A 57671-nucleotide genomic window follows, 5' to 3' on the forward strand; every position below is an offset into this window, starting at 1 on the left:
GTTTTGAAGAGACTTAAAATGGAACGTGCTATTTACGTTCAGAAAATGCAGCAGAACGAAGATTAATAATTCTGCAAAACTCTTGAATTATTGAATTCTTTTTCATAAATTCGTTGCTGAGAATAAAAGCGATGTTTCTATGTTGAAAGATTCTTTTCTGAAGTATTTGCTTCTTGAACGGAATTATTCCGAAAAGACAATTCTTAGTTACGGGATAGATTTGGATGAGTTTGAAGCATACTTTAAGAGTGTGGACGAAGAATTTGAGTTTACCAGCGTGGATGCGGATGTGGTTCGTGGATGGGTGCTCTCATTGATGGATGAAGGTCGCGCTGAAACAACGGTAAACAGGAAACTTAGTTCGCTTCGCTCTTTTTATCATTATTTGCTACGTCAGAAGTTGGTGGCGGTGGATCCGGTGGCGAAAGTTGTCGGTCCGAAGAAAAAGAAGCCTTTACCAGTTTTCGTAAGAGATGAGGCGATGAATCAACTTCTTGATGGATTCGAATTCCCGCAAACTTTTGAGGGGGTGCGTGATAAGGCTATGCTTGAGGTGTTTTATTCTACTGGCATGCGGCGCGCTGAATTGATAACTTTGAGGGATGAAGATGTTGATTTTTCGGCATTGGTGATAAAAGTGACAGGAAAGAGAAATAAACAGCGCTTAATTCCTTTTGGGGATAGACTGCAAGAGGTTTTGAGTGCGTATTTACAGGAAAGAGCTCGTTTTTATTCGGGTGAATGTGAGGCTTTCTTTATTCGAAAGAGTGGGGTAAGGCTTTCTCCTTCATCTGTGAACTATATTGTGAAGCGATACCTTTCAAAGGTTGTGACGCTGAAGAAGAAAAGCCCTCATGTGTTGCGGCATACTTTTGCAACATCTATGTTAAACCATCAGGCGGAACTAGAGGCGGTAAAAGAATTGCTGGGACATGAAAGCTTGACGACGACAGAAGTTTATACTCATACAACTTTTGAGGAGTTAAAACAAGTTTATGAACAAGCTCATCCTAGAGCGTAAAGAAAAGGAGGTATTTATGGAAGTAAGAATTCAATCCATTCATTTCGATGCATCTGACAAACTGGAGGCTTTTATTCAGAAAAAAGCTGAGAAGCTCGAGAAGTTTTGCGATAATATAATGAAAGTAGAGGTGTCTTTGAAAGTTGTAAAACCTGAAACTGCAATGAATAAAGAAGCAGGGGTGCGCGTGTTGGCGCTGAATTCAGAGTTTTATGCGGAAAAAATAAGTGATACATTCGAAGAATCGATAGATGTGTGCATGGAGGCACTGTCTAAGCAACTGTTGAAGGCAAAAGAAAAACTTCAAGGTAAATAAAAAAGTTGCGTAAAAGTTTTGTGATTAAAAAATAATATCTAACTTTGCAGCCGCTAAGTTATGGAGAATGACGAGGCCGCAAAGTTTGATTTTGCCTCTTTAGCTCAGTTGGCCAGAGCACGTGATTTGTAATCTCGGGGTCGTTGGTTCGAATCCGACAAGAGGCTCAAGAAGAAAAATCTTAGTCTGATTCTAAGAAATGGGCAAATACCAGAGTGGCCAAATGGGGCAGACTGTAAATCTGCTGGCTTACGCCTTCGGTGGTTCGAATCCATCTTTGCCCACTGAAATTGCGGAAGTAGCTCAGTTGATAGAGCATTAGCCTTCCAAGCTGAGGGTCGCGGGTTTGAGTCCCGTCTTCCGCTCTTTTTCTTTTGCTGTTATAGCTCAGCGGTAGAGCACTTCCTTGGTAAGGAAGAGGTCCCGGGTTCAAGTCCCGGTAACAGCTCGTGAATTTGTAAAGCTGATTATTAATCAAAATAAATAACAAGTAAAGCTATGGCTAAAGAGAAATTTGAACGTTCGAAACCGCACGTTAACATTGGTACTATCGGTCATGTTGACCACGGTAAAACCACTTTGACTGCTGCCATCACAACTGTATTGGCAAAGAAAGGTCTGTCAGAATTGCGTTCTTTCGATTCTATCGATAACGCTCCTGAAGAAAAAGAAAGAGGTATTACTATCAACACTTCTCACGTAGAATATCAGACTGCTAACCGTCACTATGCTCACGTAGACTGTCCGGGACACGCCGACTACGTTAAGAACATGGTTACTGGTGCTGCTCAGATGGATGGTGCTATCATCGTAGTTGCTGCTACTGATGGTCCGATGCCTCAGACTCGTGAACACATCTTGTTGGCTCGTCAGGTAAATGTTCCTCGTCTGGTTGTATTCTTGAACAAATGCGACATGGTTGATGACGAAGAAATGTTGGAACTGGTTGAAATGGAAATGCGTGAACTGTTGTCGTTCTATGACTTCGACGGTGATAATACTCCTATCATCCGTGGTTCTGCTTTGGGTGCATTGAATGGTGTTCCTCAGTGGGAAGAAAAAGTTATGGAATTGATGGATGCAGTTGATAACTGGATTCCTCTGCCTCCGCGTGATGTAGATAAACCGTTCTTGATGCCGGTTGAAGACGTGTTCTCAATCACTGGTCGTGGTACTGTAGCTACAGGTCGTATCGAAGCTGGTGTGATCAAGGTTGGTGACGAAGTTGAAATCTTGGGTCTTGGTGAAGACAAGAAATCAGTTGTAACTGGTGTTGAAATGTTCCGCAAATTGCTGGATCAGGGTGAAGCTGGTGATAACGTAGGTTTGTTGCTTCGTGGTATCGACAAGAACGAAATCAAACGTGGTATGATTTTGTGTCACCCGGGTCAGGTTAAAGCTCACTCTAAATTCAAAGCTGAGGTTTATATCTTGAAGAAAGAAGAAGGTGGTCGTCACACTCCGTTCCACAACAAATATCGTCCTCAGTTCTATCTGCGTACTATGGACTGTACAGGTGAAATCACTTTGCCGGAAGGAACAGATATGGTAATGCCGGGTGATAACGTAACAATCAACGTTGAGTTGATTTATCCGGTTGCATTGAATGTAGGTCTGCGTTTCGCTATCCGTGAAGGTGGTCGTACAGTAGGTGCTGGTCAGATTACTGAACTTCTTGACTAATAATATCTTATAATAGATAGATTGATAGTTCCCGGAGGAATTCGGGAACTATTTTTACGGGAATAGCTCAGTTGGTAGAGCATCGGTCTCCAAAACCGAGTGTCGGGAGTTCGAGCCTCTCTTCCCGTGCTAAAATTAAAAGAATATGTTTACAAAGATAACAAATTATTGTAAGGAATCTTATGACGAACTGGTCCATAAAGTATCATGGCCTACTCGTTCAGAACTTTCTAGTAGTGCAGTGGTTGTTTTAACTGCTTCCCTCCTCATTGCACTCGTTGTTTTTCTAATGGATTCTGCCTTCCAGTTTATCATGGAAGATGTTATCTATCCGCACTAATAAACAGTAAGAAAACATGTCTGAGATTGAAAAAAAATGGTACGTATTACGTGCCGTGAGTGGAAAGGAAAACAAGGTGAAAGAATATCTTGATGCAGACATCAAGCATGGTAACCTTGGCGACTACGTGTCTCAGGTGTTGATTCCTACCGAAAAGACGTATCAGGTTCGTAACGGTAAGAAAATCGTAAAAGAGAGAACTTATCTTCCTGGTTACGTTTTGGTAGAAGCCGCTTTGGTTGGAGAGGTCGCTCATCATTTGAGAAATACTCCTAACGTTATTGGCTTCTTGGGAGGACTGGATCACCCGGTTCCTCTGAGACAATCGGAAGTGAATCGTATTCTGGGTACGGTAGATGAACTTCAGGAAAGCGGAGAGGATTTGAATATCCCTTATACCGTAGGAGAAACAGTGAAAGTAAGCGTTGGTCCGTTTAGCGGATTCAGTGGTCTCATTGAAGAAGTAAATGCGGAAAAACGTAAGCTGAAAGTAATGGTCAAAATATTCGGACGGAAAACTCCGTTGGAATTAGGCTTTACGGATGTGGAAAAGGAATAATGCATTTTGTTACGTGCAATTGTTCTATTCGTTAAATACTTATATAAAAATTACAAAAGAAAATGGCTAAAGAAGTTGCTGGACTAATCAAATTACAGATTAAAGGAGGCGCTGCAAATCCATCACCTCCCGTTGGACCTGCTTTGGGTTCTAAGGGTATCAATATCATGGAATTTTGCAAGCAATTCAACGCCAGAACCCAGGACAAGGCAGGTAAAGTATTGCCTGTAATCATTACCTACTACACAGACAAGTCTTTTGATTTCGTAATCAAAACTCCTCCTGTAGCTATTCAGTTACTTGAGGCTGCCAAAATTAAGAGCGGATCTGCAGAACCTAACCGTAAGAAAGTCGCTGAACTGACTTGGGATCAGATTCGTGCAATTGCTCAGGATAAGATGGTTGACTTGAACTGCTTTACTATCGAATCTGCTATGTCAATGGTAGCAGGAACAGCTAGAAGTATGGGTATCGCTGTAAAAGGTGACTTCCCGGGTAATAACTAATTAACTTCAATTGATAATGGGTAAACTGACAAAAAATCAAAAGTTGGCTGCAGAAAAGATTGAAGCAGGGAAAGCATACTCACTGAAGGAAGCTTCTGAATTGGTAAAGGAAATTACTTTTACAAAGTTTGATGCTTCATTAGATATTGACGTACGTTTAGGTGTAGACCCTCGTAAGGCTAACCAGATGGTAAGAGGCGTTGTTTCTCTTCCTCATGGAACTGGAAAACAGGTACGTGTGCTTGTTCTGTGTACACCGGATGCTGAAGCTGCTGCAAAAGAAGCTGGAGCTGACTATGTTGGTCTTGATGAATATATTGAAAAGATCAAAGGTGGATGGACTGATATTGATGTGATTATCACTATGCCGTCTATCATGGGTAAGATTGGTGCGCTGGGTCGTGTGCTTGGTCCTCGTGGATTGATGCCGAACCCGAAAAGCGGTACTGTAACTATGGATGTAGCTAAGGCTGTTAAGGAAGTTAAGCAAGGTAAGATTGACTTTAAGGTTGATAAGAGCGGTATCGTTCATACTTCAATCGGTAAGGTTTCTTTCTCTGCTGAGCAGATCCGTGAAAATGCGAAAGAATTTATCGCTACTATCATTAAACTGAAACCGACCACAGCTAAAGGTACTTATATCAAGAGTATTTATCTTTCAAGTACTATGAGTAAGGGTATTAAGATTGACCCTAAATCAGTAGACGAAATCTAATAATTAAGGAGGAATCATGAGAAAGGAAGATAAAGGCGTAATTATTGGTCAGTTAGCAGATACTGTAAAGCAATACGGACATTTTTACTTGGTGGATACAACTGCAATGGATGCAGCTGCTACAAGTGACCTGCGTAAAAAATGTTTCAAGGCTGGTATCAAGCTGATAGTTGTGAAGAATTCTTTGCTTCACAAGGCTTTGATGAGCTTGGATGTGGATTACTCACCATTGTTTGATTCTTTGAAGGGTACTACTTCTGTAATGTTCTGTGAAACAGCTAATGCTCCGGCAAAACTGTTGAAGGAATATAAAGATGGAGTTCCTACTCTGAAAGCTGCTTATGCAGAAGAAGGATTCTACGTGGGTGCAGACCAGTTGGAAGCTCTCGCAACAATCAAGAGCAAGAACGAAGTTATTGCAGAAATCGTGGCTTTGCTGCAGTCTCCTGCAAAGAACGTTATCTCGGCTCTTCAATCAGGTGGCAACACCATTCACGGAGTTCTTCAGACTTTGGCAGAACGTGCAGAATAATTGCACTCTGTGCCTAGTCGAGAATATACCAAACAACTTTAATATTTAAATAGTACAAACAATTAAATTTCATACAAAAATGGCAGATTTGAAAGCTTTTGCAGAACAATTAGTTAACTTGACAGTAAAAGAAGTTAATGAACTTGCAACTATCCTTAAAGAAGAATACGGTATTGAACCTGCTGCTGCAGCTGTAGCTGTTGCTGCTGGTCCTGCTGCTGCTGGTGCAGCTGCTGCTGAAGAAAAAACTTCATTCGATGTAGTTTTGAAGAGCGCAGGTGCTGCTAAATTGCAGGTTGTTAAGGCCGTTAAAGAAGCTTGTGGTCTTGGCTTGAAAGAAGCAAAAGACTTGGTTGACGGTGCTCCTAGCACAGTAAAAGAAGGTTTGGCTAAAGACGAAGCTGAATCTTTGAAGAAAACTTTGGAAGAAGCTGGAGCTGAAGTTGAACTTAAATAAGATTATCCTGTAAATCAGGTAGTTCGGTTAAGAGTCCTCTGTAAAGGGGATTCTTAACCTTTTTGCGTCTATATTAAGTTCACTAGGTTTCATGTGTCGGACCTGTGAGAGCGACCGACTATAATTATCCTAGTTTTTACATTTTAAACTCCATACAGATGTCTTCAGAAACTCAAAATCAACGAATTAATTTTGCTTCTATTAAGAATCCGATGCAGTATCCGGATTTTCTGGAAGTACAGTTGAAGTCATTTCAGGACTTCTTGCAATTAGATACCCCACCCGAAAAACGAAAGAATGATGGTTTGTATAAAGTTTTTGCGGAAAACTTCCCTATAGCTGATACACGCAATAACTTCGTGCTCGAGTTCCTTGACTACTATATTGATCCGCCTCACTATACAATTGATGATTGTTTGGAACGTGGCTTGACATATAGTGTACCTTTGAAAGCTAAATTGAAGCTTTATTGTACCGACCCCGATCACGAAGATTTTGACACAGTGATTCAGGATGTGTATCTGGGACCAATTCCTTATATGACTCCGAAAGGCACCTTTGTAATTAATGGTGCTGAACGTGTAGTTGTTTCTCAGCTGCACCGTTCTCCGGGTGTATTCTTTGGTCAAAGCATCCATGCCAATGGTACCAAATTGTATTCGGCTCGTATTATCCCGTTTAAAGGATCTTGGATTGAGTTCGCTACGGATATCAACAATGTGATGTATGCGTACATCGACCGTAAGAAGAAACTTCCGGTAACAACTTTGTTGAGAGCTGTAGGATTTGAAAATGATAAGGATATTCTTGAAATTTTCAATCTGGCTGAGGATGTAAAGGTTAATAAAACTAACCTGAAAAAGATTATTGGACGCAAATTGGCTGCTCGTGTATTGAAAACATGGACAGAAGATTTTGTGGATGAAGATACTGGTGAAGTTGTTTCTATCGAACGTAACGAGGTAGTAATTGACCGTGAAACTGTCATTGAACCTGAACATATCGATTTGATTATCGAGTCTGGTGTACAGAATATCCTCGTTCACAACGAAGAAGCAAATGCCTCTGACTATTCTATTATCTTCAATACTTTACAGAAAGACCCAAGTAACTCTGAAAAAGAAGCTGTATTGTATATCTATCGTCAGTTGCGTAATGCCGATCCGGCCGATGATGCAAGTGCACGTGAAGTTATCAACAACTTGTTCTTCTCAGAAAAACGTTATGATCTGGGTGATGTAGGACGTTATCGTATCAACAAGAAGTTGAACTTGGATACTCCTATGGATGTCAGAGTATTGACGAAACAAGATATTATCGAGATTATCAAATATCTCATTGAGTTGATTAACTCAAAGGCTGATGTAGATGATATTGACCACTTGAGTAACCGTCGTGTACGTACAGTGGGTGAACAGTTGTCTAATCAGTTTGCAATTGGTTTGGCTCGTATGTCACGTACAATCCGTGAACGTATGAACGTACGCGACAACGAAGTATTTACTCCGATTGATTTGATTAACGCGAAAACTATTTCGTCTGTAATCAACTCATTCTTTGGAACAAATGCTTTGTCACAGTTCATGGACCAGACTAACCCGCTGGCTGAAATTACGCATAAGCGTCGTTTGTCTGCTTTGGGACCTGGTGGTTTGTCACGTGACCGTGCAGGTTTCGAGGTTCGAGACGTACACTATACTCACTATGGTCGTTTGTGTCCGATTGAAACTCCTGAAGGTCCGAATATTGGTTTGATTTCTTCTTTGTGTGTTTATGCAAAGATTAATGAACTGGGCTTCATCGTTACTCCTTACCGTAAAGTGAAAGACGGAGTAGTAGACTTGTCAAATGAAGGTATTGAATACCTTTCTGCAGAAGAAGAAGAAGACAAGATTATCGCTCAGGGTAATGCTCCGCTGAATGATGACGGTACATTTATCCGTGAAAAGGTAAAAGCACGTCGTGATGCGGATTATCCGGTAGTTACTCCAGACCAGGTAGAATTGATGGACGTCGCTCCTCAGCAGATTGCATCTATTGCGGCTTCATTGATTCCGTTCCTTGAACATGACGATGCGAACCGTGCGTTGATGGGATCTAACATGATGCGCCAGGCAGTTCCTTTGTTGAAGACTGAAGCTCCGATTGTAGGTACAGGTATCGAAAAACAATTGTGTGAAGATTCACGTACACAGATTGCTGCAGAAGGGGATGGTGTGATTGACTTTGTGGATGCTACTACAATTCGTATTTTGTATGACCGTACAGAAGATGAAGAGTTTGTAAGCTTCGAACCGGCATTGAAGGAATATCGTATTCCGAAGTTCCGCAAGACAAACCAGAGCATGACCATCGACTTGCGTCCGATTTGTAATAAAGGACAGCGCGTGAAGAAGGGAGATATCCTGACTGAAGGTTATTCTACAGCAAATGGAGAGTTGGCATTGGGTAAGAACCTGCTGGTAGCTTACATGCCGTGGAAAGGTTACAACTACGAGGATGCTATTGTATTGAACGAACGTGTGGTTCGTGAAGATATTCTGACATCTGTTCACGTAGATGAATATATTCTGGAAGTACGCGAAACTAAACGCGGTATGGAGGAATTGACTTCTGATATTCCGAATGTGAGCGAAGAAGCAACCAAAGATTTGGATGAAAACGGTATCGTACGTATTGGTGCACGTATTGAACCGGGTGATATCCTGATTGGTAAGATTACTCCGAAGGGAGAATCTGATCCTTCTCCAGAAGAAAAACTGTTGCGTGCTATCTTTGGTGACAAGGCTGGAGATGTGAAAGATGCTTCATTGAAAGCTTCTCCATCATTGCGCGGTGTGGTTATTGACAAGAAATTATATTCTCGTGTAATAAAGACTCGTAGTGAGAAAAATGCAGATAAGGCTATTCTGCCGAAACTGAATGAAGAATTTGAGGAAAAAGCTGCAGCTCTGAAGGCAATTTTGATTGACAAGTTGTTGGTATTGACAGCTGATAAGGTTTCTCAGGGTGTGAAAGATTATTTGGGAACTGAAGTGATTGCCAAGGGAGCTAAGTTTACTAAATACGATTTGGAATCATTGGATTATACCGTAATTCAGTTGAGCAAGTGGACTGCTGATGCTCATAAGAATGACATGATTCGTGATCTTATCGTAAACTATCTGAAGAAGTACAAGGAACTGGATGCCGAATTGAAACGTAAGAAGTTTGCGTTGACAATCGGTGATGAATTGCCTTCAGGTATTATTCAGATGGCAAAGGTTTACATTGCTAAGAAACGTAAGATTGGTGTGGGTGATAAGATGGCCGGTCGTCACGGTAACAAGGGTATCGTTTCACGTGTGGTTCGTCAGGAAGATATGCCATTCTTGGCTGACGGTACTCCGGTTGATATCGTATTGAACCCGTTGGGTGTGCCTTCTCGTATGAACATCGGTCAGATTTTCGAAGCTGTACTGGGACGTGCCGGAAAAGAATTGGGTGTGAAGTTTGCGACTCCGATTTTCGATGGTGCTACTTTGGATGACTTGGATGAATGGACTGACAAAGCTGGTCTGCCACGCTATTGTAAGACTTACTTGTATGATGGTGGTACAGGTGATCAGTTTGACCAGCCGGCTACAGTCGGTGTGACTTACATGTTGAAACTGGGTCACATGGTTGAAGACAAGATGCATGCCCGTTCAATCGGTCCGTACTCATTGATTACTCAGCAGCCACTTGGTGGTAAGGCTCAGTTCGGTGGTCAGCGTTTCGGAGAAATGGAGGTTTGGGCAATCGAAGCATTCGGTGCTGCTCATGTACTTCAGGAAATCTTGACTATCAAGTCTGATGACGTAGTAGGACGTTCTAAGGCATACGAAGCAATTGTGAAAGGTGAACCTATGCCGACTCCGGGTATTCCTGAATCTCTCAACGTATTGTTGCATGAACTTAGAGGTTTGTGCTTGAGCATTACGTTGGAATAACTTTTTCAAATGGAGAATGGAAAAGATAACTTCCATTCTTCATGATTAAATTCTTCATTATCATAAAATAAAAAGTATGGCTTTTAGAAAAGATACTAAGATAAAAAGTAATTTCTCAAAGATTACGATCGGTCTGGCATCACCCGAAGAGATTCTGGAAAATTCTTATGGTGAGGTTCTGAAACCGGAAACCATCAACTATCGTACTTATAAACCGGAACGTGACGGTTTGTTCTGCGAACGTATCTTCGGTCCGGTGAAGGACTACGAATGTCATTGTGGTAAGTACAAACGTATTCGCTACAAAGGCATTGTCTGCGACCGATGCGGTGTGGAAGTAACAGAAAAGAAAGTACGTCGTGAGCGTAGTGGCCACATTCAGTTGGTGGTACCTGTAGCTCATATCTGGTATTTCCGTTCATTGCCTAATAAGATTGGTTATCTGCTGGGATTGCCGACAAAGAAGCTGGATGCTATCATTTATTATGAACGTTATGTAGTTATCCAACCGGGTGTGAAGGCTGAAGATGGTATCAGTAAATATGACTTGTTGTCTGAAGAAGAGTATCTGGATATTATGGAAACTCTTCCGAAAGAGAATCAATATCTGGAAGACAGCGATCCGAATAAGTTTATCGCCAAGATGGGTGCTGAAGCAATATATGATTTGCTGGTAGGAATTGATTTGGATGCTTTGTCATACGAATTGCGTCATAAGGCAAACAATGATTCTTCACAGCAGCGTAAGAACGAAGCTTTGAAGCGCTTGCAGGTAGTAGAATCTTTCCGTGCATCTCGTGGCCGCAACAAACCGGAATGGATGATTGTACGTATCGTACCGGTTATTCCGCCTGAATTGCGTCCGTTGGTTCCGCTGGATGGTGGTCGCTTCGCTACTTCAGACTTGAACGATTTGTATCGTCGTGTAATTATCCGTAACAACCGTTTGAAACGTCTGATTGAAATCAAGGCTCCGGAAGTGATTTTGCGTAATGAAAAACGTATGCTTCAGGAAGCTGTCGATTCATTGTTCGACAACTCTCGTAAGTCAAGTGCAGTGAAGACAGATGCCAACCGTCCGTTGAAATCTTTGTCAGACAGCTTGAAAGGTAAGCAAGGACGTTTCCGTCAGAACTTGTTGGGTAAACGTGTGGACTACTCTGCTCGTTCTGTAATTGTCGTAGGTCCGGAACTGAAGATGGGTGAATGTGGTATTCCTAAGCTGATGGCTGCAGAATTGTACAAACCGTTCATCATCCGTAAGCTGATTGAACGTGGTATTGTGAAGACAGTGAAATCAGCGAAGAAGATTGTAGACCGCAAGGAATCTGTTATCTGGGATATCCTGGAACATGTAATGAAGGGACACCCGGTATTGTTGAACCGTGCTCCGACACTTCACCGCTTGGGTATCCAGGCCTTCCAGCCTAAGATGATCGAAGGAAAAGCTATCCAGTTGCACCCGTTGGCTTGTACCGCGTTCAACGCCGACTTCGATGGTGACCAGATGGCCGTGCACTTGCCTTTGAGTAACGAAGCTGTACTGGAAGCTCAGATGTTGATGCTTCAGTCACACAATATTTTGAACCCTGCCAATGGTGCGCCTATCACTGTGCCTGCACAGGATATGGTATTGGGATTGTATTACATTACCAAATTGCGTAAGGGTGCCAAAGGTGAAGGTTTGATTTTCTATGGACCGGAAGAAGCAATGATTGCTTACAATGAAGGTAAGGTAGACATTCATGCTATCATCAGCGTAGTGGCTAATGACCTTGATGAAAACGGCAATATCGTGAAGAAGTTGATTAAGGAAACTTCTGTAGGTCGTGTCATTGTAAATGAACTGGTTCCGGATGAATGTGGTTATTTGAATACCGTTATTTCTAAGAAGTCTCTGCGTGACATCATCAGCGATGTTATTAAGGCTGTTGGTGTGGCTCGTGCTTGCGAATTCTTGGATGGTATCAAGAACTTAGGTTATAAGAAAGCATTCGAAGGTGGTCTGTCATTCAACTTGGGTGATATCATTATCCCGAAGGAGAAGGAAGAACTGGTAAAACGTGGTAACGAAGAAATCGAACAGATTATGATGAATTATAACATGGGATTCATCACCGATAACGAACGTTACAACCAGGTAATTGATACTTGGACTCACGTAAACAGTGACTTGTCAGACATTCTATATAAGACTATTAAGAACGACGACCAAGGATTTAACTCTGTATTTATGATGTTGGATTCTGGTGCCCGTGGTTCTAAGGAACAGATTCGTCAGTTGTCTGGTATGCGTGGTTTGATGGCTAAACCGCAGAAAGCTGGTGCTGAGGGTGCACAGATTATTGAAAACCCGATTCTTTCTAACTTTAAGGAAGGTCTTTCGGTGTTGGAATACTTTATCTCTACCCACGGTGCTCGTAAGGGTCTTGCCGATACCGCGTTGAAGACTGCCGATGCCGGATACTTGACTCGTCGTTTGGTTGACGTTTCTCATGACGTGATTATCAACGAAGAAGATTGTGGTACATTGCGTGGTCTGGTTTGTACAGCGTTGAAGAACAACGATGAAGTTATCGCTACTTTGTACGAACGTATTCTGGGTCGTGTATCTGTTCATGATATTATCCACCCGACAACTGGTAAGCTGATTGTAGCTGCTGGTGAAGAGATTACAGAAGACATTGCAGAAGAAATCGAAAAATCTCCGATTGAAAGCGTAGAAATCCGCTCTGTATTGACTTGTGAATCGAAGAAGGGTGTATGTGCGAAATGTTACGGACGTAACCTGGCTACCAGTCGTATGGTACAGAAGGGTGAAGCTGTCGGCGTAATCGCTGCTCAGTCAATCGGTGAACCGGGTACTCAGTTGACTCTGCGTACATTCCACGCCGGAGGTATCGCAGGTAACATGGCTGCTAATGCAAGTATCGTGGCTAAGAATGATGCTCGTCTGGAATTCGAAGAATTGCGTACGGTTGATGCTGTAGAAGAAACTGGTGAACCAGTGAAGATTGTAGTAGGTCGTTTGGCCGAGGTTCGCTTTGTGGATGTGAATACAGGTATCATCCTTTCTACTCACAACGTTCCTTACGGTTCTAAGTTGTATGCTTCAGACGGTGAAGTAGTAGAAAAGGGCAAGTTGATTGCTAAGTGGGATCCGTTCAACGCCGTTATCGTAACAGAAGCTGCTGGTAAGATTGATTTTGAATCAGTAATTGAAAACGTAACCTATAAGGTAGAATCAGATGAAGCTACAGGTTTGCGTGAAATCATTATTACTGAATCTAAGGATAAGACGAAGATTCCGTCATTGCACATCTTGGATGAGAACGGTGGAATTATCCGTACATACAACTTACCGGTAGGTGGTCACGTAGTAGTAGAAGACAAACAAACCGTGAAGTCGGGTGATATTCTGGTGAAGATTCCGCGTGCCGTAGGTAAGGCGGGTGATATCACCGGTGGTCTTCCACGTGTAACTGAGTTGTTTGAAGCTCGTAACCCGTCTAATCCGGCTGTTGTTTCTGAAATCGATGGTGAAATTACGATGGGTAAGATTAAACGTGGTAACCGTGAAATCATCGTTACATCGAAGACTGGTGACGTTCGTAAGTACTTGGTTGCTTTGTCTAAGCAGATTCTGGTTCAGGAAAACGACTATGTACGTGCCGGAACTCCGTTGTCTGACGGTGCTATTACTCCTGCCGACATCTTGGCCATCAAAGGTCCTACAGCCGTTCAGGAATATATCGTAAATGAAATCCAGGACGTTTACCGTCTGCAGGGTGTGAAGATTAACGATAAGCACTTCGAAATCATCGTTCGTCAGATGATGCGTAAGGTACAGATTGACGAACCGGGTGATACTCGCTTCTTGGAACAGCAGGTTGTAGACCGCATTGAATTCAATGAGGAAAACGACCGTATCTGGGGTAAGAAAGTGGTTGTAGACGCTGGTGATTCTCAGAACTTGCAGCCGGGACAGATTGTTACAGCTCGTAAGCTCCGTGATGAAAACAGTATGCTGAAACGCCGTGACTTGAAACTGGTTGAAGTACGTGATGCAGTTCCTGCTACTTCTACTCAGATTCTGCAGGGTATTACACGTGCTGCATTGCAGACATCAAGCTTCATGTCAGCTGCATCATTCCAGGAAACTACCAAGGTATTGAACGAAGCTGCTATCAACGGTAAGGTTGATAAACTGGAAGGTATGAAAGAGAACGTTATCTGCGGTCACTTGATTCCTGCTGGTACAGGTCAGCGTGAGTTTGAAAAGATTGTGGTAGGTTCTAAAGAAGAATACGATCGCATTTTGGCAAACAAGAAGAATGTATTAGATTACAGTGGAGTTGAATAATCTCAACTACTATCATAAAAAAAAGCCGTCTCATTTGAGGCGGCTTTTTTTATGTGCTTATTTGATGTAAGCAAGCATCGTATATTTAAAGTTTTTCGTTACTCTGATAATTGACTATTGTAATTGTGTAGTAACTGTCATTTCCACATTATAGGAGGGGAAATAGTACTTTGCTGATGCGTAGCCCGGTTTTATTTCCTTTTCCAATATAGCAGGATGAAACGTCCTCCTGTGGCCATCAGTGCGAGGGAAAGTCCGGTATAAAAGACCGCAATAAAGCTTTCCGGTAGCAGGCGTGCGGTACGGATAGTTATACCCAGTGCAATCATGAAAGCCATCACCAGCCAGCCTTTCACGTCAAAAAACGAGAATGGACAGCGTTTGTTGGGGTTACCGGCTGTGATACGCTGTGCATGCTTGCGGTAGAGCTTGTGGAAAATCATGCAGAAGAACAGCAGGAATATCAGACTGGCCTCGCAGACCTTAAGCAGCCAGTAGTGCGCGTCCGTTATCCAGCAGGAAATGCCGATACGGAGAATGTTGATACCGGCAACCAGCCATACGATTCCAGCCGTAAGCAGCAGCGTATTGGAAGATACTCCGTATTTCATATACCCTCAGCTTAGAACCACTTTATTTTCCGGAAAATAACAAAAGCCGTTGCCGAGAGGAAGATGGAGAAACATACAATCAAGGCAAAGGCATGCGGCAGTCCTTCGATGTGAATATCCACGTTCATACCATAGAAACTGGCAATCAGTGTCGGTACCATCAGCACGATAGAAAGACTGGTCATGCGTTTCATTATGGTGTTCACGTTATTGGAGATGATGGAAGCAAAAGCATCCATGGTACCCGTAAGAATGTCACTGTAAATGTTTACCTGATTGTGTGCCTGCTTCAGCTCGATGAGCACATCTTCTGTCAGTTCCGTATTCTGGTAGTCCTTTTCATTAAAGATATTCTGCAATTTGCCTATCATGACCTCATTGCCACGGATAGACGTATTGAAATATACCAGACTCTTCTGCAGGTTCATCAGCCGGAGCAAGTCCTCGTTACGGATGCTACGCTCCAGCTCCTTTTCTGCATTGTTCACTTCGTTGTTGATTTGTTTCAGGTATTTCAGGAACCATACAGCCGACGAGTAAATCAGTCGCAGAATCAGTTCGTATTTATTGGGCACGTTGATACCTTTGCGCTGCGTATGCTCAATAAAGTCCGGCAGCATCTCCGTAGAGTGATAGCAAACCGAAATCACCAGTTCATTGTTCGTAATAATACCGATAGGCACCGTGGCATACGGCACTTTTGAATCAGGAGTCTGTACGGGAATACGCAGAATAGTCAGCAGCCAGTTACCTTCCGTATCCGTACGCGGACGTTCGTCGGTATCGGCAATGTCATTCAAAAAAGACTGGGGAACTTTTAATTGTTCTTGCAGGAAGTGGAAATCCGCGGCATCCGGACATTCAATGTTAATCCAGCAGTTAGGTTGCCAGTTAGCTTTCTCTACAAAGCCAGCTTCACAAAAAAGATACTTTCTCATCTGTATGCTCCTTTCCTTCATTTTAAGCCCGGAGGAGCATCTTCAGAGTAAAAGACAGGATTACTCACGACACCCCTTCAGGAAGTGGTTAAAATAATTGTAATACGTTCGCGAGTAATAATCGTCCATATTAGTTCGTTTTAGGGTATAAAAAAAGTTCGTTTATTCAACGAACTCTCAAGCTCTTCAGGTTGGACTTGAACCAACGACCCTCTGATTAACAGTCAGATGCTCTAACCGACTGAGCTACTGAAGAAGATTTAAACATGTTTCAAAAAAGAGCTCTTCAGGTTGGACTTGAACCAACGACCCTCTGATTAACAGTCAGATGCTCTAACCGACTGAGCTACTGAAGAAGATTCAAACATGTTTCAAAAAAAGGAGCTCTTCAGGTTGGACTTGAACCAACGACCCTCTGATTAACAGTCAGATGCTCTAACCGACTGAGCTACTGAAGAAGGTTTTCCTTTAATTGCGATGCAAAGGTAGTAGGATATTTTGAATTATGCAATATCTTTGCAAAAAAAATGAAGTAAAATGGATAAAATTATAGGAATGGGCAATGCATTGGTCGATGTACTGGTAAGAATTGATGACGATTCCTTGCTGGAAAAGCTACATTTGCCCAAAGGAAGCATGCAGTTGATACAAGAAGACACCTTGTCTGAAATACGTAAATATACCTCAGGGATGAAGATTCATCGCTCTACCGGCGGTTCGGCCGGCAATACGGTCTGTGCACTGGCTGCATTGGGAGCCAATCCCGGATTTATCGGAAAGGTAGGCCAGGACGAGACGGGAACTTTCTTTGGTGATACCCTCCGTCAGCGTGGGGTAAATGCCTTGCTGACCACCTGCGATTTGCCGTCGGGCATTGCATCGACTTTCATTTCTACCGATGGAGAGCGCACGTTCGGTACTTATCTGGGAGCAGCTGCCACACTGAGGGCAGAAGACTTGTCGCGTAAAATGTTTGCCGGATACAATTATCTCTATATTGAAGGCTATCTTTTGCAAGACCATGACCTGATGCTGCGCGCCGTACAGCTGGCCAAGGAAGAAGGACTTCAGGTTTGTCTCGATATGGCAAGCTACAATGTGGTGGAAGCCGAACGTGACTTCTTCGACCAGTTGATTGTGAAATATGTGGACATCGTGTTTGCCAATGAGAGCGAAGCACTGGCCTATACGGGAAAAGCTCCTCATGAAGCCTTGGAAGAAATTGCGTCCAAATGCAGCATTGCCGTAGTGAAAACCGGAAAAGAAGGTTCCCTCGTGAAGAAAGGCACAGAAGTCATTCAACTGCTGTCTTGTCCGATTGATAATGTGCTGGACACCACCGGTGCAGGCGATTTCTATGCCGCCGGCTTCATGTACGGCCTGACGTGCGGTTATTCGCTGGAAAAATGCGTGCAAATCAGTACCATTCTGGCCACAGCCGTCATTCAGGAAGTCGGTACCACCTTACCTGCTAAGAAATGGGACGAAATTAAGTTAAATATTGAATCACTTCTGCAAGTCTAACCGGAATAATGTGTTTATTTGCAAGGAAGAACAATTTTGTAAACAGACTATATATGAATGCAAGAAAAATGCTGGCCGGAGCCTTTATCGTGATGTTGGGGATGGGCATGACCAGCTTCAAGGAAGACGACCGTAATTTTCAGATATCAAAGAATCTGGACATATTCAACTCCATTTTCAAGGAACTGGATTTGTTTTATGTAGATACCGTGAATGCCGAAAAAATGATTCAGACCGGAGTGGAAGGTATGCTTTCACTGACCGACCCTTATACGGAGTACTATCCGGAAGAAGAGGTGAGCAGTCTTAAGGAAATGACTACCGGAAAATACGGCGGTATCGGTGCGGCCATCCGCTATTATGAGGCCAAAGACCGCATTGCAGTGGTGGAACCTACCGAAGGCATGCCGGCAGCCGAAGCCGGAGTCAAGGCAGGCGACATCATTCTCTCGGTAGGAGGAAAAGAAATGGTACGTGGCGACATGAAACCCCAGGAATTTTCTTCCAAGGTCAGCGAAGCGCTGCGTGGAGAACCGGGAACTTCGTTCGTCTTGAAAGTGCTGCGTCCGCTCAAGAACGACAGTACGGTGATGGAATTTAAAATTACCCGTAAGAACATCCGTACCAATCCGGTGCCCTATTACGGCATGGTGAAAGACAGTATCGGTTATTTAGCTTTGTCCAGCTTTACGGAAAACTCTGCCAAGGATTTCAAAAAAGCTTTCATCGAACTGAAACAGAAAGGTGCCAAGTCGCTGATTATCGACTTGCGCGACAACGGAGGTGGTTCCTTATCGGAAGCGGTAGATATTGTCAATCTCTACGTGCCGAAAGGACAGGAGATTGTAGTGACAAAAGGAAAGGTACGCCAGGCACAAGGTTCTTACAAAACCCAGAATGAACCGGTCGATACACAGATTCCGCTGGCGGTACTCGTGAACGGTGCCACGGCTTCGGCTTCTGAAATCGTGAGCGGTTCGTTGCAGGACCTGGACCGTGCGGTAGTCATCGGTTCGCGCACCTTCGGAAAAGGACTGGTGCAGACCATCCGTCCGTTGCCCTACAACGGCACGCTGAAAGTGACCACTTCCAAATACTATATTCCCAGCGGACGTTGTATCCAGGCTATTGATTATGCCAAGAAGAATGCCGACGGTTCAGTAGCCCGTACACCCGATAGTCTGACCACCGTATTCCATACTGCTGCCGGACGTGAGGTGCGTGATGGAGGAGGTATCCGTCCGGACATCGAAGTGAAGGGAGACAAGATTCCGAACATCGTGTTCTACCTGATGAACGACGACCTGATTTTCGATTATGCTACCCAATATTGCTGGGATCATCCTACATTGGCTTCGGTAGACGACTTCAAACTGACCGATGCCGATTATGAGGCTTTCAAGAAACTGGTGAAATCACGTAACTTTACTTACGACCGCCAGAGTGAGAAGATGTTGAAAAGTCTGAAGGAAATAGCCGAGTTTGAGGGCTACATGACTGAGGCGGCAGAGGAATTCAAGGCGCTGGAAAAGAAGCTCAACCATAACCTGGACCGCGACCTGGATTATTTTGCCAAACCGATTAAAGAATATATCTCACAGGAAATTGTGACCCGCTATTTTTATCAGCGTGGTGCGGCGATGGAACGGTTGAAAGATGATACTGATTTGGAAGAAGCCATCAAGGTATTGCAGAATCCTGTCCGTTATCGGGAGATTCTTTCTGCACCGGTAAAGAAAGATGAACTGGCAAAGAAGGAAGAAACGAAGAAATAAGGCCTCAGAGAGGCTTCTGGAGAGCTTTCAAGTAAGGCTCGGAAAACGCAAGTACGTTTTGTTTCAAACGCAAGTGCATTTGAAGTGAAACGTACTTGCGTTTTTAGTAAAATGTCCTTGTGTTTTGGAGAAAACGCAAAGGTGTTTGATATGAAACACTTAGGTGTTTGAAATGAGTGGAAAATATGATATTTAACAACTCTTACTTACCTTTGCAATAGTAAACTTGAATATTGATTTAGTTGTTATGTTCATTCAATGATAGATTATGTTGTTTGTTATAAATTTCGTTTGGCTTAATATCGATAGCGTGTATGATAAAAAATAAGAAGTTGAAATATTCTTTGTTTACTTTTGTAATATAAGAATAACGGCAAACATTTTATATAAACGAAGAATGGAAAAAGAAGTAAAGGCTTATAATTCCTATAAGAAACTTTCATATATGGATGGGAATCTGCCGGAAAGTGTAAGGCACGATTTGAATATAGATGAATTATGTGAAAAAATCGATTATACATCTTCTTGTATAGGAAGACAATTTCTATATCATTTACTTTGTATAGATAAAGTGTCATCTGTAAATAAGCATGAAGAGCTGGTTGAACACCTGCAGGAACATGTTTCTTTACGTAAACGAACGTCTGAAATTTTGGGCAAAATAAATAAGCCGGAGGCCTATACGATTGTTGATATATTAGCAGAGAATATTGATTATTCACGTAGGTATTTATTTTTACTTCAAGTGTGCCGTTGGCTTCCGTTAATTTTTTCAATCTGGATGTTGATGGCTGCAACTCCGGCTTTACCATTTGTTTTATTCCTTCTATCTTATGTAGGCAATGCCTTTTTACATTATAAGCAGAAAAGCAAGCTAACGTGCTATTATTTTTCTATACCACAACTTTATCGTCTTTTGCTTACAGCGGACAAACTAGCCCAAATAGATGAGTTCTTTAAAACAGATTCCACAATAGGAGATTGTCTGAACAGATTGAAGAAACTCAAAAAAATGCTACATTCATTCCGGTTAGGAATTACATTGCAAAGTGAATCAGCTTTTTTATTTTTCTTAGTTACGGAATTAGTGAATATTTTTACGTTGTATGCAGCAGTGAATGTGGCAAAATCGTTTCTTTGCATTAGGGATGAACGAGAAGAGATAGAGCATGTTTTTGAATTCGTCGGTTTTATAGACGTATTATGTTCATTATCGTTTTTTCGTGACAGTCTTCCATATTGGTGTAAACCGATAGAAAACAGTAAAGAAGAAATGTTGTATGCTCGTAGTATTTGTCATCCATTAATAGATAATTGTGTTCCCAATGACTTATCCTTGTCTGAAAAATCAATGATTATCACTGGTTCTAATATGTCCGGGAAAACAAGCTTCATTCGCACTATAGCAGTAAATCTGCTTCTTGGTAAAGTATTAAGCACTTGTTTTGCTAGAGAATTTCGTATAGACCTATCCCGTAGAATCTATTCGGTTATCCATACTGAAGATGACCTTATTCGGGGAAAGAGTTTCTTCCTTAAAGAAGTTGAGAACGTGAAGAAAGCTATTGATGTGTCAAATAACGGAAAATATCTTTTGATATTTGATGAGTTATTCAAGGGGACGAATACTGTAGAGAGGATAGCAATTAATTATGCTTTGTTGTTGGATTTTACAAAATCTGATCACATCATTCTTGCGTCTACACACGATAATGAAATCACCACCTTATTGCAAGATAAATATGATTTATATTACTTCTCAGAAAAAGTAGCGGATACCCAAATGGAGTTTGATTATAAATTGAAAAAAGGAGTTGACAGAGATGGGAATGCCATAAAAATATTGAAGTTATATAAGTATCCTGATTCTGTTATAGCTATGGCGGAGAGATTAAGGCTAAATTATAAGAATAAAATGTAAACCTAAAGATTGAGCAGAGAGATAATATATAATTCATATCATAATTAGGGGTACAATCGTTTATATAGCATACGAGTTTCTCGGACTTCTTCATCTACATGGCACTTTCGATGTATATGATATCATAGCCATAATAATAAGTAGCCTGCTATTTTATGGGATATGCGTGTGGCTGAGAATTGTGAAGACTAAAAAATAAAACATGAATTTGATAGAGAACGATTACTGAGAGAAGTAGGTAGGGGATAATCATCTAATAATTTAAAAATGCCTTTGGATTTGTTCCTTTCAGAAGAAATAGCTTTATTTGCAGCTTTTGAGTTAGAGGTATTCTTCAAACTGTACGTTTGTTGTGATTAGCGTGGGGTTAAATTAGAAAATAGACATAGGTTTTTAGGTGTATTCTAAAAAGTTGAAATTTACTTATAGATAAATGTAATTCGATGGAAAGTATTTTCCGTTGGATACTTATTTTGTTAACTTTTGAATTAATACGATTTTAAATGGAAGGCGTAAAGTATATAGTTGAAGATAAAAACTGTTTGTTGTGGGGGTTGGCTATTACTACAGTCGGAGTAGAAAATATTGAAAAGGGAGAAGAGTATCCCACAAAGAAGCATTTAAAAGACTATTATTTTTCGACAAAAGAAGGCCGTATATTACAAGAATATCAAATGGTATACATCTCTGAAGGAAGAGGTTTCTTCGAAACACAGACTATCAAAAAGGTGCCTATTGAAGCGGGTACAATATTTTTGCTTTTTCCTGATGAATGGCATACTTACTATCCTGACCCTTTGACCGGATGGAAGCAATATTGGATTGGTTTTAAGGGAGTAAATATAGATGTAAGAGTAAACAATGGTTTCCTTTCCAAAAAGAATCCTATATATCATGTCGGAGTGGATGAAGAAATAGTGCATTTGTTTCATCAGGCAATTGAGGTTGCAGAACGGGAGAATGCTTATTTCCAACAGTTGCTTGCAGGTATAGCAAATCATCTGTTAGGTTTAATGTATTGTCTTGACCGTAATAATCAATTTAATAAGAGTCAGCATATGGTAGATAAAATAAATCAGGCCCGTGTGCTGATGCATGAAAACCTTGAAAGTACTATTTCTGTTCAAGACATAGCAGAAAGAGTAGGAATGAGTTATTCATCCTTTAGGAAGTTATTTAAAGAATATACCGGTCTTTCTCCTGCATCTTATTTTCAGGACTTGAAATTGCAACGTGCAAAAGATTTGCTTCGTTTTACTCAGTACTCAATAAAAGAAATTGCCTATTCTTTGAATTTTGAATCTCCAGATTATTTCTCTACTCAGTTTAGAAAGAAAGTAGGAAAGAAACCTAGTGATTTTCGTGATTGGAATCTCAAAAAACAAGACTGTCTTGCCAAAAAATGAAGTTCTCTTTGCGCTAGGCATTTTATTTTTGTAATGTTCAAAATTAGAAATAAAATGGCTAAAGAAAAGAGTATAAAAGCAGGCCTTTTGGGTGTTGGCCTGAACACCTATTGGAATCAGTTTGATGGATTGTTTTCTCGTTTAACTGGGTATCAGGAGGAAATAGAAAAAAGAATGAGAGGTTTCTGTGCTGAGGTGGTTAATGTCGGTATTGTAGATTCGACCCAGAGAGCAGAGATGGTTATTAAGAAAATAAAGACTGAGGATATAGATTTATTGTTTGTTTTTATTTCTACATATGCGCTTTCTGCAACTTTGCTCCCTATAGTTCAACAGGTCAAGACTCCTGTCATTCTCTTAAATATTCAGCCCTCGGATGCTATAGATTATAATCATGTTAATCAATTAGGTGATCGAGTGAAAATGACAGGAGAGTGGCTGGCATATTGTCAGGCATGCTCTGTTCCTGAAATTGCATATGTATGTAATAAATCGGGTATACGATATGATATTGTAACGGGGCATTTACAGGATGACGAAGCTTGGTTAGAAATTAAAAACTGGGTAGAAGCCGCGTGCGTTGTGAAAGGAATGAAAAATAACCGTTTGGGAATCTTGGGGCATTATTATAATGGCATGATAGATATATATTCCGATTTAATAAAACAAACTTCTGTTTTTGGTACCCAAATGGAAATGCTGGAAATGTGTGAACTGAAATCTTATTGGGAAAAAGCATCAGAGAATGATATTTCAAATAAAGTAAAAGAATTTTATGATTGCTTTGATGTCGTTCCTCAGTGCTCACAAAGTGAACTTATAAGGGCTGCTCGTACTTCGGTTGCATTAGATAAACTAGTTAACGAGCATCAGTTGGGTGCTTTGGCCTATTATTATGAAAGTACTTCTGGCAGTACTTATGAAAATATAATCACCTCTGTAATTGCGGGAAATACTTTATTGACAGGCAAAGGGATTCCGGTAGCAGGAGAATGCGAAGTGAAGAATGTGCAAGCCATGAAAATTCTGTCTTTGTTGAAGGCTGGAGGATCGTTTGCTGAATTTTATGCTTTAGATTTTAAGGATGATGTAGTATTGTTAGGACATGATGGACCTGCCCATTTTCTTATGTCTGAATGTAAGGTAAAATTAGTTCCTCTTCCTGTTTATCATGGGAAACCAGGGGCCGGGTTATCTATTCAAATGAGTGTTAAGCAAGGTCCTGTGACTTTATTAGCTGTTTGTGAGGGAGAAAAAGGTATCTTTTTCCTGATAGCTGAGGGGGAAGCGGTATGTGGTCCTGTTTTGCAAATAGGTAATACAAATAGTAGATATCGTTTTTCTTGTGGAATAAAAAGTTTTGTAGACAGATGGAGCAAAGCAGGTCCTTCACATCATTGTGCTATTGGTGTGGGGCATTTGGCAAATAAGTTAAAGAAAATAGCTTTTTTGTTGGGTATTCAGGTGGTTGAAATAAAATAAGTCTTTGAATCTAATCATAATTCTATGAAAAAATATTTATTCTGTGTATCCCTTTTCTTGTTTTTGTTTTCTTTTATTTATGCTCAGCAACGTGATTCTCGCGTTCGTGATTATTTATCACCTGTTCGTGTTGTATGGCAGCAGAATGGAGAGCAAATTCTGGGGGCAAATAATTTGCTATTGGAGGGTAATGGACAGACTGATTTTGTAAATAAGAATATATGTCGAATGATTAGCACGGAACATGATCGGCCCGCTATTTTACTTGATTTCGGCAAAGAACTGCAAGGAGGTTTGCAAATTGTAACAGGCATGTGTGCATCCCATAAGCCGATTCATGTTCGGATACGTTTTGGAGAGTCTGTCAGTGAATCTATGTGTGAAATCGATGGCATTAATGGAGCTACGAATGATCATGCACTTCGTGATTTTGTTGTTACATTGCCCTGGGCTGGTGTCTTTGAAGTTGGTAATACAGGATTTCGTTTTGTTCGTATTGATTTATTGGATGAATCTACTACATTGCATTTAGAGGAGGTGAGAGCTATTTCAGTGTATAGAGACTTGCCTTATAGGGGGACTTTTCAATGTAGTGATCAGCTATTAAATAAGATATGGATGACCGGAGCTTATACGGTACATTTAAATATGCAGAATTATTTATGGGATGGGATCAAGCGTGATCGTCTTGTATGGATTGGTGATATGTATCCAGAAGTTATGACTATCAATACGGTTTTTGGCTATAATGAAGTTGTACCTAAGAGCCTTGATTTAGTTCGTGATATGTCTGCATTACCAGCTTGGATGAATGGAATAAGTGCTTATTCTATCTGGTGGTTGCTGATACAGTATGAGTGGTTTTGTTATCAAGGAGATTTGTCTTATTTGAAAGAGCAAAAGCAGTATATGTGTGATTTGTTACGCTTGTTACTCTCAAAAATAGATGAAAAAGGTTGTGAGAATTTAAATGGATTTCGTTTTCTGGATTGGCCTTCTAGTGGGAATAAACCTGCTGTAAATGCCGGGTTGCATGCATTAATGGTTTGGGCAATGCAGTATGGAGCTAAATTGTGTGATATACTGGAAGAGTCTCAATTAGCAGATGATTGCAGAAAAGCTTCGGATAGGATGATTGCTGCCGCTGATACAGTTATAGTTCCATTTGAAAAACAGAATGTAAGTCCAGATACTCCGGGGATGAAACAAGCTGCGGCGTTAATGTCTCTGGCAGGGATGATAGATAAGAACCAGGCCAATGATAAGTATTTGGCATTTAATGGGGCTAAAGGTTTTTCGACATTTTATGGCTTTTATATGCTTGAAGCTATGGCTATGGCAGGCAACTATCAAGGAGCTATTGATATTATTAGAGAGTATTGGGGGGCTATGATAGCTCTTGGAGCAACTACTTTTTGGGAGGATTTTAATATAGATTGGGTACCTGAGGCTGCTCCTATAGACAACTTGGTGCCAGAAGGAAAGAAAGATATCCATGGAGACTTTGGAGCTCATTGCTATAAGGGATTTCGCCATAGCCTTTGTCATGGATGGGCTTCTGCTCCGACATATTGGTTAAGTAAATATGTTCTAGGTATTTATCCGATAGATCCGGGGTGTCAAACTGTAACTATTCGTCCTAATTTGGGAGATTTGGAATGGGCTGAAGGAACTTTTCCTACACCTTATGGTGACATTAAAGTACGTCATGAGAGAGGGCAGAATGGAGAAATAAAAAGTGACATTAAGGTACCTGAAGGAATAAAAATAGTACGGTAATCAATTATATAATCATATGAAAAAATATATATGGTGTTTATTGATATTGTTTGTTTTTAGGGCAATGTTGGTTGATGCTCAAATTGACAAACAGAAATTTGCTTGTCCAGAAAAAAGGTATAGGCCTATTCCTTTGTGGTTTTGGAATAATGTGAATATAAATGCGCAAGATTTGTTATTCCAGTTCCGCCGAATGATTAAAGAAGATGGTTACGGGGGATGTGCAGTTTTACCTTTTGGTAAAAATTTTAGGCCAGAGTATTTGTCTGATAGGTACTTTGATTTGTATAAAACTTTGTTGGAAGAGGCGCAAAACCTTGGAGCGTATGTTTCATTGTATGATGAATTTGGTTTCCCTAGTGGGAGCATGGGAGCTCATGCAGATGGAGTACCTCGTTTTATGAATAAATATCCAAATGCAACAATAAAGCGTTTAGATAAGTTGGAGGTTATAGTTTCTTCCAAAAGAGAAAAAATTAGCGTACCTAAAGGTAAACTGATGGCCGTAGTTGCAATGGATACTTTGACTAAACAGCGTATTTCATTAAAAGAATATATCAATGGAGATACATTATATTGGAATGTGCCGGAAGGAAAATGGAAAGTGATGTTTTTTACTTGCGTTAAAGATGGCTCTCCTTTAGTTGACTATTTGAACCCTGAGTCAGTAAAATTATTTATAAAGGAAACTCATCAGGCTTATTATGATCGTTTTGCAACCTACTTTGGGAATGTCATTATTCAGACCTTTTTTGATGAACCAACATTATATCGCGGAAATGGAAGAATCTGGACCGATAAGTTTAATGAAAAGTTTATAAAATATTATGGAGAGTCTCCGGAGTTACTTTATCCGGCTTTATGGTATGATATTGGACCAGAAACAGAGTCTGCTCGTAACCGTCTGTTTGGGATGCGTGCTATTTTGTATGCAGAAGGCTTTATGAGAGAAATTCAGAAATGGGCCGTGAGTCATGGTATATATTCCACGGGGCATCAAGATCAAGAAGAGGTATTAAATCCAGTTAGTCTTTCTGGTGACTTGATGCTTTGTGGAAAGTATATGGATATCCCTGGAATTGATAAAATAGGTGGAAATCGACCGGCGGAACGATTTTATAAAGTAATATCTTCTTCAGCTTATAATTGGGATAAAAATCTTGTGATGTCTGAGACGTTTGGGGCAATGGGAAATCTCTCTGTACGAGAATTATATCATGTGGCAATGGAACAATATGTGAAAGGTATTAATATGTTGATTCCGCATGCTGTTTGGTATGACGATAAGAATGTTACTTTCCTTCCTGAATTATCTATGAGAAATAAGCTGTATCGGGACTCATTGCCTGATTTCAACAAGTTTTTATCTCGCTTGAATTATGTGTTACAGAGAAAAGGCAAGCATATAGCTGATATTGCAATGATTTATCCTATTGAGACTCTTCAGGGAGAACATTTTTTAGATGGAGCATTGGGATTTTATAGAGGGGGAGTAGAAATACCTCAAACAGATTATATTCAAGTGTCTACGTTGTTGACAGATACATTAGGATTAGATTTTACTTATTTGCATCCGGAAGTTTTAGCTTCTAAATGTCGTTCTCAAAAAGGAAGGCTATTTTTAGATAATAAGGTTAATGATGAGGCCTTTCGTGTAGTCATTATTCCGGCAATGAAAACTATATCTTTAGTGAATCTAAAGAAGTTAGAAGAGTTCTGTGATAAGGGGGGAAGTTTGATTTTTACTACTCGTTTACCTCAAAAATCAGTTGAGCCAGGGAAGGACGATGAAGTGAAATATATTATGAATAGATTATTCTCAAAACAAAGAAAAAAAGGGAATGTCTTTTTTATAGAATCTCCTCACAGTGAAACTTTTAGGCAGGTAATGAAGACTTGTTGTACTACTCCAGACGTGTTGTTTCCTTTAGGAAAGGAGTTGAATTACATTCATAAACAAGTAAATGGAAAGCATTTGTATTATTTCGCAAACTTGAAAAATGTGGCAATGCATTCTGAGATTGTGCTGCGAGGGAAAATTCTTAATCCTGTTCTTTTAAATCCACATAATGGAGAGTGCACAGAGGCTAAATATACTTATGAAACATCGTTAAATGGAAGTAAAATAACGCGTATATGGCTGTCTTTAAATGTAGATGAGTCGGTATTTGTAATGGAAGAATAATTAAAATTAATATTATGAGAAGTATCTGTTATTTGTTTTTAGTTTTTAGTTTATGTTTGTTCTCAGTCGAGACAGTTCAGGCTGAAGGCAGTTCTGATAGAAAGTTTTGGGTTAAGACCATGATTCGTATCATAGATCCTGTTTATCAGAATTTAAGTGAGAATCGATTGAGAGAAAATATGCCTGTAGAGGTTAATGATGGATTGAATAATGGAAAAAGAGCCGATGTTACTCATTTAGAGGCCTTGGGACGTTCGTTCTGTGGTATTGCTCCTTGGTTGAATTTGGGGGAGGATGATACTGATGAAGGCAAACTGAGGGCAAAATATATAGATTTATCGATAAAGGCTATTTCTAATGCTGTAAATCCGGACTCACCTGATTATATGACTTTTGATGGGCCGGGCGCACAGCCATTGGTGGATGCAGCATTTCTGGCTCAGGGTTTATTACGTTCAAAGAATGTTATTTGGGCAAGATTGGATAATATAACAAAAGACAGATTGATTAAGTCATTTATTTCATCTCGTAAAATAAAACCTAGTGAATCAAATTGGTTACTTTTCTCGGCTATTATAGAGGCTGCTTTACTTGAGTTTACAGGCGAATGTCAGATGGAGCCTATCAATTATGCTTTGATGAGATTTGAGCAATGGTATTCCGGGGACGGATGTTATGGAGATGGACCAAGATTGCATATCGATTATTACAATAGTTATGTCATTCAGCCGATGTTAATGGATATCATGGCAATATTGAAACAACATAATATTGACTGCGATAAATTTTATAGACAGCAAACAAAAAGATTTATCCGTCAGGCTCAAATACAAGAGGGTTTAATATCTCCAGAAGGTACTTATCCTGTGATTGGGCGTTCTAATGCCTATCGTTTTGGTGCATTTCAGGTATTGGCTCAGGCATCTTTAATGCAGATTCTTCCAGAGACGTTAAAGCCTTCACAGGTAAGATGTGCATTGACAAAGGTTATTAAGCGACAAATAAATGCTCCAGGCACATTCGATAAAGATGGATGGTTGCAGATTGGAGTTTGTGGACATCAGAAGGGGATGGCAGAGGATTATATTTCAACTGGAAGTTTATATCTATGTACTTTTGTTTTTCTTCCTTTAGGTCTAGATGAAGATAGTCCTTTCTGGAGTGACAAGGCGGAAGAATGGACTTCTTTGAAATTGTGGAATGGTAAACCTGTTCAAAGGGATCATGCATTGTATGATTAAAAAATAAGTTTATGTTATGAATAAGATTCTTTTATTTTTGTTTGGCTGTGTAATTACGTTTTCTTCTTGTAATACAAGACGGTCTGGAATGTCAGAAGTGATAGAAAAAGGGTTGGAAAGATCTGTTCTGCAATCTAAAGCAATGGCTTATTCATTGCTGGATGATAAGAATAAACTGCCTAGGACCATCGGGAAAGATGGTAAGTTATTAGCTGTGGATTCTCATGACTGGACAAGTGGATTTTATCCTGGGGTGTTATGGTATTTATTTGAGGTTACTCATGATGATTCTTTAAAATATTTTGCTTCAGAATATACTCAGCGTGTTTTGAAGGAACAATATACCACAGATAATCATGATGTGGGCTTTATAATTTCATGTAGTTTTGGAAATGGCTATCGTTTGACTAAAAATCCACAATACAGAGATGTGCTTGTTCAAGCTGCCCACTCGTTATCAACGCGATATAGAGAAACCGTTCAGTGTATACGTTCTTGGGACTTTAATCAACAAGAATGGCAATATCCGGTGATTATAGATAATATGATGAATTTGGAGTTACTGCTTGAAGCCTCTAGTCTTAGTGGGGATAGCAGATTTGGACAAATAGCCAGAAAGCATGCAGATACTACAATAAAAAATCATTTTAGATCAGATTATAGTTCTTATCATGTGGTATCTTATGATACGATTACGGGTTTACCGGAGAAAAAGCAGACATCCCAGGGATTTAGTGATGAATCTTCTTGGGCACGTGGACAGGCTTGGGGGTTATATAGCTTTACGATGATGTATCGAAAAACTAAAGACATACATTATTTACAGCAGGCTCAAGAGATTGCAAAGTTTATTTTAAATCATCCTAATTTCCCGGAAGATAAGATTCCATACTGGGATTTCGACTCATCTGAAATTCCAAATGATTATCGGGATGCATCCGCGGCAGCCATAATGGCTTCGGGTTTTATTGAACTATCGCAATTGGCTCAGGATAAGAAGTTGGCAGAAGAGTGCTTGGCAACTGCGGAACAACAGTTACGTACTCTTACTTCTCCTGAATATCTATCGGAACCATTTGATAATCACAATTTCATATTAAAGCACTCTGTAGGTCATAAGCCTGTAAGGAATGAAGTGGATGTTCCTTTAATTTATGCTGATTATTATTATGTAGAAGCTTTGGTTCGGTATAAAAAATGGATTTTAAAAGAATAGCTGTATGAAGAGAAAATCGGAGTTCTGTATATATCTTTTTTCTTGTTTTTTGTTTGCCTTTTCTCAGGTTGGTATAGATTGTTATGGGCAGTCTAAAACGAGAAGTACATTAGAAAAGTGTTTTGACAATCCTCCTCATGAGTCCTTTCCTGGCGTTTATTGGTATTTTATGGACGGAAATATTTCAAAGGAAGGGATGACTAAAGACTTGGAATCCATGAAGAAAGCAGGATTGGAACATTTGATTTATTTAGAAGTCAATGTGGGGATTCCTCGTGGAAATGTTAATTTTTTGTCAGATGAATGGGTCGGCTTATTTAAACATGCGGTTCATGAAGCTGAAAGATTGGGCATTGATATAACATTGGGAGTTGGCCCAGGATGGACAGGAAGTGGGGGCCCTTGGGTACAACCCAATCAGTCTATGCAACATCTTGTGTCTAGTTCAATAGAAGTGAACGGGGGGCAAAGAGTAAAAATTCATTTAGATACGCCTTTACCAAGAAAACCATATTTTGGAGAACATACTTTAACTCCAGATTTAAAAAAACAATGGCTTGAATTCTATGAGGATGTTGCAGTCATTGCTTTTCCAAGTGTGGATGGAAAAGGAATAATTCAGGATATTGATGAGAAATCTTTAGTTTACCGGGCTCCATATAGTTCTGCAAGAAATGTGAAGCAATTCCTACCTATGTTTGCTGATTATCCAAAGTTGGATACAAGTTCTGTGGTGTCGTCCGATAAGATAATTGATTTAACTGCGTATATGGATCATGAAGGTATGCTTGAATGGCAAGCTCCTGAAGGTAAATGGACTATTGTACGCTTTGGCAGGAGGAATAATGGAGCAGTGACTCGTCCTGCTCCTCTTCCTGGTTTAGGGTTTGAAGTAGATAAGTTCGATACTTTGGCTCTTCGGAGTCACCTTGATGCTTTTACAGGAAAGTTGTTTCATGAGTTAGGCCTTTCTCAGAAAAAAGGGAATAAAGGAGGGCTGAAAATGCTTCACATGGATAGCTGGGAAATGGGAGCTCAGAACTGGTCGGAGAATTTTCGAAAAGAATTTCTAAAGCGTAGGGGATATGATCCATTTCCTTTCTATCCGGTATATGCTGGATTTATAGTCGACGGTTGTGAAACAAGTGAACGTTTCTTATGGGACTTAAGGAAAACCTCTCAGGAACTTATATTAGAGAATCATGCAGGATATTTGAAGGATTATGCTCATAAATATAAACTTGGACTTTCTATAGAACCTTATGATATGAATCCTTCTGCTGATTTAGAATTAGGTGCTGTGGCAGATGTGCCTATGTGTGAATTTTGGAGCGCTGAATTTGGATATAATACCTCTTTTAGTGCCGTCGAGGGTACCTCTTTAGCACATCTGAAAGGGCAGAATATAGTTCCGGCTGAAGCGTTTACAGCTCAAGGAGATAGATATGCACAGTATCCTGGTAGAATGAAGAATCAAACCGACTGGGCATTTGCAGCAGGTATTAATCGTTTGATGTTTCATACTTTTCAGCATCAGCCACTGGATGATAATTTACGTCCGGGTATGACCATGGGACCTTATGGGGTACATTGGGATCGTAACCAGACTTGGTGGCCAATGGTGAAAGAATATCATATGTATGTAGCAAGATGTCAGGCAATGTTACAGATGGGACGTACCGTGGCCGACATTTTATATCTGTGTCCAGAGGGAGCTCCGCATGTGTTTAGAGCACCAGCTTCTGCTTTTGAGGGAGATTTGCCTCAGATGCAGGATAAGAAAGGACATAATTTTGACGCATGTCCGCCTAGTATGCTGTATCAGGCTGTAGTGAATGGGCACCGTATAATTTTCCCAAGTGGTGCAAGTTATTCTCTTTTAGTATTGCCTGATTTTGAAACAATGACTCCTGAATTATTGAGAAAAATAAAAGATTTGCTATCTGAGGGGGCGATTGTTGTAGGGTTTCCACCTAAAAAGTCTCCAAGTTTAGAGAATTATCCATATTGTGATAAAGAAATAACACAATTGGTTCAGGATATTTGGGGTGGTTATACTTTGCCGGAACAACAAGTAATGAAGAAAGTAGGGAAAGGTAAGATAATATGGGGGAAACCAATAAAAGATAAGATTGACAATCTTTATCCTCATTATGATTTGACCTCATCCGTTTTAAGTGATATGGGAGTTGGTGATGATTTCTGTTCGGACGCTTCGCTTCGCTATACTCATCGGGTAATGGAAGATTGTGATATATATTTTGTATCTAATCGTTCAAATATTCCTGCCGTTGCGGATTGTTATTTTCGGGTAGAAGGGAAAATGCCTGAACTTTGGCATCCTCTTACAGGAAATAAGAGAGACTTGCCGGAATATAATGTAGTAGATGGTAGAACAAAAATAAAATTGAGATTTGATGGTTATGAAAGTTATTTTATTGTATTCCGTAAAAAAGGAAAAAATACAGGAAAGGGAATAAATTTCAGAGAAAAGGAAATTGTAAAAGTATTAAATGCTCCTTGGAGAGTTTCCTTTGATTCTCAATGGGGCGGGATATCCAAGACTACATTTACTCAACTGATTGATTGGAGTTCAGCTTCAGATCCGCGTATAAAATATTATTCCGGTAATGCTTTTTATGAGCAGACATTTGAGTGGAATTCTTCTGTAGATAATAAGTTGTATCTTGATTTAGGAGATGTAAGACATTTTGCTAAAGTATGGTTGAATGGGAAAGAACTAAAGACTTTGTGGACTTCCCCGTGGGTAGTAGATATATCAAAAGATATTAAGAAAGGTGTCAATCAATTAAAGATAGAGGTCGTAAACTTATGGGTGAATCGGTTGATTGGCGATGCGTTTTTACCTGATGATGGAATTGTTTCTGGGAAATGGCCTGACTGGATGTTAAACAAACAGACACGTACTGGGAATCGCTATACTTTTACTACTTATAATCATTATTCAAAGAATGATACACTAGATAAATCTGGGCTCTTAGGTCCAGTTGTTATTCTGGAAGAAAAAAGATGAAATTTTGTAGGGGTTATATAGATAGATTTGGAATATGAAACTTTTCAAGGTAGGTATTTTTATTATAGTGTGGTTGTTTAGTTTACCACTGTGTGCGAATTCTTTTAAAAAGGATGATTATTTAAAGCATGGCTTTGTATGTCCTCCTGAATCGACTCGTCCTATAGTATATTGGTATTTAATGAATGGACATTTGTCAAAAGATGGTATAACAAAAGATTTAGAGGCAATGTCGAAAGTTGGAATAGGAGAAGTTTTTCTTGGAAATATTTATTTGACACGGTTACCTCCTGGTCCTGTTAAAATCTTTACTCCAGAGTGGAAGGAATGTATGCAGCATGCAGTTAAAGAGGCCGCTAGATTAGGTATAAGAATAAGTTTCTTTAATTCTCCAGGCTGGAGTCAGTCGGGAGGGCCATGGGTACAGCCTGATCATGCTATGCGCTATCTTACTTATTCTGATACGATTGTTTGTTCTGATGGAATGGTGGCTGCGAAAATGTCGCGTCCTCAACCATTCTTTCAGGATGTAGCTTTGTTAGCTTTTAGGTATAAGGATAGAGTAAAAACAGCTATATCTTACCATTCTTTTCCTGAAGGAGATAAGTTAAGTAATTTATTTGATAGAAATCGTTCTACAAAATGTGTTTTTAAAAATCAGCAGGGACAATCTGTTTGTGTTGATATTACATATGAAAAAGAATTTACGGCTCGAAGTTTATCTGTAAATCCTACAAATATGAATTTTCAGGTGTCGTGTGAAGTCTTTGTATGGAAAGATGGGGAATATAAGTTGGTTAAAAAGCATTTTTTTGATCGTCTTAATAAGGATAGGCAATTAGGACCTTTATTGAATGCAGAGATGGTGGCTGCAATTGGAGAAGTGAAAGGGCGTGATTTTAGAGTAGTGTTTAATGGTGTTCCTGCTTCTTTTGAATTGGAAGATATACAGCTCTCTGAGGAAAATAAACTGGAAGAATATAATGAAAAGTGGCTTAATAAACTTCCTCATACCTGGAAGCCAGGTTGGAATGCATATCAGTGGAGTACGCAAGAACAAATCAATCAGTCTGGGGTCTTAAATAAAGAAGATGTGTGGAATATATCTTCATCCTTGCATGGTGATAGTGTGTTTTGGCAAGCTCCTAAAGGTGTCTGGAAGATATTGCGAATAGGTATGACTACTACAGGAACGACAAATCTTCCGGCCCCTCCCAATGCCACTGGATTGGAAATTGATAAAATGAATCGTGAGGTGCTGCTTCCTCATTACGAGGCATATATAGGTCAGATAATGGATGGGCTATCTCCCAAGGAAAGTCGTGCATTTAATAGAATAATTGCGGATAGTTATGAAACGGGACCTCAGAACTGGACTGATAATATGCGACCGGATTTTATAGCTAGATATGGATATGACCCACTTCCTTATTTGCCTTCTCTTGCTGGAATAATTATTGATTCTGCGGAAAAAACTAATCGTTTCTTGTGGGATATACGTCGTATGATTGCTGATAAAGTGGCAGATGAATATGTAGGAGGTTTACGAAAATTATGTGAGAATAAAGGTATCAGGTTATGGGTTGAAAATTATGGGCATTGGGGCTTCCCATCTGAGTTTCTTAAATATGGTGGCCAGTCTCATGATATAGGAGGTGAGTTCTGGACTCATGGAATGAATGATTTTGAATGTCGGTTAGCAGCTTCCGCATGTCATATTTATGGTAAAAAGAAAGTTTATGCTGAGTCTTATACTTCAAGTGGACGTTTTTATGAACGTTATCCTGGTGAACTAAAACGTATAGGAGACTGGAGCTATTGTGAAGGAATTAATCATGGAGTTTTACACTTATATATGCACCAGCCTTATGAGAATAAATATCCGGGAGTAAATGCATGGTTTGGTATAGAGTATAATAGGAATAATACATGGTATGAACAATCTAAATCTTGGATTGATTATCAGCGACGTTGTTATTTTATGCTTGAGCAAGGGATGCCGGTAGCAGATGTTTGTTTTTTTGTAGGAGAAGATGTTCCCAAGATGGCTGGTTGGAAAGATACATCTTTATCAAAGGGATATAATTTTGATTTTATAAATTCGGACGTAATTGAAAATCAGATGTACGTAAAGAATGGACGTATGTACTTACCCAATGGTAATAGTTATGCATTATTGGTATTACCTCCATTGAATACAATGCGTCCTAATTTGTTGAAAAAGATTAGGGACTTAGTTGATAACGGGGCAAAAATTTTGGGCATTCCTCCTTTGGCTTCACCTAGTTTGTCTAATTATCCGGAATGTGACACACAGGTGCGTTCGCTATCTGAATATTTGTGGGGTGATTTAGATAATATGTCTCAGATAGTGAAACGGAAAGTTGGGAAAGGATTGGTTATGTCTGGATTATCTGTGAATGAGGCTTTAAAAAATATAGATGTTCAAGAGGATTTAAGTATCCAGGAGGATTCAATATTATGGGTTCATCGTGGGTTATCTGATGGAGATATTTATTTTCTGTCTAATCAGAAGAATAAGCCTGCCGTTTTTAATGCTTCTTTTAGAGTTGCAAATAAACAACCTGAACTTTGGAATGCAATAGATGGCTCTACTCGCTTTTTGGCTGCATATAAAAATGAAAATGGACGTACTACTGTTCCGCTTTATTTAGAGGCAGGAGAAAGTTGTTTTGTCGTTTTTCAGGAAGAAACAAAAAGTATGCATTATAAAGATCTTAAGGTAGAACAAAACTTTCCTAAAGACAAGTGTTTGCTTGATATTTCCAACTCTTGGAATATACATTTCAGTAATAAATGGCTTGGAACTGATTTTACTTTGAAAGAACAATCTTTATTTGATTGGAGTAAGTCTGATAATCCGAATGTAAGATATTTCTCAGGGTCTGCTGTTTATTCGACAGATTTTGAGATTACTGAAAAGAAGTCTCCTCTTTATCTTTGTTTTTCAGATATAAAGGTAATAGCAACAATAAAATTGAATGGCCAAGATGTAGGTACTCTTTGGTGTCCACCATATAGAATAAATATTACAGACGAAGTCAAAGTGGGTAAAAATCGATTGGAAGTAACTGTAACGAACTTATGGGTTAATCAACTGGTTTGGCAGGCACAGAAAGAAAAAGAAGAACGGAAAACTTGGTTGTTAGAAGAGAATATCAATCCGAATCAGCCATTAGCTTCTTCAGGACTTATAGGTAAATCTTGGATTGTTAGTAATAAATACTAGTTGTATAGAATGTGGTGTTAGTTGAAATTCTTGTATTGTGAGCATGTTAGTATTTTGTGATAGATTGATTTGAGGTATAAGAATACTTTAATTAAATAATTATGAAAAGAAGTTTAGGCGTTTTGTTCTCATTAATCTTTCTATTGTTATTAAGTCAGTTAAGCTATGCAGGTGTGAGAACTGTCTATAGTATCAATGATTCTTGGCAGTTCCGATTTGGTGAGACATGTGAAGGAAATGAAGGATGGAATGTTGTGTCCGTCCCTCATACCTGGAATGATCAAGATTGTCTTGATGATGCTCCGGGGTATACTAGAGGAAAGGGTTGGTATCGTAAGAAGCTTTATGTAGATAAAGAAATGGCTTCACAACCATTGTATATTTATTTTGAAGGAGCTAATCAACGAACAGAAGTGTTTATTAATGGATCGAAAGTGGGTGAGCATGTTGGAGGATACACTTTTTTTTGTTTTGATATTACTTCTTTTGTAAAAGAGGGAATCAATCTGTTGGTTGTTTCTGTAGATAACTCTCATGATATCAATGTGCCTCCTTTGTCTGCTGATTTTACTTTCTTTGGTGGACTTTATCGTGACGTTTCTTTGATTTCTACATCCCCGGTACATGTGTCTCTTTCTCATTATGCTTCATCCGGTGTGTATATTACTACGCCAAAAGTAACGGATAAAGAAGCTGCTGTTCACGTAGATTATATGTTGACAAATATGTTATCCGAAAAGGTGACTATGTATGTCGAAAGTACTGTTTTGTCTCCTTCGGGAAAGTGTGTAGCAACAAGTAAAAAAAAGGTAAGTCTATTGGCCAATCGGGTAAATCAGTCATTTTCGGATGATTTGATTATAAAAGAGCCGGAATTATGGGATACAGAAACTCCAGCTCAATATAGACTACAAACTCGTATTGTAGACTCCAAAGGGGAAGTTTTAGATGTGTTAGTTAACCATTTTGGAATTCGTACTTTTTCATTCTCAGTGGATGAGGGTTTTGTATTAAACGGGAAAAAAGTGAAATTAATAGGAACGAATCGCCATCAGTGTTACGAAGAAAAAGGGAATGCGTTACGTGACGAAATGCATGTGCGTGATATTCGTTTGTTGCAACGGATGGGAGGTAATTTTTTACGTGTAGCTCATTATCCTCAAGATCCCATGGTATTGTCTGCTTGTGATAGAATGGGGATAATAACTTCTGTAGAAATTCCAGTTATTGATTTGGTTACTATGACAAAGGAGTTTTCACATTGTTGTGTGGAAATGATGAAAGAAATGCTTTATCAGTGTTTTAATTCTCCTTCTGTTTGTATATGGACTTACATGAATGAAGTCATGTTGCGTCCACCGTATGAGAGAGATAAAAATATCAATAAGGAAGAATATCATAATTTTATTTATGGTATTGCGTCTGAAATAGAGAATACAGTACGTAGAATAGATCCGTACAGATATACCATGATTCCAATTCATAATAATCTTGCAGCTTATGAGATGACTCATTTGACTTGTTTACCGAAGATTTTAGGTATAAATTTATATAATGGTTGGTATTCTGGAACATTTGATGGATTTGAGAAGATGCTGGATCTGCTTCATCATAAATACCCTCAAACACCGATTATAGTGAGTGAATATGGTGCTGATGTAGATGCAAGAATTCATTCTTTTACTCCTGAACGTTTTGACTATTCTGTTGATTATGGTTTAATGTTTCATAGACATTATTTACCTGAAATTATGAAACGAAACTTTGTGGTAGCTTCTGCGGTATGGAATTTGAATGATTTTCATTCGGAGGGACGTCAAGATGCAGTTCCTCATATTAATTGTAAAGGACTTCTTACTTTAAACCGCACTCCAAAAGATGTGTATCGATACTATCAGGCTAAGTTGTTGAAAGAGCCTTACGTTGCTATTGGTGGATGCGACTGGATGAATAGAACAGGTGTTTCTAATTCTGACGGTATTGGCAAATATCCAATACAAGTGTTCAGTAATGCTGATAAGGTTACACTAAAGGTGAATCAAGATAGTATAGAAATGGTGGCTGAAGTGAAAAACGGAATGGCAATATTTGATGTTCCTTTTATAAATGGTATCAATACTTTGGAGGCTAAAATAGTGAAGGATGGTAAAACTGTGAGTGACCTGTATAGATTGAATATGAATTTAGTTCCAGATAAGCCAAGAATGTATGGTAATTTTAGGGAGTTAAACATGATGTTAGGCTCTAATCGCTTTTTCGAAGATCGTGATGCTGATTTAGCTTGGATGCCAGAAAGAGCATATGCTGAGGATGGATGGGGCTATATCGGAGGGAAAGCTTTTCGAAATGTATCTAATCAAGGCTCTTTACCAGCTTCTAGCTTGGATATTTGGGGGACAGATCAGGATCCAATTTTTCAGACTCAACGACGCGGATTACAAAGTTTTAGGGCTGATGTCCCTGATGGGGATTATATAATCTATTTTTATTGGGTTGAACTGACTGGTGAAACAGCTGGGAGTTTAGCTTATAATTTGGGGGAGATTAAAAATGAATCTGCTTCTGAGCGCATGTTTCATGTAGACATTAACGGTAAACGTGTTTTGCATAATTTAGATATAAAAGCTGAGGTTGGCAGTAGACGCCCGATGATTTGTAAGATTCCGGTATCTGTAATGAATAATTCCGGGTTGAATATTGATTTTATTCCGGTAAAAGGAGAAACTATGTTGTCTGCAATTCGTATTCTTAAGTTAGATTAGCTTTGGGATTGTTATATTTAGGATGACAGTCATACAGGTTGAATGTATGAAGAGAAGATTTGAGCAGTTTTGCGGTTTAGAGAAATACCGTAAAACTGCTTTTATTATAGTATAAGCGTTCTGAATATTCGTTTTTAAAATGATTTTTACTCTTCTCAAAAAGCTAGATTCTTATATCAAAAAGTAAAGTCTACTCTTTTTTTGCTTTGCTAATTTTGTTTTAGTGAAATTAAAACAATAAAGGTGCTTGATAAAGTGGCCTTTAAAATGATGAATTGTATTAATTCCTTCTTTAAGGCATAATAAGTTAGTGTATAAAATAATCAATATGTTTAAGTTATTAACCTGATGTCGCCTATGGAAAAAGATTTTTTAATTCTGTGTTTTTGAATTGTAAATGTTAATTATTAAAAATCGGTATTATGTATAAAAAGGAACACTTAGGAGAGATGTATTCACATCTATGGCAAAAATTAATTGTTGGAGTTTTACTTGTTTTTGTTTTTAGTCAATGTGTATTTGCTCAGACTTTTGAAATCAAAGGAAAAATTTCTGATAAAACCACAAAAGAGCCGCTTATCGGGGCTGCTATTGAAGTAAAAGGGAAAGGAACAGGGACGGTTGCAGATTTAGATGGACAATTTGTCCTTTCAGGAGTTGCTGCTACGGATAAATTGATTGTTACTTATTTAGGTTATGCTAAGCAAGAGATACTTGTAGGCAGTAAAAAATATTTTGATATATTAATGTCGGAAGATGCGGCAAAGGTACTTGATGAAGTTGTGGTTATAGGATATGGTTCTGTAAAGAAGAAGGATTTGACGGGATCTGTGTCACAAATACGACCTGATAAGTTAAGTAATGAAAGCCCTGCTACGGTAGAAGATATTTTGAGAATGGGAGCAGTTGGTTTGCATGTAGGAATTTCTAATACTGCAAAAGGAAATACGAGTTTGCAAATACGTGGTCAACGTTCTTTAAAAGCAAATACTTCGCCTTTGATTGTAGTAGATAATATGATTTTCTTTGGTGAATTATCAGAAATTAATCCTCAGGATATCGAGCAAATTGATGTGTTGAAGGATGCTTCTGCTTCTGCAATTTATGGAGCCAAATCTGCTAATGGAGTTATTATTATCACTACCAAGAAAGGAAAATCAGAAAAGCCGACTATTCGTTTAGATGCAAGCTATGGCTTTGTTACTATGGGGGCAAATCGGGATTTATATGATGCGGAAGGATACCTGAATTTTAGATCAGACTTACAAAATGCTTCAAATGGTTATGAAACTCCGGCTAAGTGGTTGCGACCTACGGCTGAGAATCTGCAGAAATATGGTATCTCGATTGAAGAATGGAGAGCTTATACAGGGGCTACAACGTCTGTTTCAGATGATGAAACTTGGCTAAATCGGTTAGGTTTATTTAATAAGGAAAGAGAGAACTATTTTAATGGAAAAACATACGATTGGTATGATGCATCTTTTCAGACAGGAAGTCGTCAGGATTATAATGTAAGTGTTTCTGGAAATAGTAAATCTTTGAACTATTATTTTTCATTAGGTTATTATGATTCTAAAGGAGTGATTGTTGGAGATGAATATAAGACTATTCGATCAAACCTGAAATTAAATGCTTCTATTACAAAGTTCCTGGAAATCGGAGCTAATGTTAATTTCCAAAATAGAACGGATGGAAATTTGGCTATTGATTGGAATCGATCATGTACGGCAAATAGTCCATATGCACTTCCTTATGATGAAGATGGAAATCTTGAATTGCGACCGATGGGAGTAAATCCGCTTAATGAAGGATATAACTATTGGTATGATTTACAATATTCATCTCTTGATAGAGGGTATACAGTTCTAAACACTATTTTGAATGCAAAAATAAAATTGCCTTTTAATATTAATTATACTATCAGTTTTGCTCCTCGTTTTCAATGGTATTGGGATCGTTTTCATCAATCTTCACAACATCCTTTATGGCAAACCAGTCATAATGGAGCTGTAAATCGAGAACAATCTAAGAGATTTGACTGGCTTTATAATCAGGTTATTTCATGGGAATATACATTTAATGAAAAACATTCGTTTAATTTGACTTTATCACATGAAGCTGAAGAACATCGTTCTTGGAAGGATCGTATTGAAGCACGTGATTTTAGTCCTACAGATGCATTGGGATTTCACTATGTGCAAAATGCTAATAAACTGAAATCTGCTTTTTCCTGTTATGATGATCATAGTACGGGGGACGCTTTATTAGGTCGTGTGATATATGGATATGATGATCGATATACTGGTACATTTACGGTACGACGTGATGGATACTCAGCATTTGGATCTAATAATCCGAGAGCAACATTTTACTCCGGGGCTTTTGCATGGAATTTCGCCAATGAAAAGTTTTTTAAGTGGGAAGCTATGTCACAAGGTAAATTAAGACTTTCATACGGAACGAATGGTAACCGGGAGATTGGTATTTATAGTGCACTGTCTGGTATGAGTGCCAATGGAGTTTATCCATATATTGATCCAACAGATAATTCCATTAGAGAGAGTACCAGAATGTACGTTAATAAAATGCAGAATTTGAATTTGAAATGGGAAAAAACTGCTTCATGGAATGTTGGATTAGATTTTGGATTCTTAGGACAACGTATAAATGGTAGTATTGATGCTTATTATATGCCAACTACAGATGTAATTTTAGATCGTTCGTTACCAACAATTACTTCTTTTGGAAGTGTAACTTCTAATTTGGGAGAGATTGTGAATAAGGGGGTGGAAATTACTTTAAACTCAGTAAATATAAGTCGACCAAATTTTGAGTGGAGTAGTACGGCTACATTCTCACTAAATCGGAATGAGATTAAACATTTATATGGTATTTATACAGATATTCTGGATGAGCATGGAAATATAATTGGTCAAAAGGAAATGGATGATGTGGGAAACAGATGGTTTATAGGACACGATATTAATGAAATCTGGGATTATAAATTGTTAGGAATTTGGCAACTTGGAGAAGAGGAAGAGGCTGCTAAGTATGGACAAAAACCGGGTGACCCGAAGGTTCTGCATAAAGGCGATATCAGTGTACGACCATATGGTGAAGAAGATAAAGAGTTCTTAGGTTCTAGAAGCCCCAAATTTCGTTGGTCTTTTAGAAATGAGTTCACTCTATTTAAGGATTTTTCTTTATCAATGAATCTCTATTCATTATGGGGGCATAAAACAACAGATACTGAATACCTGCATGGAGGAGACTTTATTGGACGACAGAATATTTGGGTGCAGAAATATTGGACACCTGAAAATCCAACAAATGAATATGCTAGTTTAAAACCTACTTCTAAAGTAGCTAATCCTGTAAAAATTATAGATAAATCTTTTATTAGACTGGAGAATATATCCTTGGCTTATCGAGTGCCGTCGAAATGGCTGTCTAAATTTAGTATATCGGCATTAACATTGTATGGTAGTGTAAGAAATGTAGCCGTTTGGACAAAAGAATGGGAAAGATGGGATCCAGAGACAGAAGGCCCTATGCCTAGAACTTTTACTCTCGGAGCTAGTGTCACTTTTTAAATAATTTTAGATATGAAAAAAATAATTAATAAGTCCGTATTCATAGTGTCTTTATTGGTGCTTTCTAGCACTTTCACTAATTGCTCAGATGATTTTTTAAAGCCAGACCCTCTTTCTGAGTTTAATCCAGAAAATGTGTTTTCTACTGTTAGTGGACTTGAAGCCGCTTTAGCTACATGTGATTTAAATCTTAGACAATATTATACTTATGTTAGTACAACGGATAATCCTCCTATTGTAACAGAGATGATATTTTCTGATATAGCTGTTATAGGTGCGTCAGGAGCGACTTACGTTAATGATTTTTCTATCGATGTAATAACCCAATTGGTACCTGATGGAAAGAATGATTCTGGATGGACTAATCGTACTGCATATTTTTGGGTTTGGGGATTCCAAGGTATTAAATATGCAAATACAGTTTTGGAAAACCTTCCTAAAATAGCAGGAGTAGATCCTGAAATACGTGATAAAATGTTAGGTAGGGCATATTTTCATCGTTCATTTGTCTATTTTAATTTCCTTTTTCAGTTTGGAGATGTTCCGTTACTAACGAAGGTTCCTTCAGCTCCGAAGTTGAATTATAAATCTACCAAGAGAGAAGTTATTTTGGACATGATTACTTCAGATATGGAGTTTGCTGTGGAGCATGTTCCAGCAGTTGCTGAGAAGGGAGGAATGATAACTAAGGGAGCTTGCCGACAATTATTGATAAAATGTTATTTAGCTAAAGGTGAATTTGATAAAGCTATAGAGCAAGCTAATGAATTGATAGATAATTCTGGATATGCTTTAATGAAAGAGAATTTTGGAACATTTATTAATCCAATGCCTGTTGAGCATCCGATTAAACGAAATCCGATATGGGATTTACATCGTCCAGAAAATAAGGTGATTCCAGAAAATAAAGAGGCAATACACTATTTGGTGAATAGTGAAGATTATGTAGCTAGTAGAGTTCGAATGAACACCATGCGCAATGCTGTACCTTTTTGGGCAGGTGGAGGAACTACAGGAATTCAGACACCAGATGGAAAGATTGGTATGGATATTAGTTGGGAATATTTTGATTATCGTAAAGCTTTTGGGCGAGGAATTGGTATGATACGTCCAACTTGGTATAGTGAACATTCTGTTTGGCTAAATGATCCTACAGATTTACGTCATGATGTAGAAAGTGGAAACTGGATGGTGATGGAAAATTTGAAATATAATAACCCGGCTTTATTCCAGCAGAATAATCCTTGGGCTGGTAAAAATATTCGTAAATGGGATGGGGATAGATTGTTGTGTAAAGATACATTAACTAACTGGTTTGAATGGCCCCATTATAAATTATGGATTGAATGTCCTGAGGCCGAATCTTCTACTTCTTATAATGGAGGTGCTGCCCATTGGTATTTTTATCGTTTAGCTGAAACTTATTTATTGAGAGCTGAAGCTTATTTTTGGAAAGGAAATTTGGAGAAAGCAGCAGCTGATGTAAATGAAGTACGTAAAAGAGCACGTTGTACAAAGCTTTTTACTGCAGCTGATATGAATATGGGAGTGATTATGGATGAGAGAGCTCGTGAGTTATTTTTTGAAGAATTTCGTCATACAGAATTAAGTCGTGTTTCTTATATATTTGCAAGGACCGGTAAGCAAGATGAATTTGGAAAGAGATATACTGTTGATGGTTTATCAGAAGATAGCTATTGGTTCCAAAGAATTGACAAATATAATGATTACTATAATAAGAAAGTGACTCCAAATACAAGTATGCCATATACAATTGCACCGTACCATATTTATTGGCCTATTCCTCAAAAAGATATTGATTTAAATATAGTAACACCTTTACGGCAAAATAAAGGTTATTCAGGGTATGATCCTAGCATTAAATCAATTGATAATCTTCAGGAGGCATTAGAGGAAGAAATGAGATAACATAAAGAGAATCATTTTCAGCAAAGTGCAAAAATATTTTGCTGAAAATGATTCCATTTTAAATATAGTAGATCCTAGCATGTAGAATATGAAAATATATTATTATTTTTTTTGTGTGATATTAAGTTGTCTGTTTTTAGGGTGTAGTATGAAACCTGATCGGGCATTTCTAGAAGAGAGTTTTCAAAATCCTCCAGAGTCTACAAGACCTGCTATTTATTGGTATTGGATGAATGAACATGTTTCAAAGGAGGGTATTACTAAAGACTTGGAGGCTATGGCTCGAGTTGGAATAGGAGAAGTCTTTATTGGTAATATCTATGAGGGGGGAACCCCTGGGAAATTAAAGACATTAAGTCCAGAATGGAAAGAATGTATGCAGCATGCAATAAAAGAAGGTACGAGATTAGGGATTGATATTAGTTTATTTAATTCCCCAGGTTGGAGTCAATCTGGTGGGCCTTGGGTGAAACCTGAGCAATCTATGCGGTATTTAACGTATGTTGCAGCTACAGTGAAAGGGGGAAAATTAATACAGGAGGTGTTACAACCTTCGGATACAACCTTTCAGGATGTAGCAGTATTGGCATATCCAAAGATAAATGACATTTGCTTAAAACCTCAATCTGTTTATTCAAATTGTAAATCCACCTCCTTAAATTCTTTGTTTGATGTAGATTTGAAAAGTCAATGTAGATTCGATAATCGTCGTCTTGATTCTTTAGTGATCGACATTGTGGCTGAGGATTCTTTTGCTGCAAGAAGTTTGTTAGTTTATCCTACAGGTAAAGGATTTAATACAACCTGTAAATTGCTGAAGAAGTCGGGAAATGAGTTTAAAATGGTAAAACAATTATTTTTTGATCGATCAAATACTAGTTTGCAGTTGGGACCTACTCCTGATGGACCTTTGGCTATGGCATTTCCTCGTGAAGTAGCTAAGGAGTTCAGAGTAGTATTGACAAATCTTCCTGAAAATTTTGAGTTGAGAGAAATTAGTCTGTCTTCGGCTGTGAAACTAGAAAAATTTACGGAGAAGTGGTTAAATAAACTGCCGAATGTTACTACCCCGCAATGGAATACACATGTATGGGATAGTAATGCGCAGTCAAACCAGGTTGATTTTGTAACAGAAAAAGATGTGATAGATATTTCATCTTTCTTGGATAATAATGTTTTGACATGGAATGCTCCTGAGGGAGAATGGAATATTCTTAGAATTGGAATGGTACCTACTAGAACAACTAATGTTCCTGCTGCCCCTGTTGCTACTGGATTAGAGATAGATAAGATGAATAAGAATGTATGTCAGTCTCATTTTGATGCTTATGTTGGTGATATTATGGATGGTTTGAGCAAGGATGAGTTAAGATCTTTAAAGAAGCTTATAGTAGATAGTTATGAAGTAGGCCCACAAAACTGGACGGATAATTTCCGGGATATTTTTAGGGCTTCTATGGGATATGATCCACTTCCTTGGCTTCCAGTTTTGACCGGAGATGTGATTGGTTCTGAAGAAGAATCAAATCGTTTCTTATGGGATATGAGAAGAACAATAGCTAATCAGATTGCTGAACAATATGTGGGAGGTTTAAAGGAAGTGGCCCATAAGCATGGACTTGATTTGTGGCTTGAAAATTATGGACATTGGGGGTATCCTTCTGAATTTTTATATTATGGAAGTTTCTCAGATTATGTGGGTGGAGAATTTTGGGCTAACTCTGGGCCTTCACCAGAATGTAAATTAGCTTCATCTTCATGTCATATCTATGGGAAAAATAAAGTATATGCCGAGTCTTATACAGCAGGTGGTAAGTATTTTGAACGAACACCAAGAGATTTAAAGCAAAAAGGAGACTGGAGTTATACTCAGGGGATTAATCAGGTAGTAATGCATGTATATATACATCAACCATATGAAGATAAAACACCAGGAATTAATGCTTGGTTTGGGATTGAGTATAATCGTAAAAATACATGGTTTGAGCAATCTAAATCTTGGATTGATTATCAGCGCCGTTGTTCCTTTATGTTACAGCAAGGGCTTCCTGTGAATGATGTTTGCATATTTATTGGAGAAGATGCTCCTTCGATGGATGGATGGAAAGATAAGTCTATGTCATCTGGTTATTCTTTTGATTTCATTAATTCAGATGTAATCTTAAATCGGCTTACAGTGAATGATGGAAAATTATGTTTACCTGAGGGGGTGGAATATTCTGTGATGTTATTGCCTCCTTTGTCCACTATGCGTCCAGAGGTTTTAAGAAAAATAGAAGAATTAATAAGTGAAGGAGCCGTAATTGTAGGAAATCCTCCTGTGAAGTCTCCAAGTTTATCTGGATACCCTGAGTGTGATGAAGTGGTGAAAAGTATAGCTCATAAGATATGGGGGGCCTTAGATGTTTCTAATCAGAAGCCTATTGTAAGAAAAGTTGGTAAAGGCAAGGTGTATTGTAATGTGCCTGTAAATGACGTATTACGAGAGGAAGGAGTTGTTGAAGATTTGAAGTCAGATGTAGAAACCTTACATTGGACACATCGTAAGCTAGAACATGGTGATATTTATTTCCTGACAAATCAAGGGCAAGAAAAAATACAGACAACAATTGAGTTTCGGGTAAAAAATAAATTACCAGAATTGTGGAATGCACTTGATGGAAGTAACCGTAAGTTAGCTTCTTTCCAGAGTAATGAGACATCTACTAAGGTACCTGTTGTTTTAGATGTAAATGAAAGCTGTTTTATTGTATTTTTAGATGATGGTAAATCACAAAATGGAATATTGGCATTTGATATGAATTATCCACAGAAAAACGTGGTGCAGAAGATTCAAGGTCCTTGGAATATACATTTTGTAAATAAAGATTTGAAACAGGATTTTAAGGTTTGTACAGATTCATTGTTTGATTGGAGTAAATCAGAAGATGATAGAATTAAGTATTTTTCTGGAACGGCAACTTATGAAACTTCATTTATACTATCAGATAAGCAATCGAAAGAGAAGTATTTTCTATCAATAGATACGCTTATTGCTATAGGACATGTTCGTTTAAATAATAAAGATATTTCTACGCTTTGGACAGAACCTTATTGTGTTGATATCTCTTCTTTTTTGCGGGAAGGAAGTAATTCTTTGGAAATTATTGTTTCAAATTCTTGGGCTAATCAATTAATATATCAGTCTGCATATTCTATAAATGAAAGAGACACATGGATTTCGGTTGATAACATTAAGTCGACTCAAAAGTTACTACCTTCTGGCATTATTGGGGATATATGTTTATTAAAAGCCTCAGATTGATTGACTGTATTTATGGTTAAACGAGAAGAAAATTTAGTATTTATGTATTCTAGAAGATTAGGATTTATAATAAATATATTATTGAGTTTATTCAATTTTATTTATGGATATTCTAATAATAGGATTGACTTATCAGGCTTGTGGTCTTTTTCTACAGATAGTGTGGACTGGAGTCGGAATATATATTTACCAGGGTCAATGACTTCTAATGGATTAGGAGAAGATATTTCAATTAATACAGATTGGACAAGTGGTATCAGTGATTCTTCTTATTTCTTTAAACAGAAGTATGCCAAATATCGTAGAAAAGGGAATATAAAAATCCCTTTCTGGTTGCAACCGATGAAATATTATAAAGGAAAAGCTTGGTATAAGAAAGAAGTGATTATACCGAGTGATTGGAAAGGAAAAGATATTTTATTCTTTTTGGAACGTTGTCATTGGGAAACTCGATTATGGGTTGATGGAGAAGAAATAGGAATGCAAAATGCACTTGGTGCTCCTCATCGTTATGACTTGACTGGAAAACTTTCTACCGGAAAACATGTATTGGTTTTATGTGTAGATAATAGAATTAAGAACATAGACCCGGGAAATAGTTCACATAGTCTTGCGGATCATACTCAAGGAAATTGGAACGGTGTGGTAGGTGATATGTTTTTAGAAGTTAGACCGAAAGTAAATATTTCTTCTGTTAAGGTTATGCCTGAACGTTTGCATAAGAAAGTCAATGTGTTGGCTTATCTAATGAACCGTAATAATAAAGATGCCAATGTGGTACTGGAAATAGTGGTAGGTAATGAAAAGGCATGGCAACAGTATACATTGAAACCGGGTGAGAATCAAGTGATGGTATCGCTGACAATGAAAGGAAATATCAAGTGCTGGGATGAATTCTCTCCATTCTTATATGATTTGAAGTTGAGTGTGAAGGATAATAAGACTGGTGAGATAAATGTATATATAGATCGTTTTGGATTCCGTGATATAAAGATCGTTGATCGTAAATTGATGATTAATGATCGTCAATTATTTTTGCGTGGTACATTGGAATGTGCTGTGTTTCCGAAAACTGGTTTCCCTGCTACAGATGTGAAGTCGTGGAAAAAGATTTATACAGCCTGTCGGCGGCATGGATTGAATCATGTGCGTTTTCATTCTTGGTGTCCACCTAAAGCTGCTTTTGTTGCAGCAGATGAATTGGGAATATATTTGGAGATAGAGTGTTCTTCTTGGGCTAATTTATCTACTACGATTGGTGACGGAAGCGATTTAGATTATTTTATTTGGGAAGAAAGTAAACGTATTGTTCGTGAGTTTGGGAATCACCCTTCATTCTGTATGATGATGTATGGAAATGAGCCAGCAGGTAAAAGGTGCTCTGCTTATTTGTCTAATTTTATATCTTTTTGGAAGGAATGTGATGGACGCCGTTTATATTGCTCCGGAGCAGGGTGGCCTAATCTTCTGATTAATGATTTTTTGAGTGATCCTACACCACGCATCCAAGGGTGGAAACAAGGTTTGAATAGTATTATTAATTCACAACCTCCAAGTACCGACTATGACTGGTCAGAATACATCGGACGTTTTCAGCAGCCGATGGTGAGCCACGAAATCGGGCAGTGGTGTGTATATCCCAACTTCAAGGAAATGGCCAAATACGACGGGGTGATGCGTCCGCGTAATTTTGAGATATTCCAGGAAACACTGGCTGAAAACGGTATGGCACATTTGGCTGACAGCTTCCTGCTGGCTTCCGGAAAATTGCAGGCGTTGTGTTATAAGGCCGATATCGAAGCTGCTTTGCGTACAAAAGACTTTGGTGGATTCCAGTTGCTGGGCTTGTCTGATTTCCCGGGGCAGGGTACGGCTTTGGTAGGAGTGCTCGATGCGTTCTGGGAAGAAAAAGGCTACATACGTCCGGAAGAATACCGTCGTTTCTGTAACAGTACGGTACCATTGCTGCGTTTGCCGAAACTGATTTACACCAACCAGGAAACGGTGAAAGGAAGTCTGGAAGTGGCACATTTCGGAGCTGCTCCGCTGGAGGTGACTTCTACTGCCTGGACCCTGAAAACAAAAGAAGGAAAGACAATCGCTTCGGGCAAGCTGGCACACCAGCCGATAGGTATTGGCAACTGTATTCCGCTGGGACAACTGGAGATTCCATTGGATAAGGTGGACGTCCCTTCATGCCTGACACTGGAAGCTACATTGGGAGATTACGCCAACAGCTGGCACATCTGGGTATATCCTGCTGCGGTACAGAAAGTAGCTGATGAAGCACAATTGCTGATGACCGACCGTCTGGATACAAAAGCGTTGCAACGTCTTCAGGAAGGTGGCAACGTACTGCTTTCTTTACGGAAAGGCTCCTTGCCTGCCGAAGCGGGAGGTGAAGTAGAGATAGGGTTCTCCAGTATCTTCTGGAATACATCTTGGACGTTGGGGCAAGCACCTCACACGTTGGGTATCCTGTGTAACCCTGCTCATCCGGCACTTTCAGAGTTCCCTACAGAGTATTACAGTGATTATCAGTGGTGGGATGCTATGAGTTATTCTAGTGCTATAGAAACAGCAAAGATTGATAAGAACCTTAAACCAATTGTGCGGGTTATTGATGACTGGTTTACTAACCGTCCGTTAGCTTTGTTATTTGAAGTTAAAGTGGGTAAAGGAAAACTGCTCGTATCGGGGGTTGATTTCTGGCAAAATATGGATAAAAGGGTGGAAGCAAAGCAGTTATTATATAGTTTGAAAAAATATATGTGTAGTGATAATTTTAAACCAATTTTAAATGTTTGTCCTCAAAGTTTACTTGTATTGTGATTGCTGTTCTTTATTTATGGATAGAGATTATTTTCTTATTTGAGATGGTATAAACTGTATGTTAAACTTTATCAGATAAATATACCTATAGAGAGAAGAAATATCGGTGGAATTCATAATGTGATGAATAGATATACAAAACCGTCTGCATGCTTTGAAAAAATCAAGATCCATGCAGACGGTTTTTTATATCTGAGCCGGAGAATCAGCCTTTATAATCTCCGTTTGCCTTAATCAGCTCAATCAGTTTTTCTACAGCCTGTTCTTCCGGAATGTTCTTTTCAATACATTCCTTCTTTTTGTACAGACTGATTTTGCCTCTTCCGGCACCTACATAGCCATAGTCGGCGTCGGCCATCTCACCCGGACCGTTGACGATACAGCCCATGATGCCGATTTTCAGTCCCTTGAGGTGAGCCGTAGCAGCCTTGATGCGGGCAATGGTCGATTCCAGGTCGTACAATGTACGTCCACAACCCGGACAAGAGATATATTCAGTCTTAGAGGTGCGGATACGTCCTGCTTGCAGAATACCGAAGGCGGTTTCGTCCACTTTCAGGTTGCTGATTTGGTTGCCGTGGTTGTAGAGCAGGATACCGTCGCACAGGCCGTCGATAATCAAGGCACCCATGTCGGCAGCCGACTTGATTTGCAAGTCCTCTGTTTCGGTTTCCTGGTAAAGCTGGAAGAATACCAACGGGTTTTTCAGTCCCTGGTTCATCAGCTGGTGTGCCAATGCACGGAACTCACCTAAGCGGTTGTAGTGGTTGCTTTGAGCCACGATGACCACTTCCGGATGCAGACGCAGGCAAGCCATTACCTCTTCATTCAGTCCTAAATAAGAAGTAAAGAGGAATTTCATTTTTGCCGGATGGTGATGAAGTTCAATCAACTGCTGGTAGTTGAAAGCCGGATAGGTGTGTTCGCTGCCGTCCCAGGCACAGGCATCCACAATGTAACCGATGTCCGTTCTGCAGTTTTCGGGCAAGCGTTGGCCGCAGTACAGGTAGTCGGGCTTGAACTGTTCGCTTACTTCCAGGTCGTTGTTCAGACGGGCTGAGATGACTACCGGAAGCTGGTCGCCTCCGATGTTACCTACGGCTACGGTTTCTCTTCGGCTGGGGTGCGTGTAGTTGAATTCCGGAGCTTCGGTTGCTGGAATGTAGGGATGTCCTTCGCGTTTCAATACATAATCTACCAGTTTGCGGGCTACGGGAATTTCTGCTTCGGGCGCTTCACTCAGTGATACGCGGATGGTGTCACCCAGTCCGTCGCACAGCAGGGCACCGATACCTAAGGCTGATTTGATACGGCCGTCTTCTCCGTCGCCGGCTTCTGTCACTCCTAAGTGGAGCGGGAAAGCCATGTTTTCTTTTTCCATCTGTTCTACCAGCAGGCGGACGGTGCGTACCATGATGACCGTATTGGAAGCCTTGATAGAGATGACCACGTTCATGAAATTCTGTTCCACACAGATGCGCAGGAACTCCATGCACGATTCTACCATGCCTTCCGGAGTATCTCCGTAGCGCGACATGATGCGGTCGGACAGCGAACCGTGGTTCACTCCGATGCGGATGGCTGTGTGATTTTCCTTACAGATGTTCAGGAAGGGGATGAAACGGTCGCGTATCTTCTGGATTTCTTTTGCATACTCTTCATCCGTATACTCCAGTTGCTTGAAGGTGCGGGCAGCATCTACATAGTTGCCCGGGTTGATACGTACCTTCTCAGCGTACAAGGCCGCTACCTCGGCTACTTTTGGGTTGAAATGTACATCGGCCACTAAAGGAGTCTGGTATCCCTGGGCACGCAGAGATGCATTGATATGCTGCAGGTTCTCTGCTTCACGTACTCCTTGTGTGGTGAGACGTACGTATTCTCCTCCCGCCTCAATGATACGCTTGGCCTGTTCCACACAAGCTTCAGTATCCATGGTGACGGTATTCGTCATACTCTGTATACGGATAGGATAAGCGCCACCCATAGGAGTGGCGCCTACATATACCTCGTTCGCCTGTCGGCGAGAATAGTTGAAGTAATTCATTCAGTTAGTTTGTCTTATAAGCGTATTTGACTTCTTTCAACTCTTCGTTGGCTTTTACGATTTTGTTTTTCAAACCTTCCTTGTAAGCTGCAAACTTTTGAGCCAGTTCTGCATCGCTCAGGGCCAGCATCTGTACGGCCAGGATAGCAGCATTCATGGCACCGTTGATGGCTACTGTAGCCACAGGTATCCCGGGAGGCATCTGGATGATAGAGTAGAGTGCGTCTACACCGTCGAGTACAGAACTTTTTACAGGCACTCCGATAACCGGAAGGGTGGTGTTGGCTGCAATTACTCCCGGCAGTGCAGCAGCCATTCCGGCAGCCGCGATGATTACCTTGATGCCACGTCCGGCAGCTTCTTTCGCAAACTTCTCTACTTCAGCAGGAGTGCGGTGAGCCGACAAGGCATTCATTTCAAACGGGACTTGCATTTCATCGAGCAGCTTGGCGGCCTTTTCCATTACTGGAAGGTCAGAAGTACTGCCCATAATGATACTTACAATTGGTTTCATTCGTTGTTTTTATTTTAGTTATTCGTTAATAATCTCTTTGTAGCCTGCAGCGTCCAGCAGATCGTCCAGTTCGCTGGCATCCGTAGGTTTCAGCTTGATAATCCAGCCTTCGCCGTAAGGATCCTGGTTTACCAGTTCCGGATGTTCTTCCAGTTGCGGGTTGACTTCCAGAATCTCGCCTCCGATGGGGAGGAACAGGTCTGAAACTGTTTTCACTACCTCGATGGTACCGAATACTTCGCCTTTATCCAGCGTTTCACCTTCTGTGGTTACGTCGATGAAAACGATGTCGCCCAGCTGTTGCTGTGCATAGTCTGTGATACCTACATAGGCAGTGTCGCCTTCCAAACGAATCCATTCGTGTTCGTTGGTGTACTTAATGTTAGTTGGGAATTCCATATTGAATAAATTTAAAGTTTAAGATAATCAGTTTTCAAATAAACAAAATTCCCGTGATACCACAAAATAAACCGACGAAAAACCCGCCTGTCACTTCATTTAAAGTATGTTGCTTGACGATGATACGGGCTGAACCTAACATGCCGGCAAGCAGGATGAAGAAGCATAGCCATTCTACCGGATTGAACTGGAAGATGAAGCTGTAGGACAGCAATCCGCCTACCATCATGCCGCTGCTGGCCATGTGGGTGCTGATTTTCCAACGTGTATTGATGGCTGTGCAGATGACCATGCAAATCAGGGTCGCTACGATGATGCCGCTCATATAGCGTGGCAGGTGTATGCGATACATCGTCAGCAGGCAGGCCATGTAGCTCAGTATGGTCATTCCGTAAGGGATAAAACGCTTTTCGCGGTGTCCCAGTTCGTGGAGTGTCCAGCCGTTGATTTTCTGAAACAGATAGATGCCCAGCATTGGTAGCAGGATGGTGAAGCAATACACCAGCCCTAAGACTGTCAGTTTGTACTGCAGGGGCATGATGTTCAGATAAGTAAAGAAAAAAAGTAGGCAGAATGCCACAAACGGTACCATGAACGGCGTAAAGATGAGTGATACGATGCGGGCAGTCATAAACAGGGCATCGCGAGGTTCCCCAGCATGGCGGGGAGCCGGTTCATGATAAGTCAGTTCATCGGGGATACTGGTTTCTTCCATATCAATATGTTATCTTCTTAATCTTGCTACGGGGATATTCAGTTGCTGGCGGTACTTGGCCACAGTGCGGCGGGCAATGGGGTATCCTTTTTCCTTCAGCATATCGGCCAGCTCATCGTCAGTGTAAGGCTTTTCCTTGTTCTCACTGGCCACGCATTCTTTCAGGATGCGCTTGATTTCACGGACGGACAGTTCTTCGCCGTTTTCGGTCGTGTAGCCGTCGCTGAAGAAGAATTTCAACGGATAAATGCCGTAGTTGGTCTGTACATATTTGCTGTTGCTCACACGAGAGATGGTGGAAATGTCCAACTTTGTACGTTCAGCCACATCTTTCAGAATCATCGGACGGAGCAGCGACTCATCCCCTTCTTCGAAGAACGGGCGTTGCAAGTCGATGATGGCCTGCATGGTGCTGAGTAACGTCTGCTGGCGTTGTTTCACGGCATTGATGAATCCTTGTGCCGCATCTACCTTCTGCTTGAGGAACATCAGGGCATCTTTTGATTCTTTGCTCTGGTTCTGTTTGTTGCGGGTGTGTTCGTCCAGCAGTTCGGTAAATTCCCGGCTCAGTCGCAGTTCCGGCACGTTCCGGTTGTTGAGGCTGAGGTTAATCGTGCCGTCGTCTTCCGTCTCTACCAGGAAATCAGGGATAATCTGTTGCAGGTTTTTCCCGATGGCTTCTCCCATGGAACTTCCCGGTCGCGGATTCAGCTTGGTCAGTTCGGCGGCAGCCGCATTATATTGTTCTTCTGTAATATTCAGTTTCTGAATAATCTTGTCTTTATTCTTGCGGGTGAACTCCTCGCAACACTTTCCGATGATGTCCAGTTCAATCTGCTTGAGCGGAGAATCTTCTTTCCGACGAATCTGGATGAGCAGACACTCTTGCAGACTTCTGGCACCGATGCCGGCGGGGTCAAAGTCCTGAATCACTGAAAGCACATGCTCTAGCTCTTCTGCGGAAGTGTAGACTCCCTGGTAAATAGCCAGTTCATCGAGAATCGTTTCAGTGGATTTACGCAGCAGTCCGTCGTCATCGAGAGAGCCGATAAGGTATTCACCTAATTGCTTCTGTTCTGGAGTAAGGTGTTGCATGTCGAGCTGCTCTTTCAGCGTTTCGTAGAAAGATACGTTGTCCGAAAAAGGAATGTCTTCCGCCCGGTCTTCTTTGGAGCGGTTGTTCTCCTGCAATTTGTAATCCGGAATATCGTCTTCGGTGCGGTAATCACCCAGTTCGATGTCCTCACCTGAATCGGTATTAGGTTCTCCGTCTTGGTCAGTCGTATTGTACTCATCGTTGAGGGCATCGGAAGCGTCGGAAGTTTCTTTTCCTTCTTCGAGTGCCGGATTATCCAGCAATTCAGCGTGAATCCGTTCTTCCAACTCCAGAGTCGGAAGTTCCAGCAACTTGACAGCCAGTATCTGTTGAGGAGACAGGGTCTGTACTTGTTGTTGTGCCTGTGTCTGTACCTGACGTGAACCTTGTACCATTTTTATTGTTGTCTTGAGTTAACAGCGTGCAAAAATAATAATTAAAATGAACTTCAAAGAAAAAGGCAAAATTTTTAATATTGGAAACTGCTGCCTCCTAAGAACTCTCGTAGCAGGGAAGTAGGGGGCAATTCCTTATCTTGTACGGAAACAAAATAGTTCAGGAAGCGGAGCAGACGGTGTGCTTCGGAGTATTCCGGACAACGGTTGGGCACCTTGCGCAAAACGGGTTCCACGTAATCCTTTAATACAGCCAGTTCGAACAGCAGGGCTGAGTTGAACATGGCATCGGCATTTTCCTGATAGGGGAAAATCCATTTTTCTTCTCCGGCGCGGACACTTGGCCAGCGTGCGATGGTTTCCTCGGCCGAGTAGTTGCGGTATTTGTAATCGCGGATGATTCGTCGCAGCAGACGGTTGTCGGTTGTCGGGATGTAGTTGTGGTTGTCCAGCAGAATAGTAGTTAGTGCTGACACATATACTTTGTATTTGTTTTCGTTGGGTATGTGCGGAGTCAGTGCCGGATTCAGTGCATGGATACCTTCAATAATCAGTATCATGTGTTCATCTATCCGGAGCTTCTTACCGCTCATTTCTCTTTTTCCGGTGGTAAAGTTATAGCGTGGCAGTTCCACCTCTCCTCCGTTGAGCAAGGTAGTCAACTGTTCTTCGAAGAAGGGGAGGTCTACGGCATACAAGGATTCGAAGTCGTGTTTGCCGTTCTCGTCTAGCGGGGTATCGTTCCGGTTGACGAAATAGTCATCCAGTGAAATGGGATAGGGCTTCAGGCCGTTGGTCATGAGCTGGATACTCAGTCGCTTGCTGAAAGTGGTTTTTCCAGAGGAGGACGGACCGGAGATAAGCACGAGCTTTACCCGTTTCCCGTCTTGGTTGCGGTGGGTAATTTCATCCGCTATTTGGGCTATTTTCTTTTCCTGCAAGGCTTCCGATACGTTAATCAGGTCGGTGGCATGTCCGTGGTTGCAGGCCACATTTAAATCGCCTACCGTACTGATGCCCAGAATCTGGTTCCAGCGGTGATATTCCTGAAACACTTCCAGCATTTTTTCCTGCTTCACCACCTCTTCCAGTTTGGTCGGGTTTTCCCGGCTGGGGATACGCAGCAACAGTCCGTCGTAGTATTTCACAATGTCGAACAGGCGGATGTAGCCTGTACTGGGTACCAGGCTGCTGTAATAACAGTCCACCGTGTCGCCCAATTGATAGTAGTAAGAATAAAGCTGACCGTAAGTGTCC

General features: G+C 40.0%; 36 protein-coding genes and 8 tRNA genes (2 of these 44 running past the window's edge). 33 read left to right on the forward strand and 11 right to left on the reverse strand.

Annotated elements, in window-relative coordinates:
• The 17 genes from rpsU to rpoC form a co-directional block, all read left to right on the forward strand.
• On the forward strand, positions 1-66 hold the end of the coding sequence (gene rpsU, locus BACPLE_RS16775) for a 30S ribosomal protein S21 (protein WP_007564149.1). Its footprint begins 126 nt before the window's first position; 66 of the gene's 192 nt are visible here — the last part of the coding sequence; its start codon lies beyond the left edge, outside the window; the stop codon is at positions 64-66.
• A gap of 73 nt (positions 67-139) precedes the next feature.
• Entirely contained in the window at positions 140-1021 is an 882-nt protein-coding gene (locus BACPLE_RS16780; protein ID WP_007564151.1) for a tyrosine-type recombinase/integrase, read from the forward strand.
• A 16-nt stretch (positions 1022-1037) separates the two neighbouring features.
• Positions 1038-1337 carry a ribosome hibernation-promoting factor, HPF/YfiA family gene (gene hpf / locus BACPLE_RS16785; protein WP_040313419.1) on the forward strand — a complete coding sequence of 100 codons (300 nt, stop codon included), beginning with the start codon at positions 1038-1040 and terminating at the stop codon, positions 1335-1337.
• A gap of 93 nt (positions 1338-1430) precedes the next feature.
• A tRNA-Thr gene (locus tag BACPLE_RS16790) sits at positions 1431-1504 on the forward strand.
• A 34-nt stretch (positions 1505-1538) separates the two neighbouring features.
• Positions 1539-1621 (forward strand) — tRNA-Tyr (locus BACPLE_RS16795).
• A gap of 8 nt (positions 1622-1629) precedes the next feature.
• Positions 1630-1702, forward strand: a tRNA-Gly gene (locus tag BACPLE_RS16800).
• A gap of 11 nt (positions 1703-1713) precedes the next feature.
• Positions 1714-1785: transfer RNA gene (locus BACPLE_RS16805), tRNA-Thr, on the forward strand.
• Between the two features lie 50 nt (positions 1786-1835).
• Positions 1836-3020 carry an elongation factor Tu gene (gene tuf, locus BACPLE_RS16810; RefSeq protein WP_007564154.1) on the forward strand — a complete coding sequence of 395 codons (1185 nt, stop codon included), beginning with the start codon at positions 1836-1838 and terminating at the stop codon, positions 3018-3020.
• Positions 3021-3076: 56 nt separating this feature from the next.
• Positions 3077-3149: transfer RNA gene (locus BACPLE_RS16815), tRNA-Trp, on the forward strand.
• Positions 3150-3165: 16 nt separating this feature from the next.
• Positions 3166-3360 (forward strand): preprotein translocase subunit SecE, encoded by a 195-nt coding sequence (secE, locus tag BACPLE_RS19065; RefSeq protein ID WP_007564155.1) that lies wholly within the window; start codon positions 3166-3168, stop codon positions 3358-3360.
• A gap of 16 nt (positions 3361-3376) precedes the next feature.
• The gene (gene nusG, locus BACPLE_RS16820) at positions 3377-3919 is read left to right on the forward strand and encodes a transcription termination/antitermination protein NusG (RefSeq protein WP_007564156.1); all 543 of its coding nucleotides are present in this window, start codon (positions 3377-3379) and stop codon (positions 3917-3919) included.
• A 62-nt stretch (positions 3920-3981) separates the two neighbouring features.
• Positions 3982-4425, forward strand: a complete 444-nt coding sequence (gene rplK / locus BACPLE_RS16825) for a 50S ribosomal protein L11 (RefSeq protein ID WP_007564157.1) — start codon at positions 3982-3984, stop codon at positions 4423-4425.
• Positions 4426-4441: 16 nt separating this feature from the next.
• A complete protein-coding gene (gene rplA, locus BACPLE_RS16830; protein ID WP_007564158.1) occupies positions 4442-5140 on the forward strand; it encodes a 50S ribosomal protein L1 in 699 nt (232 codons plus the stop codon).
• Between the two features lie 16 nt (positions 5141-5156).
• Positions 5157-5672: a 50S ribosomal protein L10 gene (rplJ, locus tag BACPLE_RS16835; protein WP_007564159.1), complete on the forward strand. Its 516-nt coding sequence runs from the start codon at positions 5157-5159 to the stop codon at positions 5670-5672.
• Positions 5673-5751: 79 nt separating this feature from the next.
• Positions 5752-6129, forward strand: a complete 378-nt coding sequence (rplL, locus tag BACPLE_RS16840) for a 50S ribosomal protein L7/L12 (RefSeq protein WP_007564160.1) — start codon at positions 5752-5754, stop codon at positions 6127-6129.
• A gap of 158 nt (positions 6130-6287) precedes the next feature.
• Positions 6288-10100 carry a DNA-directed RNA polymerase subunit beta gene (gene rpoB, locus BACPLE_RS16845; RefSeq protein WP_007564161.1) on the forward strand — a complete coding sequence of 1271 codons (3813 nt, stop codon included), beginning with the start codon at positions 6288-6290 and terminating at the stop codon, positions 10098-10100.
• Positions 10101-10176: 76 nt separating this feature from the next.
• The gene (gene rpoC, locus BACPLE_RS16850; RefSeq protein ID WP_007564162.1) at positions 10177-14463 is read left to right on the forward strand and encodes a DNA-directed RNA polymerase subunit beta'; all 4287 of its coding nucleotides are present in this window, start codon (positions 10177-10179) and stop codon (positions 14461-14463) included.
• 191 nt (positions 14464-14654) lie between these two features.
• Here the strand turns inward: rpoC and BACPLE_RS16855 are convergent, their stop codons facing one another.
• From BACPLE_RS16855 to BACPLE_RS16875, 5 genes are all read right to left on the reverse strand, one after another.
• Positions 14655-15074 (reverse strand): hypothetical protein, encoded by a 420-nt coding sequence (locus tag BACPLE_RS16855; protein WP_007564163.1) that lies wholly within the window; start codon positions 15072-15074, stop codon positions 14655-14657.
• 11 nt (positions 15075-15085) lie between these two features.
• Complete coding sequence (locus BACPLE_RS16860; RefSeq protein ID WP_040313420.1) at positions 15086-16012, reverse strand: magnesium transporter CorA family protein; 927 nt, start codon at positions 16010-16012, stop codon at positions 15086-15088.
• A gap of 182 nt (positions 16013-16194) precedes the next feature.
• Positions 16195-16268: transfer RNA gene (locus BACPLE_RS16865), tRNA-Asn, on the reverse strand.
• Positions 16269-16294: 26 nt separating this feature from the next.
• Positions 16295-16368 (reverse strand) — tRNA-Asn (locus BACPLE_RS16870).
• Positions 16369-16396: 28 nt separating this feature from the next.
• A tRNA-Asn gene (locus BACPLE_RS16875) sits at positions 16397-16470 on the reverse strand.
• Between the two features lie 79 nt (positions 16471-16549).
• On the opposite strand from BACPLE_RS16875, the gene BACPLE_RS16880 reads away from it, so the two are divergent.
• The 16 genes from BACPLE_RS16880 to BACPLE_RS16955 all read left to right on the forward strand — a co-directional run bounded on the left by BACPLE_RS16880 (position 16550) and on the right by BACPLE_RS16955 (position 51248).
• Positions 16550-17536, forward strand: coding sequence for an adenosine kinase (locus tag BACPLE_RS16880; RefSeq protein WP_007564165.1), 987 nt, complete (start codon positions 16550-16552; stop codon positions 17534-17536).
• A 53-nt stretch (positions 17537-17589) separates the two neighbouring features.
• The gene (locus BACPLE_RS16885; RefSeq protein ID WP_040313365.1) at positions 17590-19311 is read left to right on the forward strand and encodes a S41 family peptidase; all 1722 of its coding nucleotides are present in this window, start codon (positions 17590-17592) and stop codon (positions 19309-19311) included.
• A 397-nt stretch (positions 19312-19708) separates the two neighbouring features.
• On the forward strand, positions 19709-21232 hold the full coding sequence (locus tag BACPLE_RS16890; protein ID WP_007564168.1) for a MutS-related protein: 1524 nt from the start codon (positions 19709-19711) through the stop codon (positions 21230-21232).
• A gap of 503 nt (positions 21233-21735) precedes the next feature.
• Positions 21736-22638, forward strand: a complete 903-nt coding sequence (locus BACPLE_RS16895) for an AraC family transcriptional regulator (RefSeq protein WP_007564169.1) — start codon at positions 21736-21738, stop codon at positions 22636-22638.
• 54 nt (positions 22639-22692) lie between these two features.
• A complete protein-coding gene (locus tag BACPLE_RS16900; protein ID WP_040313421.1) occupies positions 22693-24120 on the forward strand; it encodes an L-fucose/L-arabinose isomerase family protein in 1428 nt (475 codons plus the stop codon).
• 24 nt (positions 24121-24144) lie between these two features.
• Complete coding sequence (locus tag BACPLE_RS16905) at positions 24145-25899, forward strand: alpha-L-rhamnosidase-related protein (protein ID WP_007564171.1); 1755 nt, start codon at positions 24145-24147, stop codon at positions 25897-25899.
• 16 nt (positions 25900-25915) lie between these two features.
• Complete coding sequence (locus BACPLE_RS16910) at positions 25916-28084, forward strand: glycosyl hydrolase (protein ID WP_007564172.1); 2169 nt, start codon at positions 25916-25918, stop codon at positions 28082-28084.
• Positions 28085-28098: 14 nt separating this feature from the next.
• Positions 28099-29325, forward strand: a complete 1227-nt coding sequence (locus BACPLE_RS16915) for a DUF2264 domain-containing protein (RefSeq protein ID WP_007564174.1) — start codon at positions 28099-28101, stop codon at positions 29323-29325.
• A gap of 16 nt (positions 29326-29341) precedes the next feature.
• Entirely contained in the window at positions 29342-30541 is a 1200-nt protein-coding gene (locus tag BACPLE_RS16920; RefSeq protein ID WP_040313366.1) for a glycoside hydrolase family 88 protein, read from the forward strand.
• 4 nt (positions 30542-30545) lie between these two features.
• Complete coding sequence (locus BACPLE_RS16925) at positions 30546-33575, forward strand: glycosyl hydrolase (protein WP_007564178.1); 3030 nt, start codon at positions 30546-30548, stop codon at positions 33573-33575.
• 34 nt (positions 33576-33609) lie between these two features.
• The gene (locus BACPLE_RS16930; protein ID WP_007564180.1) at positions 33610-36825 is read left to right on the forward strand and encodes a glycosyl hydrolase; all 3216 of its coding nucleotides are present in this window, start codon (positions 33610-33612) and stop codon (positions 36823-36825) included.
• Positions 36826-36926: 101 nt separating this feature from the next.
• The gene (locus BACPLE_RS16935) at positions 36927-39587 is read left to right on the forward strand and encodes a glycoside hydrolase family 2 (protein ID WP_007564182.1); all 2661 of its coding nucleotides are present in this window, start codon (positions 36927-36929) and stop codon (positions 39585-39587) included.
• A gap of 422 nt (positions 39588-40009) precedes the next feature.
• On the forward strand, positions 40010-43183 hold the full coding sequence (locus tag BACPLE_RS16940; protein WP_007564183.1) for a SusC/RagA family TonB-linked outer membrane protein: 3174 nt from the start codon (positions 40010-40012) through the stop codon (positions 43181-43183).
• A 12-nt stretch (positions 43184-43195) separates the two neighbouring features.
• Positions 43196-45112, forward strand: a complete 1917-nt coding sequence (locus BACPLE_RS16945) for a RagB/SusD family nutrient uptake outer membrane protein (protein WP_007564185.1) — start codon at positions 43196-43198, stop codon at positions 45110-45112.
• A 148-nt stretch (positions 45113-45260) separates the two neighbouring features.
• On the forward strand, positions 45261-48416 hold the full coding sequence (locus BACPLE_RS16950) for a glycosyl hydrolase (RefSeq protein WP_007564187.1): 3156 nt from the start codon (positions 45261-45263) through the stop codon (positions 48414-48416).
• Between the two features lie 42 nt (positions 48417-48458).
• The gene (locus BACPLE_RS16955) at positions 48459-51248 is read left to right on the forward strand and encodes a sugar-binding domain-containing protein (RefSeq protein WP_148374556.1); all 2790 of its coding nucleotides are present in this window, start codon (positions 48459-48461) and stop codon (positions 51246-51248) included.
• A gap of 205 nt (positions 51249-51453) precedes the next feature.
• Here the strand turns inward: BACPLE_RS16955 and BACPLE_RS16960 are convergent, their stop codons facing one another.
• The 6 genes from BACPLE_RS16960 to BACPLE_RS16985 form a co-directional block, all read right to left on the reverse strand.
• Positions 51454-53295, reverse strand: coding sequence for a 4-hydroxy-3-methylbut-2-en-1-yl diphosphate synthase (locus tag BACPLE_RS16960; protein ID WP_007564191.1), 1842 nt, complete (start codon positions 53293-53295; stop codon positions 51454-51456).
• A gap of 4 nt (positions 53296-53299) precedes the next feature.
• A complete protein-coding gene (gene purE, locus BACPLE_RS16965; RefSeq protein ID WP_007564192.1) occupies positions 53300-53809 on the reverse strand; it encodes a 5-(carboxyamino)imidazole ribonucleotide mutase in 510 nt (169 codons plus the stop codon).
• Positions 53810-53827: 18 nt separating this feature from the next.
• The gene (gene gcvH / locus BACPLE_RS16970) at positions 53828-54208 is read right to left on the reverse strand and encodes a glycine cleavage system protein GcvH (protein ID WP_007564194.1); all 381 of its coding nucleotides are present in this window, start codon (positions 54206-54208) and stop codon (positions 53828-53830) included.
• Between the two features lie 34 nt (positions 54209-54242).
• The gene (locus tag BACPLE_RS16975) at positions 54243-54839 is read right to left on the reverse strand and encodes a hypothetical protein (protein WP_050792127.1); all 597 of its coding nucleotides are present in this window, start codon (positions 54837-54839) and stop codon (positions 54243-54245) included.
• A gap of 93 nt (positions 54840-54932) precedes the next feature.
• On the reverse strand, positions 54933-56414 hold the full coding sequence (rpoN, locus tag BACPLE_RS16980; RefSeq protein WP_007564198.1) for an RNA polymerase factor sigma-54: 1482 nt from the start codon (positions 56412-56414) through the stop codon (positions 54933-54935).
• Between the two features lie 74 nt (positions 56415-56488).
• On the reverse strand, positions 56489-57671 hold the 3' portion of the coding sequence (locus tag BACPLE_RS16985; protein ID WP_185150565.1) for a nucleoside kinase. It continues 491 nt past the right edge of the window; 1183 of the gene's 1674 nt are visible here — the last part of the coding sequence; its start codon lies off the right edge, out of view — the gene reads right to left on this strand; its stop codon occupies positions 56489-56491.

It is taken from the genome of Phocaeicola plebeius DSM 17135, from assembly GCF_000187895.1.
Lineage (GTDB): Bacteria > Bacteroidota > Bacteroidia > Bacteroidales > Bacteroidaceae > Phocaeicola > Phocaeicola plebeius.

Coding starts and splice junctions, on each gene's coding strand:
- BACPLE_RS16930 (WP_007564180.1), top strand. CDS start 33,610: ATGAAACTTTTCAAGGTAGGTATTTTTATTATAGTGTGGTTGTTTAGT.
- rpoC (WP_007564162.1), top strand. CDS start 10,177: ATGGCTTTTAGAAAAGATACTAAGATAAAAAGTAATTTCTCAAAGATT.
- BACPLE_RS16975 (WP_050792127.1), bottom strand. CDS start 54,839: ATGACTGCCCGCATCGTATCACTCATCTTTACGCCGTTCATGGTACCG.
- BACPLE_RS16915 (WP_007564174.1), top strand. CDS start 28,099: ATGAGAAGTATCTGTTATTTGTTTTTAGTTTTTAGTTTATGTTTGTTC.
- BACPLE_RS16960 (WP_007564191.1), bottom strand. CDS start 53,295: ATGAATTACTTCAACTATTCTCGCCGACAGGCGAACGAGGTATATGTA.
- purE (WP_007564192.1), bottom strand. CDS start 53,809: ATGAAACCAATTGTAAGTATCATTATGGGCAGTACTTCTGACCTTCCA.
- BACPLE_RS16900 (WP_040313421.1), top strand. CDS start 22,693: ATGGCTAAAGAAAAGAGTATAAAAGCAGGCCTTTTGGGTGTTGGCCTG.
- BACPLE_RS16890 (WP_007564168.1), top strand. CDS start 19,709: ATGGAAAAAGAAGTAAAGGCTTATAATTCCTATAAGAAACTTTCATAT.
- gcvH (WP_007564194.1), bottom strand. CDS start 54,208: ATGGAATTCCCAACTAACATTAAGTACACCAACGAACACGAATGGATT.
- BACPLE_RS16895 (WP_007564169.1), top strand. CDS start 21,736: ATGGAAGGCGTAAAGTATATAGTTGAAGATAAAAACTGTTTGTTGTGG.
- BACPLE_RS16860 (WP_040313420.1), bottom strand. CDS start 16,012: ATGAGAAAGTATCTTTTTTGTGAAGCTGGCTTTGTAGAGAAAGCTAAC.
- rplK (WP_007564157.1), top strand. CDS start 3,982: ATGGCTAAAGAAGTTGCTGGACTAATCAAATTACAGATTAAAGGAGGC.
- BACPLE_RS16955 (WP_148374556.1), top strand. CDS start 48,459: ATGTATTCTAGAAGATTAGGATTTATAATAAATATATTATTGAGTTTA.
- hpf (WP_040313419.1), top strand. CDS start 1,038: ATGGAAGTAAGAATTCAATCCATTCATTTCGATGCATCTGACAAACTG.
- rpoN (WP_007564198.1), bottom strand. CDS start 56,414: ATGGTACAAGGTTCACGTCAGGTACAGACACAGGCACAACAACAAGTA.
- BACPLE_RS16920 (WP_040313366.1), top strand. CDS start 29,342: ATGAATAAGATTCTTTTATTTTTGTTTGGCTGTGTAATTACGTTTTCT.
- rplJ (WP_007564159.1), top strand. CDS start 5,157: ATGAGAAAGGAAGATAAAGGCGTAATTATTGGTCAGTTAGCAGATACT.
- BACPLE_RS16885 (WP_040313365.1), top strand. CDS start 17,590: ATGAATGCAAGAAAAATGCTGGCCGGAGCCTTTATCGTGATGTTGGGG.
- BACPLE_RS16855 (WP_007564163.1), bottom strand. CDS start 15,074: ATGAAATACGGAGTATCTTCCAATACGCTGCTGCTTACGGCTGGAATC.
- BACPLE_RS16945 (WP_007564185.1), top strand. CDS start 43,196: ATGAAAAAAATAATTAATAAGTCCGTATTCATAGTGTCTTTATTGGTG.
- BACPLE_RS16935 (WP_007564182.1), top strand. CDS start 36,927: ATGAAAAGAAGTTTAGGCGTTTTGTTCTCATTAATCTTTCTATTGTTA.
- BACPLE_RS16940 (WP_007564183.1), top strand. CDS start 40,010: ATGTATAAAAAGGAACACTTAGGAGAGATGTATTCACATCTATGGCAA.
- rplL (WP_007564160.1), top strand. CDS start 5,752: ATGGCAGATTTGAAAGCTTTTGCAGAACAATTAGTTAACTTGACAGTA.
- nusG (WP_007564156.1), top strand. CDS start 3,377: ATGTCTGAGATTGAAAAAAAATGGTACGTATTACGTGCCGTGAGTGGA.
- BACPLE_RS16910 (WP_007564172.1), top strand. CDS start 25,916: ATGAAAAAATATATATGGTGTTTATTGATATTGTTTGTTTTTAGGGCA.
- rpoB (WP_007564161.1), top strand. CDS start 6,288: ATGTCTTCAGAAACTCAAAATCAACGAATTAATTTTGCTTCTATTAAG.
- BACPLE_RS16950 (WP_007564187.1), top strand. CDS start 45,261: ATGAAACCTGATCGGGCATTTCTAGAAGAGAGTTTTCAAAATCCTCCA.
- BACPLE_RS16880 (WP_007564165.1), top strand. CDS start 16,550: ATGGATAAAATTATAGGAATGGGCAATGCATTGGTCGATGTACTGGTA.
- tuf (WP_007564154.1), top strand. CDS start 1,836: ATGGCTAAAGAGAAATTTGAACGTTCGAAACCGCACGTTAACATTGGT.
- BACPLE_RS16905 (WP_007564171.1), top strand. CDS start 24,145: ATGAAAAAATATTTATTCTGTGTATCCCTTTTCTTGTTTTTGTTTTCT.
- rplA (WP_007564158.1), top strand. CDS start 4,442: ATGGGTAAACTGACAAAAAATCAAAAGTTGGCTGCAGAAAAGATTGAA.
- BACPLE_RS16780 (WP_007564151.1), top strand. CDS start 140: ATGTTGAAAGATTCTTTTCTGAAGTATTTGCTTCTTGAACGGAATTAT.
- BACPLE_RS16925 (WP_007564178.1), top strand. CDS start 30,546: ATGAAGAGAAAATCGGAGTTCTGTATATATCTTTTTTCTTGTTTTTTG.
- secE (WP_007564155.1), top strand. CDS start 3,166: ATGTTTACAAAGATAACAAATTATTGTAAGGAATCTTATGACGAACTG.